Below are 57,448 nucleotides of genomic sequence, written 5' to 3' on the forward strand. Positions count from 1 at the left end.
AGGCCAGCAGATTTGCGGCGTATCCGTAATCAAGCCCCATGACGCCCGCAGCCACAAACAGGGGCGGCACAAGACAGCCCAAAAGAAAACGCCGTGCGCCGCCAAGGCCCATGATGGCCCCGCCAAGGGCGCTCAGGGTAAAGATCACCGTGCAGGCAGGCCAGAGGGAAAGAAAACGAATGCTCCAGCTAAAGCCGGGAAGGAGCGGCAGCAGGGCCAGCGCCGCGCCCGGCAGGGAAAGCAATATAAACTGGGCGTCCAGCAGGGGCGAGCGGCCCCTTGTGCGCATAAGATGACGGCCCACGTGGGGCAGGAGCATGAGCGCCAGACCAGGCGCAAGTACTGCCAGAGCCTGATTCAGGGTTATGTGGCCGGAGCCGTAGGCAGGCATGCCAAATATGCCCTGCGCCAGAGCAACACCCACGTAAAGCGCAGTCCAGATGCGCCACTGGCCCCTCTCGGAGAGCCCGCGCAAAAGGCACAGCAGCATGACCACGGCAAGAGCCAGCAGGGCGGCTGTGCCCGCGAGGCTGCCCCAGTTGGAGGCTGCGTCCTGCGGGCTGCGAAGCATGGGTGAAAACCAGATGCCCGGCAGGCCGTCCAGACGGATATAGCAGGTGATCGGGTCGGCCCCCGGTTCGGGCAGCAGCATCACATTGCGGTGGCTCGGGAGAATCTCGCGCCATTCAACGCTGTCTGTCGCCGGGTTGGCGGCGGGTTCGTACAGAACAGGGTCAGCCGGAACATCCGGCCCCATGTCCAGCAGCATGGCCTGTGAGCGTCCCCCAGCGGGCAGAGGAGCCAGGGTAAAGCGCAGCCACATCACGCCGGTGACTCGCGGCAGTTCCTTGACATTCAGGGGCTTGAACATCTGGCTGTTGGAAGGGGCGGCAGCCTCCTCCACATCCATGGTTCCTGTCACGTCAATAAAGTATTGCAGGTCGGGCAGCAGCGGCGTGTTTGCAGAACGCAACACGGGCGGAATCATGCCGCTGTGCGCCGTGGAAGGCGCTCCAATACCTGCGCAGGTTATGCACAAAAAAAGGGCGCAGGCGCGCAGCAACGCACGCAAAATGCCGGAGGAAGTGAGAGTCATGGTCGTTCCGCCTGTATGATCACCGATCTATCTATGGTCTTTCCCCCTTCAGGCGCGAATGCGCCTCCAAATCCGATGCAGGGGGCGGTTTGTCGTGCTGGGAAGGCTTTTAGCCGCAGCTCTGTGCCTAGCGCAGGTTTCTGATTACGTCAGAAACGGACTGCCCGTCAGGAGCGCGCGCAGCGGGGTTGGCTGCCAGCAGACGTTGCCATGCCTTCATGGCGTCATCCTTGCGCTTGAGGTCGAAGTAAAGCACCACGCCCTCGTTGAACATGGCGTTTTCGTGCCGGGGGTTGACGCTGGAGGCGCGGCGGAAACTCGTCACGGCCTTGTCGTATTCGCCAAGCTCACGGTACATGATGCCAAGGTCTGTCAGCACATCGGCATTGTCGGGCGCAAGAGCCAGAGAACGTTCGTAGGCGCTGGCGGCCTTGCGCGACTGACCGGTGTCAAAATAGAGGTTGCCAAGGTCTGTCCAGTTCTGCGCGTCCTTGGGGTTGGCAAGGACATTTTGTTCCATGGAGGCGATTTTGGCTGCCAGCTCAGGCGGAATGGGAGGCTGGTTGTCCTGCTTGGCCTGGCCGGAAGGCTGAGCGGAAGGCTGCGAGGCCGTCTGCGTCTGGCCTGCGGGCGTCTGCTGCGCTGGCTCCTGCGTGAATATTGACGGCGCAAGGCTGCCCACATAGACGCCCAGCACAAGGGCCACGGCGATGCCTACAAAAAAAACACCCTTGCTGACCTTGCTGATGCCGTGGGGCTGTTCAGCCTGGGGGGCGGTTTCCGGGGTGGATGTGGGGTCGGCGGGCGTGGAAAGCTGCACTGCCGTGGAAGTATCTGCGGACTTTTTTTTGGGCTTTTTGTTTGCCATGTATTCCTCGTGGCTTGGGAAATATCTTTATCCATCAGCCTACAACCGGAGGAAAAAAGAGGCAAGCCCGCAGCTTGCGCACCCCTGCGCCATACCCTGGTTCAACGTGTCCGCCCACCGTGAACAAGGCGATATATACCAATCGAGGCCAAAACCACGATGCTCAGGGCCAGATACATGCCGCTGTAGCCCATGGAAGGAATAAGATGACCGAATATGTAAGGCCCAAGCCCGATGCCGAGGTCAAAGAATATGTAGAATGTTGTGGTCGCCTGCGCATAGCGCGAGCGTGAAACCAGCGAGAGGGATACCGCCTGCCCCACAGATTGAAAGTTGGCAAAGCCCACGCCCAGCAGCAGCCCCGCGCCCAGCAGCACGGCGGCGCTTTCGGCGCGCGAAAGCACATACAGGGCCAGAGCCGTGAGCAGCAGGGCGGGGTACAAAATCACGTGTTCGCCGTGCCGGTCAAACAAACGGCCGCTATGGGGCCGCGTGAGCAAGGCCGCTCCGGCGTAACACAAAAAGAATATGCTGGCGGTGCTCGTGAGGCCGTGCTCCGCCGCAAAAGAAGGCAAAAATGCCTGTATGCAGCCATAGCTCGGGCATACGGCAAGAGCCACCAGCGAAAAGCGCACCACACGCGGATCAATATAGCTGTACAGGCTGAAGACCGGACGCGCAGGATGGCGCATGGGCGGCAGGTTGCGCAAAAAGCAGAAGCTGATCAGGCACAGCAGGCTGATGCCCGCATTGAGCAGCATGAGAGTGTGGTACCCGTAACAGAGTGAAAGCCCGATGCCCAAAAATGGCCCGAGGGCCAGCGCCAGAGCGGCGCTCATGGTAAAAAGACCTATGCCCAAACCATGAAAACGCACAGGAACAACATAGGCCACAATGGCCCCTGTGGCGGTTCCGGCCACGCCCACGCCAAAACCGGCCACAAAGCGCTGTACAAAAAGCATGGGGAGCGAATCCACCATAAAAAGGCCGCCAATGCTGGCGGTGAACAGCAGCAGCCCTGCCAGCAGGCAGGGCTTGCCCCCAAATGTGGAAAGCTGGTTGCCGGTGATGAACCTCCCCACAAGGCAGCCGATGACCATGATACCGGAGGTCAGCCCCGCTGTGCTCAGGCTGGTGCCAAAGGTTTTTTGCACATGGGCCGTGCCCGTGACAAAAATGAGATAGTAGTCGGTCATCAACAACATGTTGATGCAGGTGACAACCAAAAAGCTGCCCCGGCAAATAGCGGCAAGGGCCTCACGCAAGCTGGCATCAGTCTGCTGGGCCGCGCGGATGCGATGGTGTTTCATGGGCTTGATCTGGCCTCGCTGACAGGGTTCAAGGCAGCTCGTTGCGCTCGCAACGATTTATGGCCCTCTGCCCCTGCACTTGTCAAGGCAAGCACCACAAGCGTAGCCTTTTCCTGCGGCGCTGCCTGCTGCAATCCATTGGGCGTCGGCTTGCAGAGTCTGCTGACAACCAGCCACAGGAATATGTCATGGAACTTGTTTATAAATGGATCACGCTGGCCAATCGGCATTACTACATGTATCTCAACCGCGCGCTCGCACCCTTTGGCATCAACAGCAGCCAGTATCTGTTCATTCTCAACCTGTGCCGCGACCCTGGCATCACTCAGGACAAATTGCCCGAGCGTATCTGCGTGAACAAAAGCAACGTGGCCCGCACTCTGGCCCAGCTTGAAAAGAAAGGGCTTATCCGGCGGCAGGTCAATCCTGTGGACAAGCGCACAGCCGCGGTTTTTCCCACTGAGCGCGCGCGGGAGCTGTACCCGCGGATAATGGAAGTTATTGCAACGTGGGACGATGCCGTGACCAGCGTGCTCAGCGCGCAGGAAAAGGAAAATCTGCTGGAATTCATGCAGCGCGTGGCGGACAAGGCTGCTGCCTTGCGCGGGGCAAGCCCAGCTGCCCTCAGAAAGTAGGGCGGTTTTCGCTAAGCGCTTGTGTCTTGCGACCTTTACGGGATATGTTGCGGCAAAGGCCATTGCGCCTTGACATGCGGTTTGCGGGAGGAGCGTCATGCTCAGCGTTTTTGATCTGTTCAAGATCGGCATAGGGCCGTCCAGTTCCCATACCATTGGCCCCATGATTGCGGGCAAGGCCTTTGCGGGCGAGCTTGCCGTTTTGGGCATGCTGCCTCTGGTAGGCCGGGTAAAGGTGGAGCTTTATGGTTCGCTGGCGCTCACCGGCGAGGGGCACGGCACCATTGGGGCCGTGCTGGCGGGCATTGAAGGCGAGGAACCACAGGAGGTGGACATTACCCATATGGCCCGCCGTACTGCGGATCTGCAAAACAATGCCGACCTTGTGCTCATGTGCGCCTACACGATCCCTTTTAATTTTGAACGCGATGTGTGTCAGCACAAGGGCATATTTTTGCCCAAACATTCCAACGCCATGACGCTTTCAGCCTTCAGCGCCGACGGCGCGCTGATATACTCCAAGAATTTCTATTCCATCGGCGGCGGGTTTATCCGCACGGACGATGATTTTGACCGCCCGCGCGAACTGTACGCCACGCCCTCCTATCCATACGAAAAGGCTTCGGAGCTTTTTGACATCTGCGCCCGCGAAAACAAGACCATTGCGCAGATCGTTATGGCAAATGAAGCATTCTGGCGGTCTGAAAGCGAGGTCAACGAGCGCGTAACGGGCATCATAGACGTCATGCGTGAAGCCGTGGAACGCGGCTGTTATACGGACGGCGTACTGCCGGGCGGGTACAATGTGCGCCGCCGCGCGCCCAACCTGCTGCGCAAGGTCAGCGCCCTGCAAGCAGCCGGACGGCGCGACCTCAGCCTGTGGCCCATGCTCTATGCCTTTGCCGTGGCGGAAGAAAACGCCTCCGGCGGGCGCATTGTGACCGCGCCCACCAATGGCGCGGCGGGCATTGTGCCGGCAGTGCTGCTGTATTATCTGAATTTTTACCCTCATGCCACGGACGATGGCGCGCGCGACTTTCTGCTCACTGCCGGGGCCATTGGCCTTTTTTACAAGCTCAATGCGTCCATTTCGGGCGCGGAGGTGGGCTGTCAGGGCGAGGTGGGCGTGGCCTGTTCCATGGCTGCTGGCGCGTACTGCGCGGTTACGGGCGGCAACGTCAAACAGGTGGAAGTGGCGGCGGAGATCGGCATGGAACACAACCTCGGCCTTACCTGCGATCCTGTGGGGGGGCTGGTGCAGATTCCCTGCATCGAGCGCAACGGCGTGGCCGCAGAGCGCGCGGTCAATTGCGCCCAGTTGTCGCGGCTGGAAGACGGGCGGCAGCGGGTGATCTCGCTGGATGATATCATTGAGGTCATGTACCGCACCGGGCTTGATTTGCAGTCCCGCTACAAGGAAACCTCGCTCGGCGGGCTGGCCGAGGCCGTAGCCAAGGTTATGGAGCGCAAAAAGATGGCACCGGGGGCATCCGGCAAATAGGTGTAAACGCACTTTTTTTCCCTTTGGGGACGAGCTAAGAAAACGCGGCTGAAAAGCCGCGTTTTCTTGTTGATGGGTACAAGTGAGTTGAAAATATAATCAATCTTTAAGTATTTTCCAGGCAACAACCAGAATGGAGAAGTAAAACGGGCTGGGCAAGGCTTTTATAATGCAGAATATTTTATGTTTATGTGGTAATGTACATGGCGGGCTTGTGTGAATTGTAAATTATCGCATGAGATTTGTTGGCATATATTATAATTTGTGTTTTTTTGATGCAACAATTCGCAATACTTATTATATTTACGAATATATTTGAATTTATGACAGCATATCGACAAAATATAAAAAATAAGGGAATGTTTTTTATACCGTGCGTAGCATACAGGGAAATGTGGGTATATGTCTTATGTGGCGTCTGATTAATCAGGATGCCTGTCTGATATGTATTTCAATGGGCATGCCTGTAATATTATTGAATAAAAAGTACGAACGTCGCTTTTTGTCAAGATTCAAGGTACTGCGCAATGGATTGATGGTACTCCATGATACTCTTTATGCTGCCTGGTGTGCGTCCTGAAACATGTAACACTGGAAGTGCAAGATGAAAAAAGTATGTTTTGCAATCGTGCTGGCGGCCATGCTTGCCTTGCCCATGACTGCCTCGGCAAAGAGCGACAAGATAGATTTCGGCAAGCTGCCTTGCAGTTCGTTTGTGCAGTTGGACGCCCAGACCATGACCATGTTCTATTTCTGGCTTGATGGTTATGCCAGCGCCAAAACCGGCGACACGACCCTGGATGTCAACGCTGTGGAAAACAACCTGACCCAGATCATGAAGGTCTGCAAACAGAACCCCAAAAAGACCGTGCTTTCGGTCATTGCCGACTAATAGCGCAAGGGGCGGGCCGTAAGGCCCGCCCCTGTTTCTTGGAGAGAATACCTTCAGCGGTCTGCTATGGCTTTTTCAGGGGCAGATTTGCCTGACGGGGCGCAACCGTATTTGCGGCAACAGCGCTGTCTTTTCCAATAGCAAAAAGCTTGTCCGCCAGTTTGCGGTGCGCAGCGGGCATTGCCAGAGCGTTCAGCTCTTGCGGTGTGACCCAGCGAGCCTCGGTGGCGGCGGAAAGCAGCGGAGGCTGCGGCGGGTCAACCGGTGCGGCCGCGCTGTCAAACTCAAGGCCAAAGCAGTGCAGTGTCAGGCGGTAGGTGGTGTATCCGTGCCGGATAATCCCGTGCTGTGCGGCCACGCGCACGGCAAAGCCTGTTTCTTCCATAAATTCCCGCACGGTGGCCTGTTCCGGGCTTTCGTCCTGCTCAACCCGGCCGCCTGGAAATTCCCACAGGTTGCCCCACACGCCCGAAGGCGGGCGTTTTTGCACAAAAAACTTGTTGCCGCAGCGTAAAACCCCCGTCACGGCGTTGACGGGCTTGATGGTTGCTCGTTTCCCGGGCACCGGGCGCTGATCTGTGATGCCAAGATGCAGGCTGATGCAGAACCGGGCCAGGGGGCACTCTGCACAGCGTGGCTTTTTGCCGCAAACAAGAGCCCCAAGCTCCATCATTGCCTGATTATGTTCCCGCGACCTGCCCTCGGGCACCAGCCGCAAGGCCCAGCGGTGAATGATCCCTGCTGCCGGATTCTGCTTTACGGGGCTGTCCACATCAAAAATACGCGCAATGACGCGCTCCACATTGGCGTCCACGCATGGCAGCTTTTCACCAAAGGCAATGCTTGCCACGGCGCCTGCCGTGTAGGGGCCAACGCCGGGCAAACCACGGATGGCTTCAAGCTCTGAGGGAAAAACGCCGCCGTGTTCCGCCATGATTTTGCGGGCGGCGGTCAGGATGTGTCTGGCGCGCGAATAGTAGCCAAGGCCTTCCCATTGGCGCAGCACGTCTTCCTCGCTGGCGGCGGCGAGGCTGGCTATGTCGGGGAAGCGCTGCATCCAGCGGTTGAAATAGCTGACGCCCCGCTCCATCTGGGTTTGCTGGAGCATGACCTCTGAAATCCACACTTCGTAGGGCGTGTAGTTGACCCGCCACGGCAGGCGGCGCTGGTTTGCGGCAAACCAGTTGAGCAGGGCGTTTTGCAGTTCGCCAAGGTGATCCTGGGGCGGCAGATGCGTGCTGGCAGCGGCCTGTTCCGGCATGCCCGGCAGTGTTACCGGTTGGGGCTTGGAAGTCTTGCGGTTCATGCTGCGAAGCCTATACCGGGAAACGGGCATTGTCATCCGCGCTTCCATACCCTATATTCGCGCCAATGGCGGGGCGAACGCCCGCTGTGCAGAATAACCATTCAAGGAGCACCCATGTCCGACAATCCTACGGTTTTGCTGGAGACTTCCTCCGGCGACATTCTTGTGGAGCTTTATGCCGACAAGGCCCCCCAAACCGTTGCCAATTTTTTGAAATATGTGGATGACGGCTTTTATGCCAACACCATTTTTCATCGCGTTATCCCCGGCTTCATGATCCAGGGCGGCGGCCTCGGCGCGCGCATGGACGAAAAGTCCACCCGCGAGCCTGTGACCAACGAAGCCGACAACGGCCTCAAGAACGAGCGCGGCACCCTGGCCATGGCCCGCACCCGCGATCCCCACAGCGCCACCGCCCAGTTTTTCATCAATCTGGTGGACAACGATTTTCTCAACCACAGCTCCCCCACCCCTGACGGCTGGGGTTACTGCGTTTTCGGCAAAGTGACCGAAGGCATGGAGAATGTGGACAAAATTGCCAAGGTTAAGACCAAGACCGTGGGCTTTCATGAAAATGTGCCCACCGACATGGTGCTGATCACCGGGGCAAGCCGCTTCGAATAAATGGCGCGGCAGGCTTTGCCTGCACCGCTGTCGCATGGAACCGCCGTATGCCCGCAATTGCGGCGCTGCGGCGGTTTTGTGTTTGAGCGGCCTTTTACGCACAGGCAAGCTGTGCGCCAAACCTGAAAAAAGAGGAAAAGCCATGTCCAGAGACATTGTCGCCGCCCTTGAAGAACCCTATCAGCGCTCCTGGGCCTTGCTGGCCCAGTATATGGACATCTGCCCCGAAAACATCTGGGCCGAAACCAACGGCGGCTGGCCCGTGTGGCAGCAGGTGGCCCACGCCATTGCCGTGATGAACTTCTTTATTCTTGAAAGTGACGACGAAACCTTTTTGCCCGCACCTGCCGGCATTGGCGTGCTGATGCTCAAGGAGCAGGGCAAGGATGTTGTGAGCAAAGAAGCCATGCAGGCCTACGGCAAATCCGTAAAGGCCGCAGTGGACGCACGGCTGGCGGCGCTTTCCAATGCCGACCTGACCAGGGTGCAGGAGCGCGTGAGCAAAAAAATTGGCCGGGATCTCACCTATGCGGCCATGATTGCCATGCTGGCCTCGCACACCACCTACCATCTGGGTTCCTGTGATGCGGCTTTGCGGGATCACGGTTTGCCGGGCGTGTTTTAGGATGCAACAGTAAAATACTGTTGGCAGGGGGTGTTCTGCGGCAAGCTTTAGGGCTGCCGCAGAACACCCGCACTGCCCGCGTATCACTAACAAGGGCGGGCAGTGGCGCAATTTTTTTGATAAATCATCTGGAACAACTTGACTCGACAGCGTGGAGCCTTAACTAAAATTCATAGCTTGAACGTATGTTTTTTTGGCAAGCGTTGCCGTCAAGAACAACACTATAGATTTGAGCGCAACCTGCACTAAGCAGGAGGTTGTTATGGCTACCTGGAAGAACGATCCCGACCATTCGCACCTTGGGTTTGTGGTGCGGCATCTCATGATTACCGACATTAACGGCAGGTTTGCAGACGTTGCCATTGATCTTGAAACTGGCAACGACGATCTTTCTGACGCAGTCTTTACCATGACGGCCAAGGCTGTGAGCATTGATACGCATGTGCATGCGCGGGACGAGCACTTGCGCTCGCCGGATTTTTTTGATGTGGCGCAGCACCCTGAAGTTACCTTCCAGAGTTCGTCTATGCGCCTTGGGCCGGATCATACCGGAACCATCACGGGTCTGCTTGAAATGCGCGGCACGGCGCGAGAAGTGACGTTCAACATCACAGCCAGCGACCGTATCACCAATCCCATAAACAACAAGGAAACGCAGTCTTTCAGCATCACTGGTGAGCTGAATCGCAGCGACTTTGGTATTGGCCCCAATATCCCGGCAGCCATTGTGGGCGACAGGGTGAAGGTGGCAGCCAACTTTGAGGTTTCGCCAGCCTAGGCCCGCTATTGGCTCAAGCAATTGTTGGGGGTTCCCTGACCCAAAACATACTCAAATATAAAAAATTCAGGTGCAGAGTTGTAACTGCCGAGATCTTTCCCACCACGCGAAATCCGGCCCCGCCATACCCCGGGTTACGTTTAAAAGCCGCTCCTGCTGACAGGGGCGGCTTTTTATTCTTCTGTCCATGCATTAATCCTGCACAAAAAAGGCCGGGTGCATATGCCCCGGCCTGATGGCCCTGTGCGGGCCAATATATATTTTTAACCTTACTGGATCTTGCAGTTGCCGTCGTTGCAGTCTTCGGTGGCAATCACAGGAGTGGCCTGGAACAGCACCACCTGTTCGCGCCCCTTGTTGGCAATGACCACCACGGTAATGCGCATGAGGCCTTCGGGCAGCGCAGGCGTGGCCTTGGCCTTGAGGTAGCCTGTGCCGGTGATGAGCTTGGCGTCGCTGATCAGTGCAGTGCGGGCATTTGTGAAGGTAAGGCGGTCAATGACCAGTTCCTTGTTCTTGATGGTGTTGATGAAGTGTTCCTTGTCCTCAATGTGCCCGTTGGCGTTGATATGCCAGTAGTTGGGGGCCAGCAGGGTTTCAAGGGCCGGGATGTCGCCTGTCATGACGGCTTCGGTATACAGCGCCACGGTGTCGGCCTTGGCGTGGGCAAGCCCGCCGGAAAGGGCAATAACAAGGGCTATGAACAAAGTGGTTACTTGCAGAATCTTCATGGTATCCTCCCTGAAGGGGCTATTGGAGCGGCCAGACCGAAAATTGCCAATGTGCACGGATTCTTCTATGGTTATATGTAAAGAGTTAAGCAAAACTCTCCCATTGTAAAGCGAATATCTGCCATAGAGCCGGATTTCCTAGTATTTTTTACTGTGAGGCTTATGTTTTCATGTTAACCAGCATTTTACAAACCATTGGCAACACCCCCATGCTGCGGCTTGATCTTTCACGTGATCTGCCCGGCACTGTCTGGCTGAAGCTTGAAAATCGCAATCCCGGCGGTTCCATCAAGGATCGCGTTGCTTTTCACCTTGTTGGCGAAGCTCTGGAAGAAGGGCGCGTTGAACCGGGTGGGGTGCTGGTGGAGGCCACAAGCGGCAATATGGGCATAGGCATGGCCCTGGTTGCCTCGGTGCGTGGTTTTCGCTGCATACTGACCATGCCCGAATCCATGAGCGTTGAGCGCCGCAACCTGCTGCGGGCGATGGGCGCAGAGCTTGTGCTCACCCCGGCGGAACAGGGCATGAGCGGCGCTGTGGCCGCTGCAAAGCGCATTGCCGATGAACAGGATGCCTTTGTTCTTGGCCAGTTTACCAATCCACAGGCTGTGGTGGCCCACTACAAGACCACCGGGCCGGAAATTTTCAAGGACAGCGTGGGCAAGATGGACGTGCTGGTTGCGGGCGTTGGCTCCGGCTCGACCATCACTGGCGTGGGCAGGTACCTCAAGGAGCGCATCCCCGGCTTCAGGGTGGTTGCCGTGGAGCCAGCCGCTTCGCCGGTGCTCTCGGGCGGCAAACCCGGCCCCCATCTTATTCAGGGTATTGGCGCTGACTTTGTGCCAGCCATCCTTGACCGTGCGCTTTTGGACGAGATTATCCAGATGGACGGCGAGGAAGCCATAAGAACCGCCCGTCTGCTCATGGAGAACGGCATCATGGCGGGTATATCCACAGGTTCCAACGTGCGCGCGGCCCTTGACCTTGCGGCGCGGCCAGAAATGCAGGACAAGAATATTGTTACCTTTGCCTGCGACACAGGCGAACGCTACATGTCAACGCGGTTGTTTCAGGGAATATAAACTGCTGGCAAGCTGGTTTTGCACCTAATTTATGACGGTATTTTCAATGCCAATACACTCAGTTTGATATGTTCCCCGTTTTGTGCGAAACAGAAAAATATGAAAAAAACTGTCTTTTCGGCCTGCATGGCTAAATATTTGCACTTGGCAACCGATAAGAGAGTCAGCGTAAGCTTCGCTCACCGGCTGGCAGCAAACAAGTTCAGGTCTGCCGTCCGACATTAACGGGCTTCAGCCCAACGGAGAGCATTTCCATGGCGCAGACCAACATCCTGCTGGAAACCGGCACCAACGAGCTGGAAATTGTGGAATTTTTCGTCAACCAGGACGGTTACGAAGCCCACTATGGCCTTAACGTGGCCAAGGTGGTTGAAATTGGCCGTCGCCAGCCGGTGACTGCCATGCCGGAAATGCGCCATAAAGCACTTTTGGGCGCGTTTCTGCACCGCAATGGCCGTGTGGTGCCGCTGATTGATATGGCCCAGTTTTTGGGCAGCGGCCCCATTGAAAACGAAGACGCCAAGGTTATCGTCACCGAATTCAACGGCGTATGTACGGGCTTTCTGGTGTCGGGGGTCAACCGCATCTATCGGTTGAGCTGGACGGATGTGGAAGCGCCGGGGCAGTTTTTGCAGAATGTGAGCCGCAGCTCGGTAACGGGCGTGGTGCGGCTGGAAGAGCGCGTGATCTTTTTGCTGGATCTTGAAGCCATTGTGGCCGAACTGCATCCGGCCATGGCCATGCGCTTTGACTCCTCCGACATGCGGCACAGCGGGGAAAAAATTTACAATATCCTGCATGTGGACGATTCTAGCAGTATCCGCAGCCTGCTGCTTGATCTGCTCAACAAGGAAGGCCGCTTTACCGTGACGCAGAAGGTCAACGGTCAGGAAGCCTGGGATTACCTTAAGGTTCTGCGCGACCGCTGCGAAGCCGAAGATCGCCCCATTTCCGATTTCGTTCACGGTGTCATCACGGACATAGAAATGCCCGGCATGGACGGCTTGGCCCTGTGCAAACACATCAAGGAAGAAAAAGTCCTTAAAAAGCTGCCAGTGGCCATCTTTTCTTCCATGATCAACGATGCCCTGGCCAAGAAGTGCGCGGTTGTGGGGGCTGATGTGCAGTACACCAAGCCCGACCTCAAGGTGCTTTCCGTCAAGTTGTATGATCTGGTGACCGAAGCCTGGGGTTAAGGCAGTTTTCGCTTAAAATGTTCTGAAGGCCCTTTCCCATTGATCATTAATGGGAGAGGGCCTTCTTGTATTGAAAGGTTTGCGATTGTTTAACGCGCAACCCCCTCTCGGGTAGGGACACGAGAGGGGGCGCGCATGGGGCGGCCAGGGGTAGGGGCCGCCTTTTGTCACTATTTCAGGGCTGGTTAGCCCATCTTGGTGGCGTCAATCACGTTGTAGGCAAGGCCCAGTTCCTTGCCGGGAATACCGAGGGCAAGGCCCACCAGCTGCGAAAGGTGCAGCACGGGCATACGGGCTTTTGACTTGGCTATATCCTGCGCTGCTTCCTGATAAATGTCGAGCTGCATCTGGCAGAGCGGGCAGGGGGTTACGATGCAGGCCGCGCCGGAAGTAGCCGCGCTGTCCACAATCTGGCTGGTCATGCGCATGACGGATTTTTCCGCCGGATACACGGCGTGGAAGCCGCAGCAGTCCAGCCGCTTGGCAAAGGGGACCGTCTGCCCGCCAAGGGCGGCCACCACGGTCTCAAAGCTTGAGGGATTCACCGAGCTTTCAAAGCCAAGGGCGGATTCGGGCCGCAGGCTGTGACAGCCATAAAAAGCCGCCACTTTAAGACCCGTAAGCGGCTTGGTCACCTTGCTCTTGAGAGTCTGGGCGTTTTGCGCCAGAACCCAGAGCAGGCTGGTGACCTCGCTGGTGCCGTGATAGGTCATGTTGCCCTTGGCAAGAAAGGTGTTGATACGGTCCTTTTTGCCGCCGTCAAGTTCGGCCTTGGCGCGGCGCAGCATGAGCAGGCAGGTGCTGCACGAGGTCAGCACGGGCAGGCCCATTTTTTCGGCCAGGGCAATGTTGCGGGCGTTGGCAACCAGGGTCGCCACGGGGTCCACATCCTGAGCCTGAGAAGCGCCGCAGCAACTCCAGCCGGGGATTTCCTTGAGTTTGATGCCAAGCCTTGGGGCCACGGCCTCAAGAGCCATCTTGGATTCCTTGGCGGCCTGAGTCAGCACGCAGCCGGGAAAAAAGGCGAATTCGGTCTGCATACGGCTACTCCTTCTCTGCGGCATGGGCCGCCTGAATCATCTTCACCAGAGCGTCATGCCCTTCAATGGTTTCGCCGCCAAAGGCCTCAAGCGGATTCATCTTGCCCTGGCGCAGCAGGGTCACAGCCATGCCCGCGCGGGCAATGGTGCTGATGCCTTCGGTGCGCAGGGCAAGGCGCACTTCGTTGAGGCGGCCGGAATCGTCCACCAGATCGGTGTAGAACGACTTGGCGTGGGCCGGGCCAACGCCGTCGGTCATGCCCTTGGCCATAACCATGGCCCGCAGGCCGGCGATGTCGTCGGCTGCGCTGATGCCCTTGGGGCAGCGGCTGGCGCATTCCTGACAATGCACGCAGTTCCACAGGCCGCCCGCCACGGCGGGCTTGCCGTGCAGCAAGGGATCCTTGGTGCGCGAATCGTTGGCCACGCGCCATGCGTGGGTGAAGACAAAGGGTTCCATGTAGTCGCTGCGGTCGGCGCTGAGCTTGTTGCACTCAGAGGCGCACGCGCCGCAAAGGATGCAGTCCCACTGCTTGATGATGCGGTCGAATTCCTTCTGGTTCTGGCGGCAGCCTTCCTTCATGGAGAATTCGGATTTTGCCACCATGCCCGGATGCACCTTGCGCAGGTTTTCCATGGCGGGTTCCCAGTCCACAACAAGGTCGGAAATAACCTTGAAGTTCGCCAGAGGCGAAATGTGGAAGGTGTCCGAACCGTAGGTTTTGGCGAGGTCTTCCATCTTGGTGTCGCAGGCCAGAATCGCATGCCCGTTGACGCGCACCGCACACGCGCCGCAAATGGCGCAGCGGCAGGAGGCCGTGAAGTTCAGCGTGGGATCCTGGGTCTGCTTGATGAACAGCAGGGTGTTGAGCACGGTCTTGCCCGCCACGTCCGCCGGATCAAGTTTGTAGCTCTGCTCAAAACTGTTTTTGCCGTCAAAGCGGTCAATGATGATAGTGGGCATTAGTACTTCCGCTCCTCAGGCTTGAATTTGGTGATTTCCACTTCCTTCCAGCCCATGCGCATTTTGCCGCTGTCGTCCATGGTGACCATGCTGTGCTTGAGGAAGTTGGCATCGTCACGCTTGGGGAAGTCCTCGCGGGTGTGTGCGCCGCGAGATTCCTTGCGCTCTGAGGCGGCAAGGCAGGCGGCCTGGGCCAGTTGCAGCATGTTGCCCAGCTCCACATATTCGGTGAACACCGTATTGTAGACGGGGTTGGCGTTGGGGACGCGCAGGGCATCGTAGCGCGAACGCAGGTCGGCAAGGGTGCTGCTCAGGGAGCCGAGCTTGGCCTGGGTGCGGAAGATACCCATGTTGTCCCAGAGCTGCGCGCCCATTTCTTCGCGGATGGTATACATCTGCTTGGCATCGCCGCCGTTGGTGGTGTTGCGGAAGCGATCCTGCCAGCGGGCGGTCAGATCGGTGAGGCGTTTGCCAGCGCCAAAATCAGCATGGCTGGCAAAGGCCGCCGCGCCGTTACCGGCGATTTTGCCCGTCACCACGGCATCGGCCAGCGAGTTGCCGCCAAGGCGGTTTGCGCCGTGGATGGACACGCACGAAGCTTCACCAGCGGCAAACAGGCCGGGCACAACCGTGGCCATGTCGTCAAAGGTGTTCACGTCAATGCCGCCCATGGAGTAGTGGGCCGTGGGGCGGATGACCATGGGCTTGTCCACAAGGTCGATATTTTCAAAAAGCTTGCCAACGTGGCGGATCTGCGGCAGATCATGCACGATCTTTTCCTTGCCGAGGTGCCTCAGGTCAAGCAGCACATAGGCTTCCAGGCCCTGGCCGTAGCCACGACCCTCGCGGATTTCCGTCTCGATAGCGCGGGCCACGATGTCGCGGGGTCCAAGTTCCATCTTGGCGGGGGCGTAAGCCTTCATGAAGCGTTCGCCCTTGTTATTGAGCAGATAGCCGCCTTCGCCGCGGGCCGCTTCGGTAATCAGCACGCCGCCGTGCACCACGCCCGTGGGGTGGAACTGCACCATTTCGGCATCCTTGAAGGGAATGCCTGCGCGCAGTGCAGCGGCTACGCCGTCGCCTGTGGCAATGTAGGGTGTGGAGGTGCGGTTCCAGAAAATGCGGGTATAGCCGCCGGTGGCAAGCACCACTGCCTTGGCGCGCACAGGGGCGATTTCGCCGGTGCGGATGTTGCGCAGCACGGCGCCTTCGCAGCGGCCATTATCCACGGCCACGTCAAGCAGCTCGTGATCCATGAGGAATTTGACGCCGTGGCTCAGGGCATCGTCCAGGCAGGTGTGGGCAACGATGTGGCCGGTTTTGTCGGCGGAATAGTTGCAACGCACCTTGGAAGCGCCGCCAAAGGGACGGGCCTTGACCTTGCCTTCAGCCGTGCGGGAGAAGGGCATGCCCAGATAATCCAGCTCGAGGATGGCGGGGCCTGCCTGTTCGCAGAATTTGAGCGTGGATTCCTGGTCAACCAGATAATCGCCGCCCTTCACGGTATCAAAGCAGTGCAGCTCGTAGGAGTCGCCCTTGCTGAAATCGGTGACGCCGTTGATGCCGCCTTCGGCCATACAGGTGGCGCTGCGCGAGGGCATGCATTTGCTGACCACAACCACATTGAGTTTGGGATTTTTTTGCAGGGCTGCCACGGCGGCTCGCAGGCCAGCTCCACCCGATCCGATGATCAGGATGTCGCAGGTGGCCAGGGGGCCGACACCAGCGGCTGCGGCAAGAGCTTTTTCAATGCCGCTCATGTTCACCGTCAGCGCGCTGATGGTGATGCAGGCCGATTGCAGAAACTTTCTGCGGGTAAACTGCTGCGTCATAAGGGTTTCCTCAAAAGTAGGTGGATTTGCCGTTATTTCCAGCGGTTGTGCAAGAAAGTACTTGTGGCGGAAAGGACGGCAAAAAACTGATTGATTGAGCAAGGAATAAAAGTATGCTCTGTTGATAGTGAAAAATAACACACCAAATCGCGCCAGAGCAACGCGGATTCTTGATTTGTAAGTTTTGAAACTTTTGTAAGTAATGAAATCGGTCGGGGCGGCGGGTGCAAGGATGGGCCGCGGCGGAACTTTCAGCGCCGTATGTTATGAAAACAGTCAAAAAAAGGAGGCTCTTTGATAAAAGAGCCTCCTCACCATGTCGTTCTAGAACTTACCGCTGGCAGCAGTTAGAATCCCTGTTCCAGCGGCGGCCATACGAGCCAGTCGCCATCGTGCGGCGCACGGGGGCTGTTGCCGGGCTTGAGGTGCACCTGCCGCCCCTGCACGTCTATACGGCCCTGAGCCAGCCACTGGATTGCCTGAGGATAGATGCGGTGCTCCATCACATGGATGCGGCTCATGAGGTCGTCCTCGCTTTCGCCAGCGTTGACCGGCACAACGGCCTGAATCAGCACCGGGCCGCTGTCCACCTTTTCTTCCACAAAATGCACGGTGCAGCCGGAAACCTTGACGCCGTAATTGACGGCATCGGCACCGCCGTGCACGCCGGGAAAGCTTGGCAGCAGCGCCGGGTGGATGTTGATGACCCTTCCGGCAAATGCCTCAAGGAATACCGGGGTCAGCAGCCGCATATAGCCCGCCAGCACCACAAGTTCGACCCCGGCTTCGCGCAGTGCTTTAACCATGCGGGCGTCAAAGCTCGCGCGATCGGGAAAGTTTGTGTGATCCAGTACAAGGCAGGGAATGCCCGCCTTTTCCGCACGGCTCACAACACCCGCACCGGGGCGGTTGCAAACGATCAGGGCAATGTTCACGTCCAGCACGCCCTGGGCGGCCTTGTCGATCATGGCCTGAGCGTTTGTGCCGCTGCCGGAGGCCAGTATGGCGATATTCAGGGGCATGTCTTATCTCGCAAAGTACGTTTTCAGGGCGTCCACCAGTGCCGGGATGGTGTAATCCATGGGCATGATGTTGCAGGTAAGGCCGTTTTTTTTCAGCGTTTCTGCCGTTACCGGCCCGATGGCGGCCAGCTTCACTTCCGGGTGCATCTTGAGGATTGCAGCCGGGATAAGGGCGAGGAAGTTCTCCACCGTGGAGGAGGAGCCGAAGGTCACGCAGTTCAGGGTGCCAGCGTTGATGCGTTCGAGCACTTCGTCCCTTTTGTGCGCGGCGGGCACGGTTTCGTAGGCGGAAATAACGTCCACCACGGCCCCTGCCTTGCGCAGTTCTTCGGGCAGCACTTCGCGGGCCTTGGCGGCGCGGGGCAGCAAAAAGCGCATGCCTGCCACGTTGCCGTTTTCAAGGGCCAGCAGGCCTTCGAGCACACCCTCGGCCATGTAGCGCTCGGGAATGAAATCGGGGGTGATGCCGCGTTCGGTCAGGGCATCGGCTGTGGCGGGGCCGATGGCGGCCACCTTGCAGTTGCCGAGCGCGCGGCTGTCCTTGCCCGCCTTTGCCAGCCGCAGCCAGAAGTGCTTTACGCCATTGACCGAGGTAAAGATAACCCAGCGGTAGCTGGCAAGATTGCCCAGAGCCGCGTCAAGTTCGGCGTAATCGGCCAGAGGGCTGATTTCAATGGTGGGGCACTGGATGACCTCGGCCCCCAGCGCTGTGAGGCTCTGGGCGAGGCCACTGGCCTGCTCGCGCGCGCGGGTCACAACAATGCTGCGGCCAAACAGCGGCTTTTTTTCAAACCAGCCAAGGGTGTCGCGCAGGGCGGCAACCTTGCCCACAAGAATGACCGAAGGGTTGGTGAATTTGGCTTCTACCGCAGCCTGGGGCAGACGGGCCAGGGTATCCACAAGGCTGCGCTGGTAGGGCGTGGTGCCGCGATAGATAAGCGCCGCCGGGGTGTGCGGGTCCATGCCAGCTTCAAGCAGATTGCGGGCGATGTCGGGCAGGTTTTTCATGCCCATCACAAAGACCAGGGTGGAGGCGCTGGCGGCAAGGGCCTCCCAGTTGTGCACGGAGCCTGGCTTGTCCGGATTTTCGTGCCCGGTGATGATGGTCACGGAAGAGGCAAAATCCCTGTGAGTCACGGGAATGCCCGCATAGGCGGGGGCGGCTATGGTGCTGCTGATGCCGGGCACCTCTTCAAAGGGAATGCCCGCAGCCGCCAGTTCCTCGCCTTCTTCGCCGCCGCGTCCAAAGATATAGGGGTCGCCGCCTTTCAGGCGGGCCACAACGTTGCCTTCCTTGGCCTTGCTGACCAGGAGGGCGTTGATCTGATCCTGCGGCAGGGCGTGGTTGCCCGCCACCTTGCCCACATAGATTTTTTCCGCATCGGGGCGGGCGTAAGAGAGCAGACTGTCGTTTGCCAGGGCGTCGTATACCACCACATCGGCGGCGGCCAGGGCGTCACGCCCCTTGATGGTCAGCAGGCCCGGATCGCCGGGTCCGGCTCCGATGAGAAATACCTTCATTATACGCCTCCCCTGGCGAGATCGAGCAGCGTACGCGCGCCAAAGGCCGTGGGCCCTGCCGGAGCAAGGGGTGTGGCCTTGGCGGCCCAGTCTACCCCGGCAATGTCCAGATGGGCCCAGCGCACGCCCTCTTGAATAAAGTGTTGCAAAAAGAGCGCGGCGTTGATGGCCCCGCCTTCGCGCGGGCCCATGTGGCAAATATCGGCCACTTCGCTTTTGAGCGATTCAACATAGGGCTTCCACAGCGGCAGGGGCCAGTACTCTTCGCCGCAAGCGCCGCCTGCCGCGCGGATGCGCTCGGCAAGGTCGGCATCATCGCTGAACAGACCCGCAAGCTGGGTCCCCAGCGCAACGGCGCAGGCCCCGGTGAGGGTGGCAATATCAACCACAGCAGCCGGAACCCATGTTTTCTGGGCGTAGGCCAGTGCATCGCACAGGGCAAGGCGGCCTTCCGCATCGGTATTCTGGATTTCAACAGTGTCGCCATTGGCGGCGCGCACCACATCGCCGGGGCGCATGGCGCGGCCACCGGGCATGTTTTCGGCGCAGGCCAGCAGGCCCACCACGCGGCGGGGCGCGTCTTCCTGCGCAAGGGCCGCCACAGTGGCCAGCACCGTTGCGGCGCCGGTCATGTCGGCCTTCATCTGGTGCATGTTGGCGGCGGGCTTGAGGCTGATGCCGCCCGTATCAAAGGTGATGCCCTTGCCCACAAGCACGAGGGGCTTGTCCTGTTCATGCCCGGCGGGGGCGTGCTCCAGCACGATGAGGCGGGGCGGACGGCCCGAACCCTGGCCCACGGCCATGAGGCAGCCCATGCCTTCCTTTTCCAGATCGGTTTCGTCCAGCACGGTGCAGGCAAAGCCTTTTTCGCGCGCCAGTTCCTGCGCCTTCTGGGCCAGCATTTCGGGGTAGAGCAGGTTGGGCGGCGTGGTGGCAAGGTCGCGGGCCAGGCTCACGGCCCAGGCGGCGTTTTCACCCCTGCGGGCGGCGGCGTGGGCGGCGTCCGGCACTTCCTGGCCGTCAAAGGCCACGGCCAGCCACTGCGGATCGGCGGTTTCGTCCTCATCGGACTTTTTGAGGGCCGTAAAGCGGTACAGGGCAAGCTGGGCGGCGCATACGCATTCTTCCACCAGCCGTTCGCGGCCTCCGGGCAGTTTTGCCAGAGCCGGTTCGGGCAGCACTATGGACGTGTAGCCCTGCTTGCGGCACAGTTGCACTGCGGCGGCAATGGCCTTGCGGATGTCGGCGGTGGAGACCTTTTCCCTCGGGCCAAGGCCCACGGCCAGCACGCGGGGAACGGAAAGGTCGGGATGCCCGTGCAGAAGGGCCAGTTCGCCCGTCTTGCCCTTGAAGTCGCGCAGGGCAGGGGCTATGACCAGCCAGGGAGCAACCTTGTCCAGTTCAGGAACCTGCTCAAGCAGGGCTTCGTCCTGGCAGACGGGGGCCAGCAGAACGTCCCCTTTCCATTGTTCCGGTCCGAGATTCTGAAAGCGTATATCCATAGAGCTGCGTCTCCTGAAAGTGCGTTGCGTACAGGCCGCCAGCGCGGTGAAAGATGCGGCGGAAGGCCGCAGGGCGCTTGCGCCGTGTTCCAATTGGTGAATATACTTCGCCGCCGCGTTTTTGCCAAGGGCGGGCAGCCGCCTGCGCGCGGAATTCCCGGCACGGCGGCAGATGCGGGCATATTCCTTGCAGCTTTTGTTCATATCTGTTGCCAGTTTGCTGCAACGCTGGTTTTTTCTTTGTTCCGCAGGGCCTTATACGCAGGCGGAGCGTCGTTTTTTTGTCACTCACAGGATCGCTTATGCTGCTTTATATACATGTTCCCTTTTGCTCCACGCGCTGCCGCTACTGCGCTTTTCATTCAAGCCCGCTGGGGCGCGGCGTTGATGCGGCTGCCTCCCCAGCCGTGCGCGACTACGTGGATACCCTGTTCCTGGAGCTTGCCCACTGGGGCGATCAGCTTGGCGGCAGCGAGGTGCAGTCTGTCTTTTTTGGCGGGGGGACGCCCAGCCTGCTTTCGCCGCGCATCATCGGCCTGACCATGGAGCGCATTAACAAGTATTTCAGGCTCGTGCCCAAGGCCGAGGTGACGCTTGAGGCCAATCCGGAATCCCTGCGCGGCGGGCACCGCGCGGCCCAGTATCTGGATGCGGGCATCAACCGCCTTTCCATCGGCGTGCAGAGTATGGACGAAGGCATGCTGCGCATGCTGGGCCGTCCGCACAAGGCGCAGGACAGTCTGCACGTGGCCTTTCTGGCGCGGGAGGCGGGCTGCGCCAACATCAACCTTGATCTCATGTGGGGCCTGCCGGGGCAGAGCGTGCGCCAGTGGCTGCAAACGCTCAAGGATGTCATCCGCATGACTCCCGACCATATTTCCGCCTACGGCCTCACGCTTGAGCCGGGAACCCCGCTGGAGCTTGATGTGGAAGAAGGCCGCCTGACCCTGCCGCCGGAGCGCGACCAGAACATCATGTTCATGGAAGGCGCTGCCATGCTTGAGCAACACGGCTACCTGCACTATGAAATTTCCAATTTCGCCCGCATGGGGTTTCAGTGCCGCCACAACATGGGCTACTGGGAGGGGGAAGACTATCTTGGTCTTGGCCCTTCGGCCACGTCCACCATCAACAACCGCCGCTGGACAAATCCGTCAAGTCAGGCCGCCTGGAACGCCCGCACCCGCGAGGGGAATCTGGCCCAGACTGTGGAAGAACTCACGCCCGAAACGCGCGTGCTCGAGCTTTTGATGCTGCGCCTGCGCACGGCGCGGGGTCTACGCGTAAAAGAGTACCGCGAAATGACCGGGCGCGACTTTGTGCGCGATCACCAGCGGCTGGTGCAGGCCCTGCACGAAAACGGGCTTATCCGCATCCGGCAGGGCTATATGCGGCTGACCCGTAGTGGTATGCTGGTTTCCAACTCCATTCTCAGCAACCTGTTTGCCCGCACCCGCGAGGTACTCAAGCAGGCGGCGCTTTCCGGCGGGCTGAAGCCCCAGGCCGTGGAATCTCCCGAAGGAACAGCAGAGCAGAGTGCGCTGCACGAAGACAGCCCGGAAATCCGCCCGGTACGCTGGCCCAGCGCCTGATTTGCATTCAGGAGTGAGGCCGCTGTGCTGGTTTGCGCAAGGCCGGTGTTTACGCGGGGCAAAAATGCCACTAGTATGCGGCAGCCGGTCTTGACGGTACCCCCCTCCGTCTGCTCGGCTGATGCGAATTGCCCGCGCCCTTGCGCGGCTATGGCTGATCCTTCCCCGCCGCCTGCGGTTACGCGCGGCGCGGGACCAACCGATTTGGGCCTGTTCACGCTATGGCTCCTTTGCCCCTGCCTGCGTCAGAAAGCCTTTTTATTCCAGTTGAGTACCTATGTGTACACTCCTTTCACAAAAAGGCTTCCATCCCTGGCAGGGAACAAGATTTCTCACAGCGTCAACAGTCCCTGAGCGTCAACGAGAATACGGAGAGAGGGTATGCGGCAAAAGGATTTTGTGGTTTTAGGCGTTTGTTTGGCGGCGTTCGGTTGGCTGGCTTTTGGGCCTGGGGCGCTTGAGGGCTTTATCAGCCTGACTGCCCAGTATCCTTTTGGCATGAGCTTTCTCAAGTTTGCCATTCTGGCTACCCTTGGCGAATGCATTGCCCTGCGCATTACCGCAGGTGTGTATAACAGGCCTGGTTTTGGCGTTTTGCCCAAGGCGATTATCTGGGGTTTTCTGGGCATAGGCATCAAGATTGCCTTTACCGTGTACGGCGCGGGCACGTTCAAACTGCTCAACGAAATGGGTCTGCTTTCGGGCGCTCCCACGACCTTTGGTGCCAAGCTGCTCATGTCTTTTTCCATCAGCGTGCTCATCAACACGTTGTTCGCACCGGTGCTGATGATTACCCACAAGCTCACCGACCTGCATATTGCGGCCACCGGCGGCACGCTCAACAGCCTGTGCACCAAGCCTGACGTGGCGGCCCTGTTCCGCACCATCGACTGGAATTCCATGTGGAGCTTTGTGCTCAAGAAGACCATTCCGTTCTTCTGGATTCCCGCGCACACCATCACCTTTATGCTGCCCGCCCATTTTCAGGTGGTGTTTGCGGCGGCGCTGGGCATTGCCCTGGGCGTGATTCTGGCCTTTGCGGGCCTGCGCGCCAAGAAGGCCTAAGCAGAGCAGAAAACCTCGCGGGGTGAACTCCGCAAGATCGAGAACATAAAAAACGGCCACACCGCAAAAAGTGTGGCTGTTTTTTTATGATGCATACGTCTGGCAGGGGGCGCTGCGAATCTGCCTACCTGCCCGCGCGGCATGCGCCAAGGTTCAGGCCCATGGAAAGGATGGCGGCTATGTTGCGGGCTGTTCTGCGCAGATTTTCATTGCCCTCGGTAAGCGCCTCGTCAATGGTGCAGGGGCGGTAGAGCACGCTTGAAACCGCGTCAATGCCGTGGGCAAATACGGCGTCCACATCGGCCCGCAGTGAACCGCCAATGGCTATAACCGGCTTGTTGTAACGCTTTGCCACGCGGGCAACGCCCACAGGAGTTTTGCCAAAGGCCGTCTGCCCGTCAATGCGGCCCTCGCCGGTAACAACGATATCAGCATCGCGCACATGCGCGTCCAGGCCCACGGCTTCGGTCACAATCTCGCTGCCGGGGCGCAGCCGCCCTTTCAAAAAGGCGAACATGGCCGCGCCCATGCCGCCAGCCGCGCCAGCGCCGGGCATGTCCGCCATGTCCACGCCGAGGTCGCGGCGCGCGATGGCCGCAAAGTTCTGCAAATAGCCGTCGAGCTGCTGCACCATTTCAGGCGTGGCCCCTTTCTGCGGGCCAAAAATGGCCGATGCGCCGCGCGGGCCGCAGAGTGGGTTGTCCACATCGCAGGCAACATCGATGACGCAGTCGGCAAGGCGGGCGTCAAAGGCGGACATGTCTATGCGCGCAAGCCTGCCAAGGCCCATGCCGGTGGGCTCGATTTCCTGCCCCTGACCATCCAGCAGCCGCACCCCCAGAGCCTGAAGCATGCCAGCGCCGCCTTCGTTGGTGGCGCTGCCGCCAATGCCCAGAATGAACTTGCGCGCGCCGGCATCCAGCGCAGAGCGGATAAGCTGGCCCGTGCCGTAGCTGGTGGTATTGAGGGGATTGCGCAAGTGGGGCGGCACAAGGGCCAGGCCGCTGGCTGCGGCCATTTCGATCACTGCGGTTTTGCCATCGCCGGTCAGGCCGTAAAAAGCATCCACCGGGTCGCCCAGCGGGCCGCGTACCGTGGTATCCACCCGGCGGCCTGCCGTGGCTTCCACCATGGCTTCCACTGTGCCTTCGCCGCCGTCTGCCACAGGAACCTTGACGTAGACCGCATCGGGAAAAACCTCGCGAAAGCCGGATTCGATGGAAAGGGCCACTTGCAGGGCAGACAGGCATTCCTTGTACGAGTCGGGCGCGATGACGATCTTCATACCACCTCCAGAACGGCAGGAATCTGCGGCGCGTCACGCGCCGCGATGCCCCAGCATAGGGCACAACTGGCCGAATGAACAGGTGCTGCGGGGACTGGCCTTATCTGCACCAACAACAAATGCCGACAGCCCGTGTGGGGGCCATCGGCATTTGTTGTTGCGGCACCATGTCGGAGAGGGTCGGCTGTGCCGTCTCAAGTTTTAAGGCGCTCACTCCCGTGCGTAATAGCTTCGTGGCGGGGCCTGTTCGCACAGTTGCCAGAGCGAACTCAGAGTGAAATTGCTCTAGATGAAAAAGCCCGCCACGATGAGGATGGTGCAGCCCACAGCCCAGCAGATGGTGGTCGTGACCGACCAGATGCGGATCTGCTCGCGCACGTCCGAAACACCGAGCATGCGGGTGACAACCCAGTAGTAGCTGTCATTGAAGTAGGAGAAGATAAATGCGCCAGTGCAACAGGCCAGCGCCCCAAGGGTGGGGTTGAGGCCAAGGGTTGCGGCCATGGGCGCAACGATGGAGGCCGATGTGACCATGGCCACAGTGCCGGAACCCTGCATAAGGCGCACAATGGTGGCGATGGCAAGCGGCAGGATGACCGCAGGCAGATGCATGGTGGCAATGAGGTTTGCCACATGCGTACCCGCGCCGCTGTCGCGCAGCACCATGCCCAGCGCGCCGCCGCCGCCGGTAACGAGCAGAATGATGCCCGCCTGCTTGACGGAGTCGTCCATCGTGTTGACGACGTCCTTGCGGCTCATGCCGTCGGTGAGGAAGAAGGCCGCGAAAACAAGGCCGATGCCCACTGCCACAACGGGGGAACCAAGGCCGTCAATGAGGTCAAACATCAAGCCCACGCGCTCAGCCTTGGGAACAAGGGCGGTGGTGAAGGTGCCAAGCAGGATGAGCACTACGGGAATAAGAATGGGTGCAAAGCTCTTCCAGGCCGAGGGCAGCTTGCTGTCATCTTCATCCATCCACTGGCCGCCAGCGCCGATGGCATAGGGCTGATCCACAAAGCCATCATCGCTGTCCTGTGCGGGCAGACGAAAAACCTTGTTCCCGATGTAACGGGCATAGATGATGGAGGCGATGGTCAGGGGGATGGCCAGCAGCAGGCCGAACAGGATCATGTCGCCAAGGGGCACGTTGAAGTATTCCGCCGAGGCCACAGGGCCGGGAGTGGGCGGAATAAGGTGGTGGGTGATGACCAGCCCTGCCGCCAGCGCCACGCCAAGAGTGATGAGGCTTTTGCCAGTGGCCCGCGAAATGGCTTTTGCCAGCGGCGAAAGAATGACAAAACCCGAATCGCAGAAAATGGGAATGGACACGATAAAGCCCGTTGTGGCAAGGGCCAGTTCTTCGCGGCCTTTGCCAAAAAGTTTCAGAAAAACCTTGGCCATGCGCTTGGCAGCGCCGGATTTTTCAAAGATGGCGCCCATCATGATGCCAAAACCGATGATGATGCCGATGCTGCCCAGGGTGCCGCCAAAGCCCTTGGTGACAGAAGCGATAACCTTGCTGAAGGGCATGCCGCCCACAAGGCCCGTGACGATGGCGGCAATGATCAGCGCCGGGAAGGCGTGAATACGACTGTAAAGAATAAGACCAACCAGAACGCAGATGCCAACCACAAGGCCGGCAATCATCTGCCAACTGCCCACATCCATAGCTAACTCCCTTTTGAAAAGTGCGCGCGCGGCAAACCCTCGTTGCCGCACCGGCTTTATCCGGCGGCCACTGCCATACCCCTTGCAGCAGCGGCCGAGTGCCCGGATTTAATGTCTGACGAAGTTGGGCGCGTATTCCGCAGCAAGGCGGATGGCTTCCACCATGCTCACAGCGCTGACCTTGCCTGTTCCGGCAATGTCAAAGGCGGTACCGTGATCCACCGATGTACGCAGAATGGGCATGCCCAGCGTGAGCGAGATGGTGCGCTCAAAGTCCACCATCTTGGTCGCTATGTGGCCCTGATCGTGATAGAGCGAGAGCACGGCGTCCCACGCGCCCTTGAGGGCAAAGTGGAAGACCGAGTCCGCCGGGTTGGGGCCGTGAACGTTGAAGCCCTGACGGCGGGCTTCTTCAATGGCCGGAACCACTTCAGCGTCTTCCTCATTGCCAAAAAGCCCGTGCTCGCCGCAGTGCGGGTTGAGGCCAGCCACCACCATGCTCGGATTTTTCAGCCCCAGCAGCTTGAGGGCGCTGGTGCAGCGGCCAATGTAGTCGAGCACGCGGTCTTTTTTCACAGCGCGGCAGGCATCAATCAGAGAGAGGTGACGGGTCAGGAAGAACACGCGCAGGTTGTGCACCTGAAACATGGTCAGCGGGTCCTTGGTGCCGGTGAGGTCGCCAAAAATTTCGGTGTGCCCGATGTAGGGCACGTGGGCTGCCTTGAGGGATTCCTTGTTGATGGGCGTAGTTGCCACGGCGGCGGCCTTGCCAGCCAGGGTCAGCTCAATGGAGGCCTTGATGTATTCAAAGGCAGCCTGTCCGCACTGGGCCTGCACCTTGCCGTAGGCAAAGGAGGCCATATCCACGTTGTCCATGTTGATGATATTGGCAGCGCCCTCGCGCCAGCCGTTGAGATCCGCATCCACCTCGTTGAAGTCGAGGTCTGCCTTCATGATGGCGGCGGCGCGGCGTATGATTTCGGTATTGCCCACCACAAGCACATTGGCCATGTCGGTGACGGCGGGGTCAGCCAGCGAAGCGGCCAGAATTTCCGGCCCAACGCCTGCAGGGTCGCCCATTGGAGCGCAAATCAGGGGTTTCATTTCTCTCGTCCTTGTTGATTATGAACTGGTTTTGGTGCGGCGCAGCGCGTCAGGCGGGCCGCTTGCGGCTTGAAATTTTGGTGAACAGGTATTCCGTGCACTCCACCAGGCTGTCTTTGTCCCCCACAAATCCACCCTTGGTGATCATGGGCAGATCGGGGTGTTCGCCGCCGATGATGTGACCGTACACGGCAAGGGGCAGCACCTGATCGCGCACGGAAAATCCGCCCGCCTTCAGGGTGCGTACCACGGCTACCGTGACTTCCCCGCCTGAGGTGTAGAGGCCGCCGATGCCCAGTTGTTTTTGTCGCAGGGCCTCGCGCGTCACGGCGGCAAGGGCCGTGTTGATGTGCTGCGAAATGTCGCAGGGCAAAATGCCAAGCTTGCGCGACATTTCTTCCATGGAAAAAACGTCTTCCCTGCTGTCAGCCGTGCAGATGCCAAGAACCGTGGCCTCCTTGTGCGGGGTGCATACGGCCTTGAGCACCCGGTCGCATTCCTTTTGCCATTCTGTTTCTCCAGCCAGAATTTTACGAACATCCATCGTTATGAGATGGCAGGGATGGGCCAGACGCAGGGTTTCAATCTGGGTGCGGGTCAGTTCGCAGGTGCTGCCCACGGCAAGAAAAATACGGTTTTCAAACTGCGCGCGCGGGGCCTTGACGCGTACGGCGGCAAGCTCTGCCGTGAACGGGCCGGGATCAAGGGCGATCAGGGGATAGGGCGCACTGGCAAGGGCCTGCGCGATGGTGGTGATGTCTTCATCCGCCACGGCATCGCAGACCACGGCGCGACAGCCACGGGCGCGTGCGTCCTCAATGGTTTCGCGTACGGCGGCAGGCCCGGCGAGGATCCTGTCAAGCGGGACAAATCCGCAGGCAATGGCGCTTTGCTCTGCCACGATTTTAAGCACAGAGGTATTGTTGACAGGGGTTGCCGCGTCCTTGGCAATGGGCGAGCGTTCCAGCGGTATGCCGTGAACGATCTGGTATCCGCCCACGCATATGCGGCCCGATGACGGGTAGGACGGCACCAGCACGGCCAGCGACTGCTGGTGCCCGTAAGTGTCGTCCATAGCCTTGATGGAGGCTTCCATTTCTGCCCCCACGTTGCCGCGCAATGTGGAATCCACCCGCTTTGAGACAAGGGCTGGATGTTCCCTGCAAAACATGCTCACGGCGTCGTACACAACCTGCCAGGCTTTTTGCTGTGGCAGCAGGCGACTTTCCGCATTAAGGGAAACCGCAGTGTAGGCAGAAAAATCTGCGGGGTTCCAGTGATCCGGCCCAAGGCAGGTGGCGCTGGAAAAGCCCTTGGCTGTGAGCAGGGCCCCGTTGGCATTGGCGCCCGTGAAATCATCGGCAATAACGGCAATATCCATAACAAACCTTGTCAGAAAAGGGTTATGCGTCGGCAATAATCAAATGGGCGGGCGCAGCTTCAAGGGCGGCGCGGGCTTCGGCGGTCAGGCCGCTGTCGGTGATGATGTGGTCAAAGCGTTCCACACCGGCCACCAGCCAGGGGCTGAACTTGGCGTACTTGGACGCATCTGCCAGCAGAAAGGTTTTGTCGGCGCTGGTCATGAGCTGACGCTTGTAATGCATCTTGGCGGAAGTGCTGGTGGTGACGCCGTGGTGCGCGTCCCACACGTTGGTGCCCACAAAGGCCATGGTAAGGCGCAGGCCGCGCAGGTAGGCCACGGCATCGCTGTCGTTGCAGGCGCGGCTGACGGGATCGATAAGCCCGCCCGAAAGAAAGACGGAAATATGGTCGCAGCCAGAAAGCAGCAGGGCTATTTCCAGGTCAGGCGTGACAACGCCGAGGCTTGTGAGGGGCAGGGTGGGCAGCAGGCGGGCCAGCTCAAGGCTGGTGGTGCCCGCATCAAGGGCAATGAAGTCTTCGTTCTTGATAAACTGACAGGCGGCGCGTGCTATGACCTGTTTGGCCTCAAGCATGGAAACGGCCTTGCGGGCGCGGGGAATGTCGTTGGCTTCAAAACTCAGGGGCACAGCCCCGCCCCAGGTGAGCTCAAGCTGGTTGCGTTCTTCCAGCACCTTGAGGTCGCGGCGCACAGTCATGGTGGAAATGCCCAGCGCTTCGGCAAGTTCGCGTGTATTGACCGCGCCCCGGTTTTTGATGAGGCGGGCCATTTCTCTGCGGCGTTCTGCTGGCAACATGGCGGCTCCGGAGTGTGACGGGTCTGTGTTAATTTTGTTTCAAATTTGTTGTTTTGTGTTATGCCCCTGAATGGGGATATCGTCAAGACGGGTGGGGTTATTTTGTGGATTCAACTCGTGCTTTTTATCTATGTTATCGGAAAAATGTTGTTTTTTGTTAATTAGTGAGAGGTCAGCCAGGGCACTGTGTTCCGCCTCCCCGCCGGGGCAACAAAAAAAGCCCGGAGAATCCCTCCGGGCTGGAAAAAGCAAGTCCGCCGCCGCTGTGCAGTATTGCCTGAGGCAGAACGCAAAAAGGCCGCCGGGCACATGATCCGGCAGCCTTCTGCTAGGGTTTACGCGGGCGGGGTAGACCCGCGCTGGCTATGCGTTGCCGAAGAATGGGGGGCGGCGCGTCTGCGCATCGCCGCTGACCCGGAAAATCTGTACCGTATACTGGTCTTTGCCGCTGCACATGGGGCAGCCGTCTGTGACCAGCATGCAGGAAGAATCAAGTTCAAGGGGGTCAATGCCCGCCAAGCTGAGAATATGGGTGGCCTTGCCCTGCTCCCACATGACGGGCGAGCCGCAACGGGCGCACTCAACATAGAGCAGTTCAGGGTCAAAACCTGCGGGCACGGGGGTGCCGCGCAGCGGTTCGGCAATGGCTTTCAGTGTGTTGCTGTACATAGAAACCTCCCGGCTTGCTTTGCGTGTTGCCAGAAGCCTGGCCGCGCGCATACGCAGCCTCGTCTTCCATACATAAGCACAGCGTGCGCCGAGGCAAGCCCTGCCACGGGAATTTATTCTCCACGCGCAGCCGCGCATGCGCCGCATTCGAGGCCGCTTGCCTTGTGGAGCGCGCCCGAATACACTGGGCCTATGTCTGAAAAACATCGTCATATACGTTTGCTACCGCCTGAGTTGCGCAATCAGATCGCCGCTGGTGAAGTGGTGGAGCGTCCTGCCAGCGTGCTCAAGGAGCTGGTTGAAAACAGCCTTGACGCCGATGCCGCGCAGATCGACGTTTGCCTTGAAAACGGCGGGCAAAGCCTTATCAGCGTGCAGGACGACGGGTGCGGCATAGCCGCAGCCGATCTGGAACTGGCCGTCACCCGGCACGCCACGAGCAAGATTGCCAGTCTATCTGACCTTGAGCACATCAGCTCTTACGGTTTCAGGGGCGAGGCCCTGCCGAGCATTGCTTCGGTTTCCCGGTTTTCCATAACCTCTGCGGTGACTGACCCGGACGGCCAGACACAGGCGCACAGGGTTGAGGTGGAGCACGGCTTGCTGACGGTTTCCGCCCCGGCGGCCCTGCACCGGGGAACGCGGGTGGAAGTGCGCGATCTTTTTTCCAACATACCAGCACGCTTGAAATTTTTAAAGACCCCATCCACAGAGTTCAAACGTGCGCAGGACTGGCTGGCCCGGCTGGCGCTGGCCCGCCCCGCCGTGGGCCTGAGCCTGAGCTCCGGCGAGCGCGAGGCACTGCGGTTTTTACCGGGGCAAAGCCTTGCCGACCGCCTTGGCGTGCTCTGGCCCCGGCTGATTGTGGAGGCCCTGCGCCCCTTTGACGGCACCCGCCACGGCATCCGCGTGCGCGGGTTGGCTGCCCTGCCCAATGTGAGCCAGCCGCGCGGCGACCGCATGCTGTTTTACGTCAATGGCCGTTCGGTGACGGACAAGCGCTTGCTGGCAGCGGTGCGCGAGGCCTACAAGGGCCGTATGACCAGCCGGGATTATCCGCAGGTAGCACTGTTTGTGGAGATGGACCCGGCGGAAGTGGACGTGAACGTGCATCCCGCCAAGTCTGAAGTGCGTTTTCGGGATGAGTCCGCCGTGTTTTCCGCTGTGCTGCATGCCGTGCAGGGGGCACTGCTGACCTCCTACGATGTGGCCGAAAATCTGTGGCCGAACGCGTCAGAAGGCGACACTGCGGAAAGCAACGTGGCTCCCTCAGCCCAACAATCAGCCCCGCGTCCGCAGGGTTTTTGGGGCAGGCTGGACAACCCGCCTCTTATTAAGCCGCAGGAGCGGGACGACAGGCCGGACGAGGAATCCTCGTGGCAGGCCCGGTTGCCCGAACCAGACGCAGGCCCGGACAGTGCGGCAAGCTGGTGGGGCGATTCTGTTCAGAGTGATGCGGCATCTGCCCATGAGCCAGCGCCCGCGCAGAAAGAAAGCGCCCTGTTTGTTACTGCGCCGGAAGATGTATCAGGCCTTGCGGAAGCCGCCTCTGCCTATGCGCACCAAACTCCTGATTCTGTCCCGTATCAGGCTGCGGATACGGCGAACGAGCACAGTGGAGACATTTTCCCGCCCGCGCAGGAACGCCAGCCCTTGAGCGTTGGGCAGTTTGCCTACCTTGGGCAGGTGACGCTGACCTATCTGGTGCTGCGGGACGCATCCGGCGCACTGCTGCTGCTCGACCAGCATGCGGCGCACGAGCGAGTGCTGTATGCCCGCCTGCGGCGCGGGGGATTTGCCGGGTCTGGGCAGTTGCTGGCCCTGCCGCTTGATCTGCCCCTGCATCCGGCTGAAACGGAACGTTTTTTTGAATTGCGGCCCCGGCTGGAATCTCTGGGCTTTGCGCTTGAGGTCTGCGGCGGCAACCTGCGCGTGAATGCCATGCCCCCGGTGCTTTCCCGCGCCGAAGCCAGGGATTTTTTGCGTGAGGCCCTTGCCGGACGTAAGGATGATCTGGCCGACATGTTCATATCCATGTCGTGCAAGGGGGCCATCAAGGCCGGGCAGCGCCTTGCGGACGACGAGGCCGCCGGGCTGTTGCAGCAGTGGCTGGAAACGCCCGACCGCGAATATTGCCCGCATGGCCGCCCCTGCGTCTTGCGCTGGGACGCAGCCGAACTGGAAAAGATGTTCAAGCGGCGGCAGTCGTAACAAAAAAGCCGTCAGGCACGACATCTCATTTCTTGCGCATAAAACAGCGGGCGGCTCTCCCATGAGAACCGCCCGCTTTGCTGTTTATTCGCTGGCTTCGTCAACCAGATAGACGATGGAATAGTAGGGGATGCCGCCGTGCAGCGAGAGGCCGATCTGGCAGGTGCGGCTGGATGAATAGCCCACCTCGCAGGTGCTTACCTGCATGCGCAGGCCCTTGAGCGCGGCCTCGTTGAGTTCGGGATGGGTAAAGCCCCTGTCGCCCGCCCAGCCGCAGCAGTTGATGCCGTCCGGCACCACCACGGTTTCGGCGCACTTGCGGGCCAGTTCTTCCAGCTTGCCCTCAAGGCCCATCTTGCGCATGGAGCAGGTGGCGTGCAGGGCCACGGTTTTGGGCAGCTTTTTGAGCTTGAGCGTATCCATGAGATTCTCAAGGATAAACTGCACAGGCTCCATGAGCTTGATGCCGGGGTCGAGGGTCTGCTTCATGTGCAGCAGGCAGGGGCTGGTTTCGCACAGCACAGGGTATTCGCCATTGTTGCTGGCCTGCCTCAGGGCCTTTTCCAGCTCCTGCTCTTTCTTGTGGGCGGCGTCAGCGAGGCCCTTGCTGGCAAAGGCCATGCCGCAGCACAGCTTGTCCAGATTATTGGGCAGAATGACGTCATACCCGCCCTTGAGCAGCACGCTGATGACGGCTTCCGGCTCTGTACGGCGGTCGCTGTGCTCCTCGCCGGGGCCCATGTTGCGGGCGATGCAACTGGGGAAGTAGACGACCTTCTTGGCGTTGCCCGAGTACGGGGTGGGCAGATAGACCGAGCCCCCGCCCTTGGGCATGTTTTTGTTCCACAGTGGCACCTTGTTGAAGGTCAGGCAGCGCAGGAGGCGCGAGCCATCGCGCATGATGGTGGTGCCAAGGGCGCGGTGCAGGGCGTCCACGCTGTTGAGCGCAATGGACATGGCCTTGCAGGTTCCCGCAAAGTGGTCGGCAATGGTTCCGGCAATGCTCTTGCCCATGGAACCGGCGTCCTTTTTGCGCAGGCTCTTGATGAAAACGCCCGTATCCACGCCTGCGGGGCAGCGCGGGCGGCACAGGCTGTCTGTGGCGCAGGTGGCCTTGCCCATGTATTCGTAGCCCTTTTGCAGCGTTTTCAGCTCGCTGCTTTCAGGGGCAACCTCGCGCAGGCGGCAGATTTCGCGGTATACGGTGATGCGCTGGCGCGGCGTGAGCGTAAGATCGCGCGAGGGACAGACAGACTCGCAGAAGCCGCACTCCATGCATTTGTCCACCAGTTCGTCGGCGGGGTGCAGGGGCTTGAGATTTTTGAGATGCCCCTGCGAATCGCTGTTGAGCAGCACGCCGGGGTTGAGGATGTTCTTGGGGTCGAGCAGGCTCTTGATGCTCTTCATGATGGCGTAGGCCTGACTGCCCCACTCCAGCTCCACAAAGGGCGCGATGTTGCGGCCAGTGCCGTGTTCCGCCTTGAGCGAACCATCGTATTTTTCCGTAACCAGCTTGCAGAAGTCTTCCATGAACCCCTTGTAGCGGGCCACTTCTGCCGGAGCGCCAAAGTCCTGCCAGAAAACAAAGTGCAGGTTGCCGTCGCGCGCGTGACCGAAGAGCGGAGCCACCGTGTAGCCGTGGCGGGCAAAAAGTTCCTGCAGGTCTGTGGCGGCCTCGCCCAGCCTGTCGAGGGTGAAGGCCACGTCTTCAATGACAATGGAGGTGCCCACGGGCCGCATGCCGCCCACCGAGGCCAGAATGCCCTTGCGGATGAGCCACAGCTTGGTGAATTCTTCGGGTTTGTCGGTAAAGGCGTAGGGCCGCACAAAGGTCACGTTGCTGAAAGCCGCATTGATGGTGGCAATGTTCTTTTCAAGCTGTTCGTGGGTGGCGGCACGGGTTTCCACAAGCAGGGAACAGACGTCGTCGTCCAGGGTTTCCAGCCCTTCGGGCAGGCCGGGGGTGCCTTCCACCGAGCGCAGGGATGCCCTGTCCATAAGTTCCGCAGCAGCAACGGGCAGAGTTGCCACGGCAGAAGCCAGATCACAGGCGGCCTTGACCGTGGGCAGGAGCAGCAGGGCAGAGGCCTTGAAGGGGGCCTCCTCCACCGTGCGGTAAGTCACTTCGGCGATAAAGCCCAACGTGCCTTCGGAGCCGACCATGACATGCTGCAAAATTTCAAAGGGATCTTCGTAATCCACCAGAGCGTTGAGGCTGTAGCCTGTGGTGTTCTTGATCTTGAACTTGCGGCGGATGCGGTCGGCAAGCTCGGGATTGTCCATGATCTGTTTGCGCAGATCGGCAAGGCCGTTGAGAATATGGGCGTGGGTTCTGGCAAAGGCGGCGCGGCTTTTGGCGTCCGCCGTGTCCAGCAGGGTGCCGTCTGCCAGCACCATGCGTGAGGAAACAACGGTTTTATAGGAATTGTCAGACGTGCCGCAGCACATGCCGCTGGCATTGTTGGCAAAAATGCCGCCGATAAAGCAGCTGTCGATGGAGGCCGGGTCAGGCCCGATTTTTTTGCCAAATTCCGCCAGAATCTTGTTGGCCCCGGAGCCGATGATGCCGGGTTGCAGGGTGATGCGCTCGGCGTTTTCGCCCACGCGCCAGTTACGCCAGCCCTTGCCTATGCGCACAAGGACGGAATCGGACACCGCCTGACCGGACAGGCTGGTGCCTGCGGCGCGAAAGGTCACAGGCACGCGCATGCGGTCGGCCAGGCCCACCAGTTGCACCACTTCGGCCTCGTCCAGCACGTCAACCACGATCTTGGGGATCAGGCGGTACACGCTGGCGTCTGTGCCGTAGGCCAGCATGCGCAGGGGATCAGTATGGATGCGGTCTTTGGGAATAAAGTCCAGAAGGGCTTGTTTGAATTCTTTGTAGGGAGAAGCAAGCATGGACAAACCTCCGTGGCGGTTCATGCCGTCATTGGTTGGGCGCCTGAAACAGCGCTGGGCGGGGAATTGCTGCCGTTGAAACCTGGATGGGAACCCTGGCATTTCTGCAAATGCCGGGTATGCTGATCTGGAGATGACAATGGATTAACAATAACAATTATCGGGGCGGATGGCTACTGTTTTGCTGGCAAAAAGCACTTCGGCCTGCGCAATCCTTGTGCCTCTGTCGCCCCTGCGTTACAAAAAAGAAAAACAGTTTGCTGATTTGATTTACAGCATTCCAGCGTCTGCCGTTGGGGTCGCTGGCGTTTTTGCGTATCGGTTTGAACATGCGGGATGTTACGGTCTGATTTTTTATGGAGGTTCCATGAAGCGGCTGATCGTCTTATGCTGTGTTTCCCTGGCCCTGCTGCTGCCGCAGGCTGTTCTTGCCTGCACTACCTTTATTGTTACCAAGGGGGCCAGCGCTGATGGCTCCGTGATGGTAAGCCATTCTGACGACAACGATCTCAACGACCAATCCATTGTGTATGTTCCGGCCCGCGACTGGCCGGAAGGCGCGCAGCGCCCCGTGTATGATTCCGCCGTGGCGGTGAAGGAAAATCCCGCCACCAACACTTTTCTTGTCCCCCGCCTTTCCGACCCCAAGCGCGCGCCGGGCTATAACCACCCGGATACGCCGCGCACGATTGCCATCGGTTTTATCCCTCAGGTGCGGCACACCTTTGCCTATATTGACGGCAACTACGGCATCATGAACGAGCATGGCCTCATGTTTGGCGAATGCACCGACGGGGCGCACAATACCTGCACGGCAGAGCCGGGCAAGCGCATTTTCTATTCGTCCGAACTGGCGCGCGTGGCGCTGGAGCGCTGCAAAACAGCCCGCGAGGCCATTGAGCTGATGGGCACGCTCATTGAGCAGTATGGCTACTACGGAACGGGCGAAACCCTGCCCGTTGCCGACAAAAACGAAGCATGGGTTATGGAAATGGCCCCCTCCCCTGCGGGAACCGGCGGCCTGTGGGTGGCCCAGCGCGTGCCGGACGGCCAGTTTTTTGTGGCGGCCAACGAATTTCGCATCCGCGACATCACGCCCGGCAACCCCGACCAGATGTACGGCAAAAGCCTGTTTGCCACGGTGGACAAGTACAACATGCGCAGCCCCAAGGACGCCTCCAAGCCTCTGGACTGGCTGACCACTGTGAGCGATGGCGAATATAACCACCCGTATTATTCGCTGCGCCGCGTGTGGCGGGCGCTCTCTCTGGCGGCTCCTTCGCTGAAACTACCCGCCTGGGTGGAAAACGGCGCAACACGCGCCTATCCTTTTTCCGTCAAGCCGGACAAGCTGCTGAGCCTGGACGACATCAAGCGCATGCATCGCGACCACTACGAGGGAACGGAATTCGACCTCACTAAAGGCACTGCGGCGGGGCCGTTTGGCAATCCCAACCGCATTATCGGCCCCAAGGATCCCAGCGGCGACGTGAGCCCGACCACCAAGCTTGAAGGCGCGTGGGAACGGCCCATGGGCATGTATTATGTGGGCTACACGACCATTGCGCAGTATCGGCCCGATGTGCCGGAACCGCTCGCGCTGGTGTGCTGGGTTGCGCTCGCTCCGGCGGCGGAATCTGTCTTTGTGCCGCTGGCGGTCGGCCCCATGCCCGCAGGCTACGAACAGGGCGACACCCGCCGCTTTGCCAATGATTCCGCATGGTGGGCCTATTCTCTGGTGAGCGATTACGCCAACATCCGTTACGACCTGATCTCTCAGGAGATTCAGACCAAAGCCGCCAGCATGGAAGCCGCCTTTGCCGCCCGCGTAGCAGGGCTGCAAAAGGAACTGGCCCCCAAGGCGGCATCATCCCCGGCGCAGGCGCAGGCTGCCTTTGCCAAGGCCCTGCGGGCACAGGCAGAGGGCGCGTTGCGCGACTGGCGAGAATTTTTCCCCCAACTGGTGGCGCGGCACTGTCAGGGTTTTCTCAACAGCCCGGACAAAATGGCCCAGAACATCGGCTATCCCGATGCATGGCTGCCCCGCACCAACTATTCCACCGGCCCGGTCTCGTATAAAAAGCCCCGGCAGTAGGCTTCGCAATCTGCCAGATAACTCAGGAGGATGCATGTATGTACTGTAATCGTCGGCGTTTCCTGCAATCAATGGCTGTGACTGGCGCGGGCCTGTGCCTGTCCTCGCTCACATGGGCAGGCTTTGACCCCCTGTGGAAGCCTGGCTCCGTGTGCGCCAATCCCATTGACGTGACAGTGTTCGAGATGTTCAAGATCGGCCCTGGCCCTTCCAGTTCACATACCATTGCGCCCATGTCGGCGGGCAATGATTTTATCCATCTGTGCGCCCAGTTGCCGCAGGAGCAGCTTGCCCAGGCGGATGCCGTCAAGGTGCACCTGTACGGCAGCCTCTCGGCCACGGGCAAGGGGCACGGCACTGACCGCGCCGTGGCGGCGGGCCTGCTTGGGCAAAAGCCCGATGAATGCAAGGCCGAATTTCTGGACAACCTTTTTGTAAAGCCGGACGACACTCGCACGGTAGTGCTTGGCCCGGCCCGGATTCCGCTCAAGGATTCGGACGTGATCTTTGAGCAGGGCACCATCGAGGCCCCGTTCAGCAACGTGCTGATCATCGAGCTGCTGGGCAAGGGCAAACAGCTTGCCTCGCGCGAATACTATTCCGTGGGCGGCGGATTTTTGCAGTGGAAGGGCTGGAAGGCACCGGACAAAGGCAAGCCCGTGCATGCCTTTGATTCCATGAACGGCCTGCTTGAAATCGTGAAGACCACGGGCAAGAGCATCCCGCTCATTATGCTGGAAAACGAAATGTCCATCACCGGGCAGTCGGAACAGGACATCCGGCAGGGCGCGCAGCGCATCATCCACGTGATGGACAGTTGCGCCGCCACAGGCCTCGGGCTGGAAGGCAAGCTCAAAGGGCCATTTGGTCTGGAGCGCCGGGCCAAGCTCATGCTGGAGCAGGCCGCCAGCTCGCCGGAACCAGCGGACGCCTTTGCGGCGCGGCTGTCGGCCTACGGGCAGGCCGGGTCGGAAGAAAACGCCATGGGCCACCCCATTGTAACCGCGCCCACGGCGGGTTCCGCAGGTGTTATGCCTGCGGTGGTGCACATGCTCATCAAGGAGCGCGGCAAAACAGAGGCCGACCTTGTGGACGGTCTGCTGGTGGCTTCTATGGTGGGTACGCTTGTCAAGCGGCACGCCAGTGTGGCGGGCGCGGATGTGGGCTGTCAGGGCGAGATCGGCTCGGCCTCAAGTATGGCGGCTGCCATGCTGTCGCAGGTCATGGGCGAAACGCCCGATGTGGTCGAAAATGCGGCGGAATTTGCGCTGGAGCACCACCTGGGCATGACCTGCGACCCTGTGGGCGGCTATGTGCAGATTCCCTGTATTTCGCGCAACGCCATGAGTTCCGTGAAGTCGTGGAACGCCTGGATGATGGCCCGCACCGGGCAGGGCACCAAGCACCCTGTGGGGCTTGATCTCTGCATCCGCACCATGAACCAGACAGGCCGCGACATGAAGGATGACTACCGCGAAACCGCGCGTGGCGGGCTGGCTTTGTTCTATACACAGGGGTGTTAAGGCAAAATGATTAGCCCCGCAAAGCAAACTACTTTGCGGGGCTAATTTGACATCAAGCTGGTTTGTCCGCGCCAAGTTCTTGTTCGGGGGGGGATGAGGGGACAGAGCGCTTTTTTCCTGCTCCCGCTAGTGCTTTTGCTGCAAGGTTTTTTACTTGCTCTGAAAAATTGGGGGCAATCTTTAAGGCGTCTTTAATTAGATCAGATGTAAGCAGCTCGTGCCAAGGACTTCCTGGGGTAGTTGTTTCGACTAGCCGTAAGGGCAGCTCGTCAAAGCGAGTCAGTGCAGATGAAAGGAGACGTGTTTCCATATCTTTGTCAAATTGGGCGGCTTCTCTTCTAAATCCTTCATAGGCAGAAGAAATTGATGCTTTAAAAGCATAATCTTCGGCAAGTCTAAATCGTTGGCCAATTTGTTTTGTTGATAACCATGCAAACCAAACTGGGGCTCCTACAGAGAGGAGGGCGAGAAGAATATTCAACGTTATCGCTGGCGAGGAAACTTCGGGTTTTAAGACTATGTTGGAAAGCTCGTGGAGTCTGCCTGATCCAAAATATCCGCCAGCAGCAAGCGAGAGAATAAGCCCTACAACCCACACCCACATAGAAGAAGATAGCTCTTTGGAGCGCTTCGCAAAGGCTGCGGCTAGTCCAACACTTGTTGCAGCTGCATAGGCTGTTTCACAACGGGCAAGGACAGACTTTGATTGTTCAACACTAATAGCCAGTGCTTGATCGTACTTATGAGAACGCTCTTTAATCTCCTCAAGAGTACTGCAATCCTTGTTAGCACCGTTAACAAGGGTAGCTAGTTGTTGCCTTGCCTCTGCCAATGAAGCTAGGTCGGTAGGAAGTTGATCTGCAGCAGAATGAGCGTGCTCAATCTCTTGAATCATTGTTTCTAATAACGCCGCTCGGGGCGTCAAGTTATCAATTTGCGCTTCAATAGCTCTAAGTCTGTTGCGCTGTTCTTTAATTTTTTTTTGTATTTCAGCTGGCGCGTTTGGCGTCAAAATTGGTGACAATGCCCGCTTCAATCCGTCAAGTGTGTGAATAAACGCCGGTACGGCTGAAGATGCAGACCCCCAAATGTTGGGGACGGTATGTGCTTGTAGGTATTGAAGTCTAGGGAGGTATGTTTCAAGCAGTTTATTATGTTCGCCAAGGTCATCAACTCCTTGGATGTCAATTAAGTTATATATTTCTTTGACATATGAGATTAATTCGCTTTTTGAAAGGCCGGGAAAACTCCAATTACTTTGGGCAGTAGAAAAAGGCGTGTCATTTGGAATTGTAGCTTGAAGTTGAGTAATAAGTCCCTTTAGGGACTCTTGGATGGCTTGTAACGTTTCGTGCATCCGCATCTCCTTTACGGCATGATAAAACTGCAAACTTTGGGGCTTCGTATAAACACAAATGGCAGAAATTTAGCGTATGCGCTCCATACAGCGCTGGAGTGAAACAAGCTTTGTCTTGATGACATCCGTATCCATCAGAACCCCCGTTCCAGACTTTTTTCAATGATTCTTTGGCGCAGCGGTTCCATGTCCGCCTGATCAAAAAGCATGCGCTTGAGCAGCATGGCATGGGCGGTGTCTGAACGTTTGAGGGCCAGTGTGCCTGTGGTCAGCACCTGACGTAAAATCAGCCCCCAGGCCGTAGAAAGATCAACAAGGTCAACCTCGCGCTTCACAGCAAGGCTGAGTTCTGCCATGAGTTCAAGCCGCACCTCGGGCGAGAGGTGGGATGCCGCAAGTACGGCCACGTCCACATCGCTGTCGGGCCGCAGCGCGTCACGGGCTGCGGAGCCAAACACGAACGCCAGCTGGATTTCAGGATGGGGCGCAAGCGCTTCTGCTATTTGTTGGGTGAGGGCGGTTGTCATGCTGCGTTCCAGTATTGCGGTGGTTGATGCAACATAACAATCAATATGCGGGATGACCAGCGTGCGTGCGCCCTGCCAAAACAAAAGAGCTGAAACCCGTAAAGGTTTCAGCTCTTTTCTAATCACGTACAAGCAAACTGGCGGAGGGGGAGGGATTTGAACCCCCGGAAGGCTTACACCTTCAACGGTTTTCAAGACCGCCGCGATCAACCGCTCTGCCACCCCTCCGCAGAGGTGTTTTCTCCGGCTTTATGCAGTGGCGGCCAAAAAGCTGCGTACATGGCGGGAGAAAATATCGACGGCGCGATTACCCTGTGTGAAGGCAATAGCGCCGCCGAAAAAATGTGTCGCTACGCCACTTACTTAATGGCGTCTTTCAGGCCCTTGCCGGGCGTGAACTTGGCAACCTTGCTGGCAGGAATGGTGATTTCCTTGCCGGTGCGGGGGTTGCGACCCTTGCGGGCGGCGCGCTCAACTACCTTGAAGCTGCCGAAACCGGTGAAGGTCACGGATTCGCCAGAGGCCAGGGCTTCGCGCAGCGAGGCCACCACGGCGTCAAGAGCTTCTTCGGCTTTGGCCTTGGTGGGCAGGCCGGCTTTGGCATGGATCTTTTCTACGAGCTCAGCTTTGGTCATGATGCTACTCCATAAAGGATTTCGGTTATTCCCTGCAAGCCGGATCGGGTAGACATGCCAGAAGTCTGGTGCCGGGGCCCGATTCGCCGCACTCAAATGAAACAGCCGCAAAAAAGCCGCCAAGGCTTTTTCACGTCATGGGGGAATCGTAAGCAAAACCGCTTCTACAGCGGTCAGAACTTTTGTTTCCTTACGTTAGGGGCGGTTTCCTGTCAACGAAAAAGCGCAGAATCCCGCGTCTGCTCTAGCTTTTCACGAAATACCGTTTGGGCAAACAGGCCCAATACAAGAGTCTGCCCCTTACTGGAAGTTTTTTATCTGTCCGGAAATAATGATTAAAAATGCTGTTATAGATCGACCAGGCAAACTTCGTCATCGCTGAGGTTGCGGCCCAGAAAAAGGCTGCCTGTCCGGGCAAAGCGGGCGGCATTATCTGTGGTCAAAAAGCGGTAGTGCGCGCCGCTATCCGCAGGCTGCAGCAGGTTGGTGGCCCGCAGCTCGTCAGCCACGCACAGTGCCGTGGTGGCGGCAGAATCCACTATGCGAACCTGCGGCCCCACCACGTTTTGCAGTGCTTCCTGCAACAGTGGAAAATGCGTGCAGCCAAGCAGCAGGGTATCGGGTTCCAGATTTCCTGCGGGGGCGGCTCCCTCAAATGGAAAAATGTCGGCCAGATAGCGCCTTGCAACGCCTTCCACAATGGGGCCGTTCATCCAGCCTTCTTCGGCAAGGGGTACAAACAGGGTGCAGGCGCGCCCGGTCACAACGGCGTCAGGCCGGATGCGGGCAATGGCCTTCTGGTATGCGCCGCCGGAGATGGTGGCCTCTGTCGCCACTACAACTATATGACCGTTGGCGCTGGCTGCGGCGGCCGCCTGCGCGCCGGGATCCACCACGCCCATGACCGGCAGCGGGGCAAACTGCTCCCGCACTGCGGAAAGCGCCGCAGAGGTAGCCGTATTGCAGGCAATAACGAGCATTTTAACGCCCAGGTCCACCAGCTTTTGGGCGGCCTTGAGCGTATAGCGCGTTATAGTGTCGCGCCCCTTGGTGCCGTAGGGCAGGCGGGCGGTGTCGCCAAGGTAGAGCAGATCTTCGCCGGGCAGACATTCTGCCAGAGCCTTGAAAACCGTGAGGCCGCCCATGCCGGAATCAAACAGGCCAATGGGCAACCGGGAAGAATCATTCATTGCAATTTCCTTTACAGTGCCGCGCGCGATACTGCAAAACGCGCGCCTTGGGGGCTTTGCTGCCTGCCAAAACAGACGAAGCGCCTCCGGCGCTGCCCTGCGGCAGGTCGAAAGCGCTCCGGCCAGAAAAACTCCGGGCGGCAGCGGCGCTAGAAACCTTGGCCCAAATAGCGCACGGCTGTAAAGAGCAAAACTGCGGTCAAAAGGGCCTTCAAGGCAAGGGAAGGCACAAACTTCTGGCAACGCGCCCCGGCATACATGCCGCACATGCCGCCAAGGCCCACCAGAACGCCCATACGCCAGTCGGGCGCAACGGCCATATCCGGGTAAAAGGGCGCGAGCAGGGCGTAAAACGACACGCCCGCCACGGATGTTACAAAGGTGGCAAAGAGCGTGGAGCCTGCAACAACATAGACAGGCAGCCCGAAAAACGAAACCAGAAACGGCGCCATAATGGCACCGCCGCCGATGCCGTAGATGCCGCCCACAAGCCCCACCACAAGGCTCAGCAGCACAAGTGCGCGGGTGGCGACAACATACTTGGTTTCCTGAAACACAAAGGCCACTTCCTTCATATTCCAGTAAAGAACGTGGCAGCACATGAGCCTGCCGTTTTTGTCCTCGCAGGTGGGCATGTTCTCTTTCTTTTCCTTGCGCGCCCACAGCGAGGCCCTGCCTTGCCATGTGGTCATGGCCATGCGCCCGCCAATGTACAGCAGCACAAGGCCCGCAAAAATTTTAAAGCTCTGGGGGTTGGGCAGCAGATTGATGCGCACGATGGCCCCTATAAACACGCCCGGCAATGTGCCGAGGGCAATGGTAAAGGCCAGCGGCCACACAAGCCGCCCCTCGTGCCAGTAGCGCCATACGCCCGAGGGACAGGCCAGCACGTTAAAAAACTGGTTGGTGGCGCTGACGCTGGGGTTGGTATAGCCCAGAACGCTCATCTGGAACGGCAGCAGCAAAAAAGCGCCCGAGATGCCGCCCATGGATGTGAAAAAAGAGATGCCAAGAGCCACCGCAAAAGGAACAAAAGGGTTGCACTCAATGCCTGCAGTGGGAAAATACATGCTGGCCTCCTGCGCAGATGGCGTGGTAACTATTATAAAATATTAAAAAAATTCTTTGCATGGGAAGTTATGATGTTCACGGTTTCTATAATAACCGTGAACATTGAAATTGTCACGCCATTCCGCAAAAGGTTTACCGCCGCCGCTTGCTGGCGCGCGGATTTTTCCTGCGATGCCGGGGCATCATGCCAGCCTGCGCGTTGCCTGCGCACCGGCAAAAAGGTATGATGCAGCTTTCAAAGCCACTAGCCGCCAATCCCCCCACGGCAACAACAAGCAGAGGATGCACCATGCTGGCCATTCTGGACTACAAGGCAGGCAATCAGACGAGCGTGCGCCGCGCCCTTGAACATTTGGGTATACCTTGCGCCATCACGGCGGACCCCGCAACACTGGAACGCGCCCACGGCATCATTTTCCCCGGTGTGGGCGCTGCCGGGCAGGCCATGCGCGCCCTGCACCCCACGGGTCTTGACGTGCTGTTGCGCGAGTGCGTCAAGCGCGGCCAGCCCCTGCTGGGTATCTGTCTGGGCTGCCAGATTCTGCTTGACCGCAGTGAAGAAAACGACACCACAACCCTTGGCATTGTGCCGGGCCTGTGCCGTCGTTTTGAAGACAACATGCGCGAAGAGGACGGCACGCCCGCGCCCATCCCGCATATGGGCTGGAACAGCCTGAAGGCGACCGCCCCCTGCCCTCTGCTCGCGGGCGTTGCCCCCACGGCGGAATTCTATTTCGTACACGGCTATTATGTGGAGCCGGACCCCACCTTTGTGATCGCCACCACCACCTACGGCAAGGAATTCTGCTCCGTATACGGGCGCGACGGCCTGTGGGCCACACAGTTCCACCCCGAAAAAAGCGGGCGTCCGGGGCTGACAATTCTGCGCAACTTCTACGACTACTGCGAGGCGCGTCATGCTCAGTAAGCGAGTGATTCCCTGCCTGGATGTGCGCAACGGCCGACTGACCAAGGGCGTCAAATTCGTGGGCAACGAAGACATCGGCGATCCGGTTGAAACCGCGCGGCGGTACTATGAGGAAGGCGCGGACGAAATCGTGTTTTACGACATCACGGCCTCTGCCGAGGCGCGCGGTATCTTTATTGATGTGGTGGAGCACGTGGCGGAGCAGATTTTCATTCCCTTTTCTGTTGGCGGCGGCATTTCAAGCGTGGCAGACATGCGCGCCGTGCTGCTGGCCGGGGCGGAAAAGGTTTCGGTCAATTCGGCTGCGGTCAAGGATCCGCACATCATCAGCGATGGCGCGGATGCTTTCGGTTCCCAGGCTATCGTGGTGGGCATGGACGTGCTGGCTGTTCCGGTAAGCGCAGAAATCCCCTCGGGCTATGAAATCGTCATCCACGGCGGCCGCAAGCGCATGGGGCTGGATGCCATTGCCTGGGCGCGCCGCTGTCAGAAGCTGGGCGCTGGCGAACTCTGCGTCAATTCCATTGATGCGGACGGCACCAAGGACGGTTACGAACTCAAGCTGACCCGCGCCATAGTCGATGCCGTGTCCATACCCGTGATTGCTTCCGGCGGTGCGGGCGAGCCTCGCCACATGCTCGAGGCAGTTACCGAAGGCGGGGCCTCTGCTGCGCTGATCGCGTCCATTGTTCACTACGGGCAGTATTCCATCCGGCAGTGCAAGGAATATATGGCCGGGCACGGGGCCAAGGTGCGTATGACCTGGTAGGCTCGGTCCAAGGCTTGTGTGGCCTTTTGCCGCATCAAGGGTGGAAGATATGAGTAAAAATCTTTTCCGCGCGGATCAGGTTCCAGCTGCGCTTGCCGCTGTGCTGCGCGATCTGCCCCGCCTGGCGGTGGCTTTTTCCGGCGGGCTGGACAGCCGTTTTTTATGCCACGCGGCCCTGTTGTGCGGTTGCGACGTACTGGCCGTGCATGTTTACGGCCCGCACATTCCACCGCAGGAAAGCGCCGGTGCTGCCGCCTGGGCGCGTGAGCGCGGCCTGCGCCTGCATACGGCGCGGTTCGATCCTCTTGCCCTGGCGGGGGTGGAGACCAACAGCCCCCAACGCTGCTACGGCTGCAAGACGGGGCTGGTGGCTCTGCTGCGCGGCGAGCTTGCCCCCATGGCGGAAGCTCATGACCACGTGCTCTGCGATGGCACCAATGCGGATGATTTGCAGGCCTACAGACCGGGCTTGCGCGCGCTTGAAGAAGGCCGCGTGCGTTCCCCCCTGGCCGAAGCCGGGCTGACCAAGGCGCTAGTGCGCGAGGCCGCCCGCGCCACTGGGCTGGACAGGCCGTGGCAGTGCGCACGGCCTTGCCTGCTGACGCGGCTGGCCTACGGCATGCGGCCCGAGGCCGGCACTCTGGCGCGTCTGGCGGCGGCGGAGGCCGATCTTGCGGCTTTGGGTGCAACCGCCTCTGCGCAAGGGGAGTCGCAACATGTTGTGCTGGAGGAGGACAGCGTGAGCGCGCTGGGGGATTTTCGTCTGCGGCTCACGCCGGAGCCTGTGTTGCAGGCTGAAAAACTGCCGGAAAAACTGCTCCCGGAATTGCGGAACATCCTGATCCGTCATAGTTTCTGGCCGTGCGGGCTGGAGGCTGGCGACAATATCAGCGGCTTTTACGATGCGGGCGACAGCGCCGGAAGGCACTAGGCGAGGCAGATTTTTTCCGCCTGCGGTCAGTGTTTTCAGCCCGGAATGTGGCTCGGGACTGGACTTTGCCGATCAAAGAGCATATGAATACCCACTTATATTAACGGGGCTTGCCCCTGGAGGGAATCATGGCACATAAGAAAATTGAGCGTAAGAAAGAACTGGATCGCCGCCGTAAGCGCCGTGAAGAGCGTCTGAAGCAGCGCGTGCGCGAAGCCAAGGCTGCCAAGGCCTAAGCTTCGGACACGGGAAACCGGCGTTCCGACGGCTGCGGATTGACGCGCCGTCACATATGGTGCTCGGCCCGGCTGCCTCCTGGCAGCCGCGCGGGGCGCAAACAAGTAGCAGCGGTCAGCACGGCAGCATGCCGTGTCATGGCCTTTTTAGTGTTACCATGCCTATCTACGAATATCAGTGCCCCAAGTGTCAGCATACGTTTGAGGAATGGGTCAAGGCATCGGAATCCCACGGGCAGGAACCCTGCCCCAAGTGCGGTGAGCCTTCGCCCCGCATCATGTCGCACACATCGTTCGTCCTCAAGGGCGGCGGCTGGTATGTGAGCGACTACGGCTACCGCAAGGGCGTCAAGGAAGAAGGCGGCTCAACTGCCTCCTCCTCCGACACATCCGGCGGTTCCTCCGCCCCCGCTTCCGGCGGTACGGCAGGCGAAAAAGCCTCTGCATCTGCATCCGATTCTGGAAACAGCGCCGCCAAGGCGGCCTCCGCCCCTACGCCAACCACAGGGTCCGCAGCGTCGGCACCCACCAAAGCCGCCAGCTCGGCTTCATGAGGCAGCCATGATTGATCGCTACACCCGTCAGGAAATGGGCCGTATCTGGACCCTTGAAAACCGCTATCAGGCATGGCTTGATGTGGAAGTTGCCGTTTGCCGGGCCTGGAGCGACATGGGCCGCATCCCAGCCGCCGCGGTGGAAAATATTCAGGCCAAGGCTTCCATTGATGTGGATCGCATTCTGGCTATTGAAGAAGTGACCCGCCACGACGTCATCGCCTTTTTGACCTCGCTTGAAGAAAAGGTTGGCGCGGAAGACGCGCGCTACATCCACCTGGGCTGTACCTCCTCCGATATCGTGGATACAGCCAACGCCCTTCTGCTCATGCAGGCCGGGCGCCTGATCCTCAAGGACATCCGCGCGCTCCTGACCGCCATTGAAAGTCTGGCTCGCCGCCACAAGGGTGTGCTGTGCATGGGCCGCACGCACGGCATCCACGCGGAACCCACCAGCTTTGGGCTCAAAATGGCCGGATTCTACGCCGAGTTTGAGCGGCACCTTGCCCGGGTTGAAGCCGGGATTGAAAGCGTGCGCGTGGGCAAAATCTCTGGTGCTGTGGGCACCTATGCATTTTTGTCGCCCGAGCTTGAGCAGCGCGCTCTGAGCTATCTTGAACTTGAGGTTGATCAGCACTCCACCCAGATCATTCAGCGCGACCGTTACGCCCACTTCTTCACCTCGCTGGCCGTGCTGGCTGGCGGCGTGGAGCGCCTGTGCGTTGAATTGCGCCACCTGCAACGCACGGAAGTGCTTGAGGTGGAAGAAGGCTTTGCCAAGGGGCAGAAGGGTTCGTCGGCCATGCCGCACAAAAAGAACCCCATTTCGGCAGAAAACATGAGCGGTCTTTCGCGCCTTTTGCGCACTAACGCCCTTGCCTCGCTGGAAAATCAGGCCCTGTGGCACGAGCGCGACATCAGCCATTCTTCAGTGGAGCGGGTCATTATGCCCGATTCCACCATCCTGGCCGATTATGTGCTGAGCCGCCTCACCAAGCTGCTTGAAGGGCTGGTGGTCAAGCCCGAGCGCATGCGTGAAAATATGGAACGTTCTTACGGCCTGTATTTTTCGCAGCGTGTGCTGACGGCCCTTATTGCCACCGGGCTTCCGCGTCAGCAGGCTTATGAAGCCGTGCAGCGCCTTGCCATGCAGAGCTGGGAAAGCCGCATGCCCTTCCCCGATCTGGTGCGCAACGATGCCGACATGAGCGGGCGGCTGGGCGCAGCTGCGCTGGCCGAGCTTTTTGATCCTTCGTACTACCTGCAGCACGAAGACGAAATTTTTGCCCGGGTGTTCAAGAACGCTGCGGCCAACAAGGCGTAAGGAGCTGTCATGCAAACCCTTTCTTCTGAAGAACTGCTGGCTCTCAAGCGCCGCCTTGCCCGCCTGCTGGTAGAAAAATCATACCGCGAGGGAGATTTTGTGCTGGCATCAGGCCGCAGAAGCGATTATTATTTTGATTGCCGCGTCACGGCGCTCCACGCCGAAGGATCGTGGCTTATAGGAATTCTCTTCAACCACATGCTCCGCGAGATGGACATCAAGGGTGTGGGCGGCATGACCATGGGTGCTGACCCGCTGGTTGCAGCCACCACTGTCATCTCGCACGAACAGGGCAGGCCGTTGAACGGCCTTTTGGTCCGCAAGGAAGCCAAGGGGCACGGCACAGGGCAGTTTGTTGAAGGGCTGGGCAATTTCTGCGCGGGCGACCGCGTAGCCATGCTTGAAGACGTTGTTACCACCGGCGGTTCTCTGCTGAAGGCCTGCGATCGTATTGCTGATGCTGGCCTGTCCATTGTGGCGGTTTGCGCCATCCTGGATCGGGAGGAAGGTGGCCGGGAAAAGCTCCGTGAGGCGGGATATGACCTGCTTGCGCTCTTTACCCGTGCGGAATTGGTGGACCTTGCGCGTTAAGGTCCCCACCGACCCGCGCGCCTTGCCCCAGGTGGCATTGTCGCAATGCTTGATGGGTTCTGCGGCCAGTTCCATTGTCAGGCCCATGGTCAGTTGTCTGGCCAATTGCCTTGTCAGATGCATGGCCCTGGGGCTGCTGATGGCCTTTGGCATTGGTTGTCCCCTCGCCGCTCCACATCTGGCGCAGGCCGAAGAATGGCAAGCCTCTCTGTACAATGAGGGGCTTCCTACGCATTTGGTGGCTGTGGACAAAAAGCGCCAGACCTTCATGTTTTTTGAGAAAAAAAGCCCCCTCAAGCTCAAATACACCTTTCCCTGCACCACAGGCCAGTTGCCCGGCGACAAGCAGGCGCTCAACGATCTGCGTACGCCCGAAGGCATCTACTTTGTGGAATATAAAATTGCCAGCGGGCTGGATTTCAAGGAATACGGCGGTATTGCCTATACCCTGAACTATCCCAACCCCGTGGATCGTCTGCGCGGCAAAACCGGCCACGGTATCTGGATTCACAGCAAGGGTTTTGGCATTGAACCGCTTTCCACACGTGGCTGCGTAGCCATCGGGCTTAAGGAAATCGACGAGGTCGGGCCGCAGCTGACGCCTGGCACGGCAGTGGTTCTGGCCGAAAAGATGGACGAGACCGCCCAGCCCCGGCCCGATAGCAGCACCGCCAACGAATTGCGCCGCCTGATGCAGAACTGGAGCAACGCCTGGGCCTCCCGTTCGGTCAAGATGTTTGATTACTATAATCCCGATGCCTATTCCAAGGCCATGACGGAAAATTTCACGGCCTTCCGGCAGAACAAGGAGCGTCTGTTCAAGTCGCTTCGGTTTATCAAGATTTTCAATCGCAAGATCAACGTGCTGGAAGGGCCGGGGTATTGGGTAACCTGGTCAGAGCAGCTCTATACGGCATCCAATCTTTCCACAGAGGGTGTGCGCCGCTTGTACTGGCAGCGCGGCAACGACCAGAAGTTCCGCATTGTTGGTATGGAATGGACACCACGCGATCTGGGTATGCGCGCCGATTTTCAGAAGGGCCAGCTTGTGGCCGAAGCGCCCTTGCAGCAGGTCAGCGATGCTTCCTCCGAAGCTCCGCAGCGCCCCCGGCTGGATATGCCCGAAGCAGCGCCTGAAAAGGCGGAGGCAACGACCCTTGCCGCGCCGCAACCCTCGCAGGACAAAACCGTTACCGCCAAGGCTGGTCAGGGCGACAAGCTCATGGCGGCCAATGATCCGTTGGTGCCCCGCCGCAGCAATGCGACACCTCCGGCAGAAGTAAACTGGGGTGCGCGCCCCGCAATGGAAGAAGCGGCCCGCAGCGAGGCGGAATCCGCCCCCAAGGGCGCACCTGCCAAGCCTGCCGATCAGGCGGCAAAACCCGCCGTGGTCCAGCAGGCTGTTAACTTGCCTGCACCAACGTCTGTTCAGGCTCCCATAGCAGCACCGGCACAAGCCAACGCTCCCGTGGCAGCGGCAGCGCAGCAGCTGACCCTTACGCCGGAAGTTCGCGCCGCACTGGAAAAGGCCGTGCAGGCCTGGAATGCGGATTTTGCCGCGCGTTCGACCAACATCGCCTCCCTTTACGATCAGGCCAAGTACAACCGCGAAGCCGGAACCCCTCGGGGATATTCCTACAATTCGACCATGCGCGAATTTGATCGCCGCTTTGCCGTGCCGTGGCTGCGCCTCATAAGCCGCAAGCCCAAGTTCGAGATCCAGGGTTCACTGGCGGTGAGTCATTGCGAGCAGCTTGTGGTGGCCCCCAACGGTATGGAGCAGGGCGTGCGTTCCTTCTGGTGGAGCCGGGACGACAAGGGCGGTTTCCGCATTGTTGCCTCGCAGTTCAAGCCAGAAGAACTTGGCCTTGCTGCGGATTATCTGGATCAGGTCAGCGACGCCGCCAGCGCTATGGTTGAAAAATGGCGCAAAGCCTGGGAAGCTGGACGTCTGGACGAATACATTGAATACTATGCGGACGATGCCATCCAGCAGGGGCGCTGGGGCGCAAAGAATATTCAGAAGCAGAAGGAACTGCTCTGGCAGCGCGTGCAGCCCACCTTGGTTCAGATCACGGGCCTGCGGCTGGTGGCTGACAAGCAGGGCCTGCGCGCCGACATGAATCAGGTCTACGCCGACAGCTCCGGTCACACTGACCGGGGCACCAAGACCCTTTTGCTGCGCTTTGACGGCAAGGGCTGGCGTATCGCCCGCGAGGACTGGGCACCTCTTGGCGCTCCCGTTGCTCCCATCGGAGAGGCAGGTCAATAGGGTCTTCTGCCGTCTTGTCTCTTTGGACAGTGGGCTGAGGCTGGTCAAACAGTTTGCCCCGTTTTATGGCGAGGTATCATAACAAGGTGTTGTGTGTGGCCATCCCGAAATTTCAAACGCCAAAGTTCGTGAGGACCGTTTGAAGTACCGCGAAAATCTCAGCATAATCCTGATGCGGGATAACGGCCCCAGGCACAGCTATCGAGTGCGCAGGGGGCGGTTTGTGGCGGCCCTTGGGGTGATGGCCTGCCTGCCCGTGGCCTGCGCTGTTCTGGGATGGCTGTGCTGGACTATGTGGCAGCAGAACGTGCAGTTGCGGGACAATATGCTGCGCTTTGAAAGCGATTCGCAGACGGCACAGGCCAATGCGGAGCGGCTGGAACACCTTGAAGAACTGCTGCGCGAAGAAAATATCCCAGGCCGGGAGCTGGTGCTGCGCAGGCTCAGCACTGGCGGTGCCGCTGCGGAAGCACCGGGTGAAGGCCCCGCAATTACTGGCGGGGCAGCGGCGGCAGACAAGCCTCAGGCCGGGCCCAGCGATGCGGCCCGCACCACGGAAGGGCCGGGGCATGAGGACTTTCCCTCCATTGACCTTGATTACGTCAAGGTAGGGAATGTGCAAGTGCGTGAAATCAGGGGCGGCAAGCTGCGTGTCGCACTGGATCTGCGCAATACTGACAGCCAGAAGATACTTTCTGGCATGGTCAGCGGCACGTTGCTGACAGCTGATGGCAAAAAATATTCTCTGCGCTTTGAGCCCGAAGATGTGGGCAGTTTTCGTATCAGCCGGTTCAAGCGCGCCGTCATGGTTGCTTCTGCCGAGCACCCCATGAGCCTCACCAACGCCCAGGTCATTCTTGAAGTGCGCAGCCAGGAAAATGGCGTTGTGTTCCGCAATATTTACGCCGTTGAGCATTAAAGCGAATTTCAACATCCGTTGCCGATGCACCCTGAGTAAGGGGTGCTGCTAACCGGCCTCTGACCAGGAAAAAGCGGGCCGGGGCCTTGGCATTGCGAGGCCTTTGTGGCTGAAAGTTCCACCCTGTTGTGCTATTTTGCCACCATCCACGCGGCCTGGCCCTGGATGCGGCAGACAGAAGACGGCAACGGCGCTCTGGGCCGTGCGCAATTTGTGCTGCCCCCGCCAGCCTCCCATGCCCCCACATCGCTCCCCTCCCCTCTGGGAACTGCCAGCGCATGGCTTGTGGTTTTTGACGAAGCCCCTGTGGGGTTCAGCACCACAGTGCCCCGTGAACGGCGCATCCTCTTTGTCACCGAACCGCCGGAAATCAAAAAATATCCCCGTTCCTACCTCGGTCAGTTCGGCACGGTGGTGTCGCCTTATGACTTGCGTGGTGTCGAGCGACGCAGCATGGTCATCAGCAACCCCTGTCTGAGCTGGCACTACGGCGTCGAACGTTCATCAGGAAAAAATATAAGTAAATTCAGCAGTCTTAATGAATTGCGCACATTTCCTATGCCAGAAAAAACAGGCTTGATTTCCGTAGTCTGTTCCACCAAGACGGCAACGTCGGCACAGCGCGCACGACTTGCACTGGTACGTATGCTCAAAGAGAGGCTGGGGGACGCGCTGCATGTGTACGGGCGCGAATTCAATCCCGTGGATGACAAAATGTCGGCCATTGCGCCCTACAAGTATCATGTGGTGCTTGAAAACAACTACCTCGACAACTTCTGGACAGAAAAACTGTCCGATGCCTGGCTCGGCTGGGCGCTGCCGCTCTATCTTGGAGCACCCAATCTTGGCTCTGTTTGCCCCGCACCCGGATTTGTGCCCTTGCCGCTCGGCGATCTGGAAGCCTGCGCGCAGAGCATCCTGTCTGCAATCAAGAGCCGTTTGTGGGAGGCCCGGCAAGCAGAGCTGGCTCTGTGCCGCAACTGGATGCTGGAAACCACCAATGTTTTTGCCCACGCTGCCCGGATGATGGAAACAGCGCCGGATTATTGCCGCAGGCTGCCTGCGCTAGGCAGATCGGAGCCCATATTTGGCGCGGGGCGCAATGATGTGGCCGCCTTGTACAGGCTGGTGAGGGGGCAAGGCAAGTGAGTTCGTCCAAGCCAGAAATCACTGTGGCAATGCCCGCCTATAATGCCGCCGCTCACCTGCTTGAAGCGATAGATTCCATCCTGGCCCAGAGCTTTGAAGACTTTGAGCTGCTGGTGATTGACGATGGCTCCACAGACAATACCCTTGCCCTCGCGAAGTCCTTTGACGACAAAAGGATTCGAGTTGAGCTGCTGCCATCCAACAAGGGGCGGGCCACAGCGCGCAATATGGCGCTGGGCCGTGCGCGGGGTCGGTATCTGGCCTGGATGGACGCGGACGACATTGCCATTCCCCATCGACTGCAAGCGCAGCATGCCTGCCTTGAGGCGCAATCCAAGATTCATATCTGCGGTGCTGGCGTGCAGTATTTTGAGCAATCAAGCGCACTTGAGCTGTTTCCCGAGCAGCCGGGCGCAGCACGAGCCGCCACGCTGTTTGGGGTGCCTGTGCCCAACTGTTGCGTCATGGTGCGGCTGGACGCGATGCGCGCCTTTGGCTTACGCTATGACGCCACCCTGGCAAGGGCAGAGGACATGGCCTTTTGGGCCGATGCCCTGCTCAAGGCCGGATTGCAGGCGGTCAATTTGCAAGAGCCGCTGCTGCACTATCGTTATGCGCCAGCAGCCCATGCCCGTCAGTGGCACATGCGTGCACTGCTTGGGCATGTGTTTCCTCCGCTGGGTATCCGGGCGACAGGCGCACAGGCGGCACTGCATGCAGGGCTGATCTATGGCGGGCCTGCAGAGCCGGAAGCAGCGCTGCGCTGGCTTGATACCCTCTGGCAGGTCTGGACAGCCCGTTATGGGCACGATGAATATATGCAACGCCATATGCTTGTTTTTATGGCGCGCATTCTGCGCGAAGCCTCGCCGGATGCAGCACAGGCGGATCGGGCAGGCAGGCTTTTGCGTACACTTTCGCTCGCCGCGCTGGCAAAAAATATCTGACGCTTGCGCCCCGGCCCTGCGCTTTGGCCGCCCGCGCGTTTTTACAGTCAGGAGGATTACCATGCACGATTTTACGTACTACACGCCCACAAGGGTGGTTTTCGGCAAAAATACAGAGCAGCAGACCGGCGCACTCGTCAAAGCCTGCAAATGCCGCAAGGTGCTTATCCACTTTGGCGGGCAGAGCGCCCTGCGTTCGGGCCTTGTGGACAGGATAAAAAACTCTCTTCAGGCCGAAGGACTTGCCTTTGTCACTCTTGGCGGCGTCGTGCCCAACCCCCGGCTGTCGTTGATCCGCGAGGGCATTGAACTGGCGCGCAGTGAAAGGGTGGATTTTGTGCTGGCAGTGGGCGGCGGCAGCGTCATCGACTCGGCCAAAGCCATTGCCTACGGTGCCGCCAACGAGGGGGACGTGTGGGATTATTACATGGGCAAGCGCAAGCCGGACGCATGCCTGCCCATTGGCTGCGTTGTGACCATCGCCGCCGCGGGCAGCGAGATGAGCAGTTCGACCGTTGTGACCAACGAGGAAAACGGCTTCAAGCGCAGCTTCAAGACGGATATGGCCCGTCCGGCCTTTGCCGTCATGAATCCGGAGCTGACCTTGTCGCTGCCGCCCTTTCAGACGGCCTGCGGCTGCGTGGATATTCTCATGCACACCATGGAACGCTATTTCGGGCATGGCTCGAACATGGACATAACGGACAGCATCGGCGAGGGCCTCATGCGCGTGGTCATGCACCACGCCATCGTGCTGCGCGATGACCCGGCCAACTACGATTCCAGAGCCGAAGTCATGTGGGCTGGCAGCCTTTCGCACAACGGCCTGACCAGCTGCGGTTCGGACGGCGGCGACTGGGCCACGCACATGATCGAGCACGAGTTGAGCGGCATGTTTGACGTGGCCCACGGTGCGGGGCTGTCTGCCATATGGGGCAGTTGGGCCCGCCATGTGCTGCCCTTGCGGCCTGACCGCTTCGCCCTGTTTGCAGAAAGGGTCATGGGCGTTGCCCCGGCGGAGACGGAAACCATCACGGGTCTGCGGGGCATTGAGGCCATGGAGCGGTTTTTCCGCTCTCTGCGCATGCCTACCTCGCTGAAAGAGCTGCATCTTGCGCTCACGGATGCGCAGATTGCCGAAATGGCCGATAAGGCTCTTGTGGGCAAAACCCACATTGGCAGCGTAAAAAAACTGCTGCCGCCCGATATTGTCGCCATTTTTGCTGCCTCGCGGTAGGAGAGACTGTCGGAGAAAGCATTGTTGGCCCGTTTCAGGCCGGGGTAACCAGACTGCCCCGTCTGAAACGGGCTTTTTCCGGCCTTGGGCCGGGGACATTGAGGCAGCCTGCGGGCTGTAAAAGCGACATCAGGAGCCAGCCATGCATGATGCATTTGAAGGCCGTATTGACGTAAAGTTTTCGCGCGCGGTGGCTACAGGCGTTACCGGCAACTGGGCCTTTGCCGCGGGCACGGTACTGCTGGCGCTTCGGCGGCATAATCCGGGAATGGAGGCCGACATCATCGTTTTTTGTGATGACTCCCTACTGGAAACCGATGCCGCGATATTGCGCAACCTTGGCGCGCAACTTGTGCCTTTTACGCCTGTTCCCGCAGAGCTGACGCCGGAGGCGCTGGAGGTTTTTTCACCGCTCAGTTTGGCAAAATTTGACTGCTTTGACTTGCTGCAACGTTATGCGTCTGTTGTATGGCTTGATGCGGATGTGCTGATTCAGGACAGTCTGGAAGAGCTTTTTGATTGCGGCCCCCTTGGGCTGGCGCTTGAAGATCCGGAGTTTTCCGACCCTCCGGGGGCCAAGCCTGCGCAGATCAATCTGCACGAACCCATTGAGGGGTTTGACGGCGGCGCAAACAACCTGAATTCGGGCGTCATTGTATTCCGCAATGATTTGCCAGCGCCGGACGCCTTGCGGCAGGGGTGTCTGGAATTTGTGTGCCGTCACGGCGCAAGGTTGCGTTACCCTGATCAGGCGGCCTTTAACCTGCTGGCACAGATGCTGCTGCGGCAGTATCCGCAGAGCGTTTTTCAACTACCCCAGGGGTTCAATACGCATCCGCGTAATCCGGCGGCGGCCTTTGCGCCAGTGGTGCATGCCTTTGGAGCGTACAAGCTGTGGAATGACGGCCTCACCGCCACCTGTTTTCCTGAATGGCAGCGTGATTATGCCCGCTGGCAGCGCCTTGGCGGCAGCCCCTATGCAGGAACAGTGGAAAATGCTGAGTTTCTTGAGGGTGGCGCGTTTTCACTGCTCGGGGGGCTTTGCGGCACCATTGAAAAAGCCGAGGCCGCCATTGCCGAATTGCAGCAGAAGCTGGAAATGGAAACCAGAGTTCGGGCCAGACTCGAAGCTGTGGTCAGCAGGCTCGGGTGAGAGATGCAACGTCCCTGGTACGGTCAGCGGGCTGCGCCAGCCGTTTGCAAAATGGGCGGCGCAGCCATGAGGGTAAGAATTTGCCGTACCAATAATGCACGGCGCGTAAGCGCGTGCATCAAAAAATGGCAGGAGTGGCGAGAAAACATTTCACGCAGGGCGGCTGTAGTGCCGTCTCAGATCAATCCAGCATCACTGTGGTCATGTTTCTGACTACAAAAAAGCCCCATACCAATCCTCTGGTCACAGAATTATGCGTGAGCAGGGTTCTCCTTCGAATAAGAGTTTCGCAATCTTGCGAAACGCGGGCTGAAAATCTTTCCATAACATCGTGGTGACATCCTGAGGATTAATAACACCCAATTCAAAGCGCACAGATATGGATCGAGGCAAAGAAGAAATTTTTAAATCCATGACATTTATGGTAACTATCATATATCGTTGTGGATATTTTTCATTAAGAAGTGAAGTCTGTGCAGTATATAAATACAGGTATACTATATAACGCGCATTGTTGGCCTTGGCCAATTCATTGACTTTGTACCACTGCTCGTGTCGATCTGTGATAATGGCCTGCTTCGCAAAGGGGGTAAAGGATTCCTGGAACATTTTCGCTAACTGAACTTCAATATCCGGGTATCGTGTGCTATCTACAGGCATGCCGTAACCTTCTCTTCGGTCATCGCCATGAAGTATTCCACTATCCGGTACAATATATATAGTTTCCCCGCGCTCCATAGTTCCGAATTCAGGCGGACCAAAATCTGTCAGTCGTTTTGTGCAACCGCATAATGTCATTAATATTAATAAAATAAAAGATAAATATCGCATACATATCCTCAC

General features: G+C 59.0%; 49 protein-coding genes and 1 tRNA gene (1 of these 50 cut by a window edge). 25 read left to right on the forward strand and 25 right to left on the reverse strand.

All coding sequences use genetic code 11. From position 1 onward, the window contains the following. The 3 genes from G449_RS0109410 to G449_RS0109420 all read right to left on the reverse strand — a co-directional run. Positions 1-1,096, reverse strand: the beginning of a protein-coding gene (locus G449_RS0109410) for an ATP-binding response regulator (RefSeq protein ID WP_022659063.1). It extends 3,806 nt beyond the left edge of the window; only the first 1,096 of its 4,902 coding nucleotides appear in the window; its start codon is at positions 1,094-1,096; its stop codon lies beyond the left edge, outside the window. A 127-nt stretch (positions 1,097-1,223) separates the two neighbouring features. Then, positions 1,224-1,964, reverse strand: a complete 741-nt coding sequence (locus G449_RS0109415; protein ID WP_022659064.1) for a tetratricopeptide repeat protein — start codon at positions 1,962-1,964, stop codon at positions 1,224-1,226. 101 nt (positions 1,965-2,065) lie between these two features. Then, positions 2,066-3,274, reverse strand: coding sequence for an MFS transporter (locus G449_RS0109420; protein ID WP_022659065.1), 1,209 nt, complete (start codon positions 3,272-3,274; stop codon positions 2,066-2,068). A gap of 188 nt (positions 3,275-3,462) precedes the next feature. Between G449_RS0109420 and G449_RS16665 the strand changes: the two genes are divergently transcribed. The 3 genes from G449_RS16665 (at position 3,463) to G449_RS16675 (ending at position 6,302) form a co-directional block, all read left to right on the forward strand. Next, a complete protein-coding gene (locus tag G449_RS16665; protein ID WP_034605510.1) occupies positions 3,463-3,909 on the forward strand; it encodes a MarR family winged helix-turn-helix transcriptional regulator in 447 nt (148 codons plus the stop codon). Positions 3,910-4,006: 97 nt separating this feature from the next. Next, the gene (locus G449_RS16670) at positions 4,007-5,410 is read left to right on the forward strand and encodes an L-serine ammonia-lyase (protein WP_022659067.1); all 1,404 of its coding nucleotides are present in this window, start codon (positions 4,007-4,009) and stop codon (positions 5,408-5,410) included. Positions 5,411-6,014: 604 nt separating this feature from the next. Then, positions 6,015-6,302: an HdeA/HdeB family chaperone gene (locus G449_RS16675; protein WP_022659068.1), complete on the forward strand. Its 288-nt coding sequence runs from the start codon at positions 6,015-6,017 to the stop codon at positions 6,300-6,302. Positions 6,303-6,366: 64 nt separating this feature from the next. On the opposite strand, the gene mutY is transcribed toward G449_RS16675, so the two are convergent. After that, positions 6,367-7,608 (reverse strand): A/G-specific adenine glycosylase, encoded by a 1,242-nt coding sequence (gene mutY / locus G449_RS16680; protein WP_108702582.1) that lies wholly within the window; start codon positions 7,606-7,608, stop codon positions 6,367-6,369. Between the two features lie 114 nt (positions 7,609-7,722). On the opposite strand from mutY, the gene G449_RS0109445 reads away from it, so the two are divergent. The 3 genes from G449_RS0109445 (at position 7,723) to G449_RS0109455 (ending at position 9,635) form a co-directional block, all read left to right on the forward strand. Continuing rightward, the gene (locus tag G449_RS0109445) at positions 7,723-8,232 is read left to right on the forward strand and encodes a peptidylprolyl isomerase (protein WP_022659070.1); all 510 of its coding nucleotides are present in this window, start codon (positions 7,723-7,725) and stop codon (positions 8,230-8,232) included. Positions 8,233-8,374: 142 nt separating this feature from the next. Then, positions 8,375-8,857 (forward strand): DinB family protein, encoded by a 483-nt coding sequence (locus G449_RS0109450; protein WP_027180872.1) that lies wholly within the window; start codon positions 8,375-8,377, stop codon positions 8,855-8,857. A 262-nt stretch (positions 8,858-9,119) separates the two neighbouring features. Next, positions 9,120-9,635: a YceI family protein gene (locus G449_RS0109455; protein WP_051135421.1), complete on the forward strand. Its 516-nt coding sequence runs from the start codon at positions 9,120-9,122 to the stop codon at positions 9,633-9,635. Between the two features lie 269 nt (positions 9,636-9,904). Here G449_RS0109455 and G449_RS0109460 read toward each other — a convergent pair whose 3' ends face one another. Beyond that, on the reverse strand, positions 9,905-10,366 hold the full coding sequence (locus tag G449_RS0109460) for a nuclear transport factor 2 family protein (RefSeq protein ID WP_022659073.1): 462 nt from the start codon (positions 10,364-10,366) through the stop codon (positions 9,905-9,907). A gap of 170 nt (positions 10,367-10,536) precedes the next feature. Between G449_RS0109460 and cysK the strand changes: the two genes are divergently transcribed. After that, positions 10,537-11,448, forward strand: a complete 912-nt coding sequence (gene cysK / locus G449_RS0109465; protein WP_022659074.1) for a cysteine synthase A — start codon at positions 10,537-10,539, stop codon at positions 11,446-11,448. 254 nt (positions 11,449-11,702) lie between these two features. Next, positions 11,703-12,644: a chemotaxis protein gene (locus G449_RS0109470; RefSeq protein WP_022659075.1), complete on the forward strand. Its 942-nt coding sequence runs from the start codon at positions 11,703-11,705 to the stop codon at positions 12,642-12,644. Positions 12,645-12,829: 185 nt separating this feature from the next. On the opposite strand, the gene sdhE is transcribed toward G449_RS0109470, so the two are convergent. The 6 genes from sdhE to G449_RS0109500 all read right to left on the reverse strand — a co-directional run bounded on the left by sdhE (position 12,830) and on the right by G449_RS0109500 (position 20,525). Next, the gene (sdhE, locus tag G449_RS0109475) at positions 12,830-13,684 is read right to left on the reverse strand and encodes an 8-methylmenaquinol:fumarate reductase membrane anchor subunit (protein WP_022659076.1); all 855 of its coding nucleotides are present in this window, start codon (positions 13,682-13,684) and stop codon (positions 12,830-12,832) included. A 4-nt stretch (positions 13,685-13,688) separates the two neighbouring features. Further along, complete coding sequence (locus G449_RS0109480; RefSeq protein ID WP_022659077.1) at positions 13,689-14,648, reverse strand: succinate dehydrogenase/fumarate reductase iron-sulfur subunit; 960 nt, start codon at positions 14,646-14,648, stop codon at positions 13,689-13,691. Next, on the reverse strand, positions 14,648-16,480 hold the full coding sequence (gene sdhA / locus G449_RS0109485) for an 8-methylmenaquinol:fumarate reductase flavoprotein subunit (RefSeq protein WP_022659078.1): 1,833 nt from the start codon (positions 16,478-16,480) through the stop codon (positions 14,648-14,650). Before sdhA ends, G449_RS0109480 begins: the two co-directional genes overlap by 1 nt. Positions 16,481-16,827: 347 nt before the next feature. Further along, the gene (purN, locus tag G449_RS0109490; RefSeq protein ID WP_022659079.1) at positions 16,828-17,502 is read right to left on the reverse strand and encodes a phosphoribosylglycinamide formyltransferase; all 675 of its coding nucleotides are present in this window, start codon (positions 17,500-17,502) and stop codon (positions 16,828-16,830) included. Between the two features lie 3 nt (positions 17,503-17,505). Beyond that, entirely contained in the window at positions 17,506-19,023 is a 1,518-nt protein-coding gene (gene cobA, locus G449_RS0109495; RefSeq protein WP_022659080.1) for a uroporphyrinogen-III C-methyltransferase, read from the reverse strand. Then, complete coding sequence (locus G449_RS0109500; RefSeq protein WP_027180874.1) at positions 19,023-20,525, reverse strand: leucyl aminopeptidase; 1,503 nt, start codon at positions 20,523-20,525, stop codon at positions 19,023-19,025. The genes cobA and G449_RS0109500 overlap by 1 nt, the downstream gene beginning before the upstream one ends. Positions 20,526-20,827: 302 nt before the next feature. Between G449_RS0109500 and hemW the strand changes: the two genes are divergently transcribed. Beyond that, positions 20,828-22,117 (forward strand): radical SAM family heme chaperone HemW, encoded by a 1,290-nt coding sequence (hemW, locus tag G449_RS16685; protein ID WP_022659082.1) that lies wholly within the window; start codon positions 20,828-20,830, stop codon positions 22,115-22,117. Between the two features lie 417 nt (positions 22,118-22,534). Continuing rightward, positions 22,535-23,182: a hypothetical protein gene (locus G449_RS0109510; RefSeq protein ID WP_245559849.1), complete on the forward strand. Its 648-nt coding sequence runs from the start codon at positions 22,535-22,537 to the stop codon at positions 23,180-23,182. Between the two features lie 124 nt (positions 23,183-23,306). On the opposite strand, the gene G449_RS0109515 is transcribed toward G449_RS0109510, so the two are convergent. The 6 genes from G449_RS0109515 to G449_RS0109540 all read right to left on the reverse strand — a co-directional run bounded on the left by G449_RS0109515 (position 23,307) and on the right by G449_RS0109540 (position 30,085). Next, positions 23,307-24,467, reverse strand: coding sequence for a glycerate kinase (locus G449_RS0109515; RefSeq protein ID WP_022659084.1), 1,161 nt, complete (start codon positions 24,465-24,467; stop codon positions 23,307-23,309). A gap of 285 nt (positions 24,468-24,752) precedes the next feature. Then, complete coding sequence (locus G449_RS0109520; RefSeq protein ID WP_022659085.1) at positions 24,753-26,135, reverse strand: GntP family permease; 1,383 nt, start codon at positions 26,133-26,135, stop codon at positions 24,753-24,755. Between the two features lie 108 nt (positions 26,136-26,243). Next, complete coding sequence (gene pdxA, locus G449_RS0109525; protein WP_022659086.1) at positions 26,244-27,239, reverse strand: 4-hydroxythreonine-4-phosphate dehydrogenase PdxA; 996 nt, start codon at positions 27,237-27,239, stop codon at positions 26,244-26,246. A gap of 49 nt (positions 27,240-27,288) precedes the next feature. Further along, positions 27,289-28,620, reverse strand: coding sequence for a four-carbon acid sugar kinase family protein (locus G449_RS0109530; protein WP_022659087.1), 1,332 nt, complete (start codon positions 28,618-28,620; stop codon positions 27,289-27,291). Positions 28,621-28,642: 22 nt separating this feature from the next. Continuing rightward, a complete protein-coding gene (locus G449_RS16690; RefSeq protein ID WP_022659088.1) occupies positions 28,643-29,416 on the reverse strand; it encodes a DeoR/GlpR family DNA-binding transcription regulator in 774 nt (257 codons plus the stop codon). A 363-nt stretch (positions 29,417-29,779) separates the two neighbouring features. Continuing rightward, complete coding sequence (locus G449_RS0109540; RefSeq protein ID WP_051135428.1) at positions 29,780-30,085, reverse strand: hypothetical protein; 306 nt, start codon at positions 30,083-30,085, stop codon at positions 29,780-29,782. A 192-nt stretch (positions 30,086-30,277) separates the two neighbouring features. Here G449_RS0109540 and mutL point away from each other — a divergent pair, with 192 nt between their 5' ends. Next, on the forward strand, positions 30,278-32,296 hold the full coding sequence (mutL, locus tag G449_RS0109545; protein WP_027180876.1) for a DNA mismatch repair endonuclease MutL: 2,019 nt from the start codon (positions 30,278-30,280) through the stop codon (positions 32,294-32,296). A gap of 84 nt (positions 32,297-32,380) precedes the next feature. Here the strand turns inward: mutL and G449_RS0109550 are convergent, their stop codons facing one another. Continuing rightward, complete coding sequence (locus G449_RS0109550) at positions 32,381-35,197, reverse strand: FAD-binding and (Fe-S)-binding domain-containing protein (protein WP_022659091.1); 2,817 nt, start codon at positions 35,195-35,197, stop codon at positions 32,381-32,383. A gap of 367 nt (positions 35,198-35,564) precedes the next feature. On the opposite strand from G449_RS0109550, the gene G449_RS0109555 reads away from it, so the two are divergent. Beyond that, positions 35,565-37,292, forward strand: coding sequence for a dipeptidase (locus G449_RS0109555; RefSeq protein ID WP_034605514.1), 1,728 nt, complete (start codon positions 35,565-35,567; stop codon positions 37,290-37,292). 38 nt (positions 37,293-37,330) lie between these two features. Next, the gene (locus G449_RS0109560; RefSeq protein WP_245559851.1) at positions 37,331-38,815 is read left to right on the forward strand and encodes an L-serine ammonia-lyase; all 1,485 of its coding nucleotides are present in this window, start codon (positions 37,331-37,333) and stop codon (positions 38,813-38,815) included. Between the two features lie 52 nt (positions 38,816-38,867). Here G449_RS0109560 and G449_RS16695 read toward each other — a convergent pair whose 3' ends face one another. From G449_RS16695 to G449_RS0109590, 6 genes are all read right to left on the reverse strand, one after another. After that, positions 38,868-40,172, reverse strand: a complete 1,305-nt coding sequence (locus G449_RS16695; protein ID WP_022659094.1) for an AAA family ATPase — start codon at positions 40,170-40,172, stop codon at positions 38,868-38,870. A 134-nt stretch (positions 40,173-40,306) separates the two neighbouring features. Next, positions 40,307-40,699 carry a type VII toxin-antitoxin system MntA family adenylyltransferase antitoxin gene (gene mntA, locus G449_RS0109570; protein ID WP_051135422.1) on the reverse strand — a complete coding sequence of 131 codons (393 nt, stop codon included), beginning with the start codon at positions 40,697-40,699 and terminating at the stop codon, positions 40,307-40,309. Positions 40,700-40,837: 138 nt separating this feature from the next. Beyond that, a tRNA-Ser gene (locus G449_RS0109575) sits at positions 40,838-40,927 on the reverse strand. A gap of 131 nt (positions 40,928-41,058) precedes the next feature. Further along, positions 41,059-41,334, reverse strand: coding sequence for an HU family DNA-binding protein (locus G449_RS0109580; protein ID WP_022659096.1), 276 nt, complete (start codon positions 41,332-41,334; stop codon positions 41,059-41,061). A gap of 347 nt (positions 41,335-41,681) precedes the next feature. After that, positions 41,682-42,524, reverse strand: a complete 843-nt coding sequence (murI, locus tag G449_RS0109585; protein ID WP_022659097.1) for a glutamate racemase — start codon at positions 42,522-42,524, stop codon at positions 41,682-41,684. A 149-nt stretch (positions 42,525-42,673) separates the two neighbouring features. Further along, complete coding sequence (locus tag G449_RS0109590) at positions 42,674-43,594, reverse strand: sulfite exporter TauE/SafE family protein (protein WP_022659098.1); 921 nt, start codon at positions 43,592-43,594, stop codon at positions 42,674-42,676. Between the two features lie 290 nt (positions 43,595-43,884). Between G449_RS0109590 and hisH the strand changes: the two genes are divergently transcribed. The 12 genes from hisH (at position 43,885) to G449_RS16705 (ending at position 56,605) form a co-directional block, all read left to right on the forward strand. Further along, positions 43,885-44,523 (forward strand): imidazole glycerol phosphate synthase subunit HisH, encoded by a 639-nt coding sequence (hisH, locus tag G449_RS0109600; protein ID WP_022659100.1) that lies wholly within the window; start codon positions 43,885-43,887, stop codon positions 44,521-44,523. Then, entirely contained in the window at positions 44,513-45,292 is a 780-nt protein-coding gene (gene hisF, locus G449_RS0109605; RefSeq protein ID WP_022659101.1) for an imidazole glycerol phosphate synthase subunit HisF, read from the forward strand. Before hisH ends, hisF begins: the two co-directional genes overlap by 11 nt. Positions 45,293-45,341: 49 nt before the next feature. Beyond that, positions 45,342-46,223: an ATP-dependent sacrificial sulfur transferase LarE gene (larE, locus tag G449_RS0109610; RefSeq protein ID WP_022659102.1), complete on the forward strand. Its 882-nt coding sequence runs from the start codon at positions 45,342-45,344 to the stop codon at positions 46,221-46,223. Between the two features lie 394 nt (positions 46,224-46,617). After that, complete coding sequence (locus G449_RS16700; protein ID WP_034605518.1) at positions 46,618-47,013, forward strand: FmdB family zinc ribbon protein; 396 nt, start codon at positions 46,618-46,620, stop codon at positions 47,011-47,013. Positions 47,014-47,020: 7 nt separating this feature from the next. Continuing rightward, positions 47,021-48,337, forward strand: a complete 1,317-nt coding sequence (gene purB / locus G449_RS0109625) for an adenylosuccinate lyase (protein ID WP_022659105.1) — start codon at positions 47,021-47,023, stop codon at positions 48,335-48,337. 9 nt (positions 48,338-48,346) lie between these two features. Next, on the forward strand, positions 48,347-48,928 hold the full coding sequence (pyrE, locus tag G449_RS0109630) for an orotate phosphoribosyltransferase (protein WP_022659106.1): 582 nt from the start codon (positions 48,347-48,349) through the stop codon (positions 48,926-48,928). Continuing rightward, positions 48,918-51,200: a L,D-transpeptidase family protein gene (locus tag G449_RS0109635; RefSeq protein WP_245559852.1), complete on the forward strand. Its 2,283-nt coding sequence runs from the start codon at positions 48,918-48,920 to the stop codon at positions 51,198-51,200. The genes pyrE and G449_RS0109635 overlap by 11 nt, the downstream gene beginning before the upstream one ends. Before the next feature lie 139 nt (positions 51,201-51,339). Beyond that, positions 51,340-52,119 (forward strand): hypothetical protein, encoded by a 780-nt coding sequence (locus G449_RS0109640; protein WP_022659108.1) that lies wholly within the window; start codon positions 51,340-51,342, stop codon positions 52,117-52,119. A 105-nt stretch (positions 52,120-52,224) separates the two neighbouring features. After that, complete coding sequence (locus G449_RS0109645) at positions 52,225-53,268, forward strand: glycosyltransferase family 10 domain-containing protein (protein WP_022659109.1); 1,044 nt, start codon at positions 52,225-52,227, stop codon at positions 53,266-53,268. Next, complete coding sequence (locus G449_RS0109650) at positions 53,265-54,215, forward strand: glycosyltransferase family 2 protein (RefSeq protein WP_022659110.1); 951 nt, start codon at positions 53,265-53,267, stop codon at positions 54,213-54,215. Before G449_RS0109645 ends, G449_RS0109650 begins: the two co-directional genes overlap by 4 nt. 61 nt (positions 54,216-54,276) lie before the next feature. Further along, a complete protein-coding gene (locus G449_RS0109655; RefSeq protein WP_022659111.1) occupies positions 54,277-55,452 on the forward strand; it encodes an iron-containing alcohol dehydrogenase in 1,176 nt (391 codons plus the stop codon). A 142-nt stretch (positions 55,453-55,594) separates the two neighbouring features. After that, a complete protein-coding gene (locus tag G449_RS16705; protein WP_022659112.1) occupies positions 55,595-56,605 on the forward strand; it encodes a glycosyltransferase family 8 protein in 1,011 nt (336 codons plus the stop codon). A 243-nt stretch (positions 56,606-56,848) separates the two neighbouring features. Here the strand turns inward: G449_RS16705 and G449_RS0109665 are convergent, their stop codons facing one another. Then, positions 56,849-57,436: a hypothetical protein gene (locus G449_RS0109665; protein ID WP_159060463.1), complete on the reverse strand. Its 588-nt coding sequence runs from the start codon at positions 57,434-57,436 to the stop codon at positions 56,849-56,851. Positions 57,437-57,448: the final 12 nt, after the last annotated feature.

This window comes from Desulfovibrio desulfuricans DSM 642 (assembly GCF_000420465.1).
Taxonomy (GTDB): domain Bacteria; phylum Desulfobacterota; class Desulfovibrionia; order Desulfovibrionales; family Desulfovibrionaceae; genus Desulfovibrio; species Desulfovibrio desulfuricans.

What these genes read in the sequence shown, in the direction of transcription:
- G449_RS0109415 (WP_022659064.1), bottom strand. Translation starts at nt 1,964, where the DNA reads ATGGCAAACAAAAAGCCCAAAAAAAAGTCCGCAGATACTTCCACGGCA.
- G449_RS0109420 (WP_022659065.1), bottom strand. Translation starts at nt 3,274, where the DNA reads ATGAAACACCATCGCATCCGCGCGGCCCAGCAGACTGATGCCAGCTTG.
- G449_RS16665 (WP_034605510.1), top strand. Translation starts at nt 3,463, where the DNA reads ATGGAACTTGTTTATAAATGGATCACGCTGGCCAATCGGCATTACTAC.
- G449_RS16670 (WP_022659067.1), top strand. Translation starts at nt 4,007, where the DNA reads ATGCTCAGCGTTTTTGATCTGTTCAAGATCGGCATAGGGCCGTCCAGT.
- G449_RS16675 (WP_022659068.1), top strand. Translation starts at nt 6,015, where the DNA reads ATGAAAAAAGTATGTTTTGCAATCGTGCTGGCGGCCATGCTTGCCTTG.
- mutY (WP_108702582.1), bottom strand. Translation starts at nt 7,608, where the DNA reads ATGAACCGCAAGACTTCCAAGCCCCAACCGGTAACACTGCCGGGCATG.
- G449_RS0109445 (WP_022659070.1), top strand. Translation starts at nt 7,723, where the DNA reads ATGTCCGACAATCCTACGGTTTTGCTGGAGACTTCCTCCGGCGACATT.
- G449_RS0109450 (WP_027180872.1), top strand. Translation starts at nt 8,375, where the DNA reads ATGTCCAGAGACATTGTCGCCGCCCTTGAAGAACCCTATCAGCGCTCC.
- G449_RS0109455 (WP_051135421.1), top strand. Translation starts at nt 9,120, where the DNA reads ATGGCTACCTGGAAGAACGATCCCGACCATTCGCACCTTGGGTTTGTG.
- G449_RS0109460 (WP_022659073.1), bottom strand. Translation starts at nt 10,366, where the DNA reads ATGAAGATTCTGCAAGTAACCACTTTGTTCATAGCCCTTGTTATTGCC.
- cysK (WP_022659074.1), top strand. Translation starts at nt 10,537, where the DNA reads ATGTTAACCAGCATTTTACAAACCATTGGCAACACCCCCATGCTGCGG.
- G449_RS0109470 (WP_022659075.1), top strand. Translation starts at nt 11,703, where the DNA reads ATGGCGCAGACCAACATCCTGCTGGAAACCGGCACCAACGAGCTGGAA.
- sdhE (WP_022659076.1), bottom strand. Translation starts at nt 13,684, where the DNA reads ATGCAGACCGAATTCGCCTTTTTTCCCGGCTGCGTGCTGACTCAGGCC.
- G449_RS0109480 (WP_022659077.1), bottom strand. Translation starts at nt 14,648, where the DNA reads ATGCCCACTATCATCATTGACCGCTTTGACGGCAAAAACAGTTTTGAG.
- sdhA (WP_022659078.1), bottom strand. Translation starts at nt 16,480, where the DNA reads ATGACGCAGCAGTTTACCCGCAGAAAGTTTCTGCAATCGGCCTGCATC.
- purN (WP_022659079.1), bottom strand. Translation starts at nt 17,502, where the DNA reads ATGCCCCTGAATATCGCCATACTGGCCTCCGGCAGCGGCACAAACGCT.
- cobA (WP_022659080.1), bottom strand. Translation starts at nt 19,023, where the DNA reads ATGAAGGTATTTCTCATCGGAGCCGGACCCGGCGATCCGGGCCTGCTG.
- G449_RS0109500 (WP_027180874.1), bottom strand. Translation starts at nt 20,525, where the DNA reads ATGGATATACGCTTTCAGAATCTCGGACCGGAACAATGGAAAGGGGAC.
- hemW (WP_022659082.1), top strand. Translation starts at nt 20,828, where the DNA reads ATGCTGCTTTATATACATGTTCCCTTTTGCTCCACGCGCTGCCGCTAC.
- G449_RS0109515 (WP_022659084.1), bottom strand. Translation starts at nt 24,467, where the DNA reads ATGAAGATCGTCATCGCGCCCGACTCGTACAAGGAATGCCTGTCTGCC.
- G449_RS0109520 (WP_022659085.1), bottom strand. Translation starts at nt 26,135, where the DNA reads ATGGATGTGGGCAGTTGGCAGATGATTGCCGGCCTTGTGGTTGGCATC.
- pdxA (WP_022659086.1), bottom strand. Translation starts at nt 27,239, where the DNA reads ATGAAACCCCTGATTTGCGCTCCAATGGGCGACCCTGCAGGCGTTGGG.
- G449_RS0109530 (WP_022659087.1), bottom strand. Translation starts at nt 28,620, where the DNA reads ATGGATATTGCCGTTATTGCCGATGATTTCACGGGCGCCAATGCCAAC.
- G449_RS16690 (WP_022659088.1), bottom strand. Translation starts at nt 29,416, where the DNA reads ATGTTGCCAGCAGAACGCCGCAGAGAAATGGCCCGCCTCATCAAAAAC.
- G449_RS0109540 (WP_051135428.1), bottom strand. Translation starts at nt 30,085, where the DNA reads ATGTACAGCAACACACTGAAAGCCATTGCCGAACCGCTGCGCGGCACC.
- mutL (WP_027180876.1), top strand. Translation starts at nt 30,278, where the DNA reads ATGTCTGAAAAACATCGTCATATACGTTTGCTACCGCCTGAGTTGCGC.
- G449_RS0109550 (WP_022659091.1), bottom strand. Translation starts at nt 35,197, where the DNA reads ATGCTTGCTTCTCCCTACAAAGAATTCAAACAAGCCCTTCTGGACTTT.
- G449_RS0109555 (WP_034605514.1), top strand. Translation starts at nt 35,565, where the DNA reads ATGAAGCGGCTGATCGTCTTATGCTGTGTTTCCCTGGCCCTGCTGCTG.
- G449_RS0109560 (WP_245559851.1), top strand. Translation starts at nt 37,331, where the DNA reads ATGTACTGTAATCGTCGGCGTTTCCTGCAATCAATGGCTGTGACTGGC.
- G449_RS16695 (WP_022659094.1), bottom strand. Translation starts at nt 40,172, where the DNA reads ATGCACGAAACGTTACAAGCCATCCAAGAGTCCCTAAAGGGACTTATT.
- mntA (WP_051135422.1), bottom strand. Translation starts at nt 40,699, where the DNA reads ATGACAACCGCCCTCACCCAACAAATAGCAGAAGCGCTTGCGCCCCAT.
- G449_RS0109580 (WP_022659096.1), bottom strand. Translation starts at nt 41,334, where the DNA reads ATGACCAAAGCTGAGCTCGTAGAAAAGATCCATGCCAAAGCCGGCCTG.
- murI (WP_022659097.1), bottom strand. Translation starts at nt 42,524, where the DNA reads ATGAATGATTCTTCCCGGTTGCCCATTGGCCTGTTTGATTCCGGCATG.
- G449_RS0109590 (WP_022659098.1), bottom strand. Translation starts at nt 43,594, where the DNA reads ATGTATTTTCCCACTGCAGGCATTGAGTGCAACCCTTTTGTTCCTTTT.
- hisH (WP_022659100.1), top strand. Translation starts at nt 43,885, where the DNA reads ATGCTGGCCATTCTGGACTACAAGGCAGGCAATCAGACGAGCGTGCGC.
- hisF (WP_022659101.1), top strand. Translation starts at nt 44,513, where the DNA reads ATGCTCAGTAAGCGAGTGATTCCCTGCCTGGATGTGCGCAACGGCCGA.
- larE (WP_022659102.1), top strand. Translation starts at nt 45,342, where the DNA reads ATGAGTAAAAATCTTTTCCGCGCGGATCAGGTTCCAGCTGCGCTTGCC.
- G449_RS16700 (WP_034605518.1), top strand. Translation starts at nt 46,618, where the DNA reads ATGCCTATCTACGAATATCAGTGCCCCAAGTGTCAGCATACGTTTGAG.
- purB (WP_022659105.1), top strand. Translation starts at nt 47,021, where the DNA reads ATGATTGATCGCTACACCCGTCAGGAAATGGGCCGTATCTGGACCCTT.
- pyrE (WP_022659106.1), top strand. Translation starts at nt 48,347, where the DNA reads ATGCAAACCCTTTCTTCTGAAGAACTGCTGGCTCTCAAGCGCCGCCTT.
- G449_RS0109655 (WP_022659111.1), top strand. Translation starts at nt 54,277, where the DNA reads ATGCACGATTTTACGTACTACACGCCCACAAGGGTGGTTTTCGGCAAA.
- G449_RS16705 (WP_022659112.1), top strand. Translation starts at nt 55,595, where the DNA reads ATGCATGATGCATTTGAAGGCCGTATTGACGTAAAGTTTTCGCGCGCG.
- G449_RS0109665 (WP_159060463.1), bottom strand. Translation starts at nt 57,436, where the DNA reads ATGCGATATTTATCTTTTATTTTATTAATATTAATGACATTATGCGGT.